Here is a 56399-nt window from a genome sequence, read left to right as displayed (position 1 = left end):
GGCTCCGGCTCGCCGTTCCTCGCGGTGGAGATCCGCCAGCTCGGCGGCGCGACGGCACGGGACACGGCGGACGGCACGGCCGTCGGCGGTCGCGACAGCGGCTACACGCTCAGCCTGCTCTCCGGCGACCCGTCGACCTTCGCAGAGGCCGCTCCGGCCCGGGCGAAGGCCATCGCGGAGGCGCTGAGCGACCGGATCTCGGCGGTCACCAACGTGAACTTCGCCGGAGACCTGGCCGATCGCGCCGCCTTCGAACGGGTCTGGCCGCCGGCCGTCTTCGAGCGCCTCGCGGCCGCCCGGGAGCAGTGGGACCCGGATCGCGTGTTCGCCTTCGGGCCCGCCTGAGCGAGGGCGACGGCTACTCGCTCCAGACGCTCGGCGCCTCGGCGCGGGTGGACGGGAGCGCGGCGTCGGCGCCCCACTCGAGCAGCCACTCGGGAACGGCGACATCCGTCGGCGACGGGCCCACCGCGTCCAGAAGCTCCTCGATCGTGACGATGCCGCCGCCGCGCTTCAGGAACCGCCCGCGGATGAACGCCTGCGTGTAGATCTCGCCGTCGACCGTGAAACGCTGCTCGACGTAGACCGCCTTCTCGTCGAAGCCGAGGATGCGGGACTCGACGATGAAGGGCTGCCAGAGCTCCAGCGACTTGCGGAAGGAGATCGTCTCCGAGGCGACCACCGGGTACCACCCGCGGCGCTTGAAGATCGCCCACACCCCGTTCCGCTGCAGCAGGTCGAAGCGGCCGATGTCGGCGATGGACAGATACACGCCGTTGTTCATGTGCTTCAGGATGTCGAGGTCGGTCGGCAGTACCCGGAACCGTGTGCGCGCCACATCCCAGCGGCCGAGCCGCGGGCCGAAACGGGAGATGATCGCGTGGAGCATCGTCCGGAAGATCATGTGCACGCCGTCATGTTAGTGATCCTCCGCACGATCGGAGCATTCGTTGTCCGATCCCTCCAAGCATGGCCGCAGGATCGCCGTGCTCGGTCGTGCGGAGCCCCCAACCGTGCGGGCTCAGTTCGGGCTGATCCGCAGACTGGCGATGCGGACGTCCCGCAGCGCGAAGGTCATCGGGCCGGTGCCGTTGTAGCCGTCGCCCGACACCGTCAGCGTGACCACGTAGGTGTCCGGTTCGTCGCCGGGACGGACGTCGACCGGCTCGAAGTGGGAGTTCTTGCCGATGTTGTCCGTGCGGTCCCACGATCGCACGCCGTCGTGGCCGTGGAACTCGCGGCCCCAGTCGTTGAGGTAGGCGTCGTCGGTGAACGTCTCGACGAAGGCCGCGGAGTCTCCCCGGTTGGTGGTGTCCACGAATCGCTGGATCGGCCCGGGAAGGGTCGTGTCCGCCATGTGCTTCCTCCCTGGTTGGACGGTGGGTGGGATGCGGTGCGTCCCGCTCAACGGTCGAGCGGGACCTCCAGGATGCTGACACCCGCAGGCGGCGCGGAGAGCGCCTGGTCGAGTTCCCCCTTGGTGCGCGCGACGGAGTAGTGCCAGCCGTACGCGGCGGCGAGCGCCGCGAAGTCGACGGAGTGCGGGGTGTAGAGGACGCGGTCGAACGCCTCGGATGCCGCCGTGGCTGCGACCTCCAGGCCGTCGAAGATGGTGCCGCCGCGGTCGTTGCCGACGACGACCTGAAGATGGGGCCGCCGCTCCCCCGCACCGAGCAGCAGCGAGCCGGCGTCGTGCAGCAGGGCGAGGTCGCCGAGGAGCACGCGCGTCACGCCGCTGGGGGTGCCTGCCGCCTCGGCGGACGCCTGGCTGGCGAGCGCGATCCCGGTCGCCGTCGCGATGGTGCCGTCGATGCCGGCGAGGCCGCGGTTGGCGTGGACGCTGATCTTCTTGCCCGGCACGATCCGGTCGACATCGCGGATCAGCCTGGACGCGCCGAGCACCAGCCGGTCGTGCGGCCAGGTGTACCGCCACACGGCCTCCGCGAGCAGGGCGCGCGTGATGGGCGCCCGGATGGCGGCGAGCTCGGCGGCGGCGAAGGCCAGGGCGTCGGCCGGCTCGTAGGAGCGGGCCTTGTCGACGTCCGGGGCGACGGCGGCTGGGTTGGCGTCGCGCTCGGCCTGCTCGGCGATGCGCCGACTGGCGAACACCCAGCGTCCGACCCAGCCGCGGACCTCCGGGGACCGGAGGTCGGTCGCCGGGTCGGCCTCCACCGCTCCGACGATGCGTGCGCGATGCGCCGGGTTGTACGCCTGTCGCCCGGTGGGCGCGACGACGATCACCTCGACGTCGGAGCGGGTGAGCAGCGCGGGGACCTCGCGGCTGAGCGTCGGGTGCCCGAACACGACCGCGCGTCGCACGATCCCGCCGAAGCCTTCGTCGCGCAGCAGTTCGCGGTACGAGACGACGAGGTTCGGCCCGAAGTGCGCGCCGCTGGAGACTTCGGCGAGCAGCGGGAGCCCGGCGTCACGAGCGAAATGCTCGGCGGCCGGCCCCGCGTCCGCACCGGCGACGACGACCGTCGGCGGGCCGGCCTCGACGACCTCGGTCGCACGGTCGAGCGCGGCGGGCGGCGCCGTCTCGGGCAGCTCGCCGCGCATCGTCTCCGGCAGCGGCGGGACCGCGACGGACAGGGGCTCGCGGAACGCGACATTGAGGTGGACGGGACCGGGATCGGCGGTCTCCGCTCCGACGGCGGCACGGACGGCGGTCGCGGCGAGCGCGGCCGCCTGCTCGTCCTCGGCCGGGGCGCCATCGGGCGCATCGACGTCGTCGGACCACCGGACGGCGTCGGCGTACAGACCGTCCTGTTGGGTGGTCTGGTTGGACCGGATGCCCCGCAATTCTTCTGGCCGGTCTCCGGTGACGACGATGAGCGGGATGCCCGCCTCGTGCGCCTCCAGGACGGCCGGGTGCAGATTGGCGGTAGCGGTGCCGCTTGTCGTGATGACCACGGCGGGCGCTCCGGTCTCGCGCGCGAGGCCGAGGGCGAGGAACCCGCCTGAGCGCTCGTCGATCCGCACATGCAGGCGCGCGGAACCGGACCGCTCGAGCTCGGCCGCGACGAGCGCGAGCGCCTGCGAGCGGGAGCCCGGGCTGACGACGATGTCCCGTACGCCGTTGCGGACGAATCCGGTGAGCAGTGCGAGGGAGAAGTCGGTGGCCGGGTTTCCGGTGCGCTGGCGTTCGGGCGCGTCCGTTTCGGGCGCGTCCGTTTCGCGCGCGGCGGTGCCCGTTCCGGTGGTGGTACCCGGCTCGGTGGCGTCGCCCGCGTGCGGGCGGTCAGCCATCCCGGCGGCCGGTCTGGTCGTTGTCCGGGCCGTTCTCGTCGAGCTCGGCGAGTTCTTTCTCGAGCTGCCGGATGCGCTCCTCCTGGTCGCGGTCCATGCGGAGCTTGCCGAGGAACTCGGGGTCGTCATCGGGTGCCGTGACTCGCCGGACGTTGTCGGCGCGGCGGCGTCCCCGTCCGATCAGGAACCAGAGGATCCCGCCGATGATCGGGAACAGGATGATGATGAGCAGCCACACGGGCTTCGGAAGGCCGCGCACTCGGGACCGGTCGAACAGGGCGCAGTCTGCCACCGAATAGATGTAGAACACCACGGCTGCGACGCCGAGGGCTATCCAGAGGCGAACCATGGGTCAATCGTAACTCTCAGAGACGGTCTCTAAGCTGGGAGGGTGAAGCGGATTCCCTCTTGGATCACCTACACCGTGCTGCGCCTCCTGGTGTTCGCGGTGCCCCTGGCGATCCTGCTTCTCGTGGGCGTCGTCTGGTGGCTCGCGGTCATCGCCGCGGCGCTCATCGGCCTGTGCCTGTCGTACATCTTCCTGAGCCGCCCGCGGAACGCCGTGTCCTCCGACCTGTACGCGGTGCGCCACCGCGACAAGCCGGTCCGCTCGGAGGATGACGACGTGGAGGACGCCGCCGTCGACGAAGCGGCTACGGACGGCACCGACGCCGGCAGTACCGACGCCCACAACACCGACGCCCACCGTTCGAACTCAAGCGGTCCGGCCGCCTGACCTCCGCTCAGAAGGCGTAGGCCGCCCCGAGCGCGATCCCGACGAGCAACCCGGTGATGCTGGTCAGCTGGAGAGCGGTGACGAGCTCCCGCGGCGTCTTGGCGAACAGCGTGATCACGCATGCCGGCAGCGCCGCCAGCAGCGCGAACATCCCGAACCACGCGAACGGGTAGAGCAGCGCGATCACGGCGAGGATGCCGAACGGCACAAGGAGCAGAACGCAGAACGCGATGCGGGACGCGATGTTGCCGAGCAGGACCGCGAGCGTCCGCTTGCGCGCCTGGCGGTCCGGCTCGATGTCGCGGATGTTGTTCACCATCAGGACCGCACAGGCGATGAGGCCCGCGATGACGGCGCCGTACCACGCCTCCTGGTTGACCAGGCCCGCGAGCATGTAGGTCGTGCCCGCCGTGGCGACGAGGCCGAAGAAGACGAAAACGAACACCTCGCCGAGGCCGTAGTACCCGTAGGGTCGCTTGCCCCCGGTGTAGAACCAGGCCGCCGCGATCGCCGCGGCGCCGACCAGGAGCACCCACCAGTACTGCGTGAGCAGCACCAGGATCAGGCCGGCGACGGCCGCCAGCCCGAAGAAGACGAGCGCGACGGTCAGCACCGTGCGCGGCGCGGCCTTGCCGGACCCCGTCAGGCGTCCGGGCCCGACCCGGAAGCGGTCGGTGCCGCGGATGCCGTCCGAGTAGTCGTTCGCGTAGTTCACGCCGATCTGCAGCAGCACGGCCACGGCAAGGCAGAGCAGTGAGCGCACGGGATGCCACACGCCGGGTCCCTCCGCGACCTTGGCCGCGCCGACACCGATGAGAACGGGCGCGACGGCCAGCGGAAGGGTCCGAAGCCGCGCGCCGGCGATCCAGTCGGCGGTCGTCGCGGGCTTGGCCGGGGCTGCAGCGGCTCCGGGCCGTCCACTCTTCCCACCTCGCGGCCCGCGCGACGTCGGCGGCGCCATCCGCTCCATGCGTGGCTTGTTCTGACTCATCACAGTGCGAATCGTAACAACATCGGCTATGCCGCCCCGCTCGCAGCGGCCGCCGCAGTGTCCGCAAGCGCGATCCGATCGGGCTTACCGCTGGCCAAGCGCGGTACCTTCTCAAGCCCGACGATGCGCGCGGGTGCTCCCGCGCGGCCGACGCGCCCGGCGACATGCTCGCGGACCGCGGCCAGGCTCTCGGGCGCGGCCCCCTCCAGGACGACGATGGGAACCTGTCCCCACTCGGCGTCGTCGACCGCCACGACGACCGCGTGCTCGAACCCGGTCAGCTCCTGCACCGCCCGCTCCACCGCGTCGAGCAGCACCTTCTCGCCGCCCGAGATGATCACGTTGTCCGACCGCCCGAGCACGGTCACCCGACCGCGCTCATCCACGCGTCCGACATCCCCCGTGCGGTACCACCGCGCTCCGTCGTGCTCCACGAAGGCGGCGGCCGTCCGTTCCGCGTCTCCGATGTATCCCTCCGCCAGCGACGGCCCGCTGATCTCCAGTTGCCCGCCGTTCTCGCGAACGACCGTCGTCCCGATCGGGACCCCGTCGTAGACGCATCCCCCCGCCGTCTCGCTGGAACCGTAGGTGGTCACGATTCGCGCACCGAGCTGGAGCGCGCGCTCCCGCAGCGCCGGCGCGAGGGCCTGCCCTCCGACCAGGATGCCGTCGAACCGTCGCAGCGCCGACCCGACGCGGCGCGACCCTGCCTCGACCGCCTCCACCAGGCGTGACAACTGCACGGGAACCAGCGACGTGTACCGGAGGTCATGCCGCATCGTCTCGGCCACCTCCGCGTACCCCTCGGCGTCGAAGTGCCCGGCACCGTAGAAGATGGGCTCCGTCTCCGCGGCCAGGGACCGCACGAGCACCTGGGCCCCGGCGACGTAGTGTGCCGGCAGCGCCAGCACCCACTGTCCCTGTCCGCCCAGCGCGCCCGCCGAGGCCGCCGCACTGGCGAGGAGCGCGTCCGCCGACAACGCCACGCGCTTGGGCACCCCCGTCGATCCGGAGGTCTCGATCACGAGTGCCACGTTCTGCGCCACCCGGTCCTCCGCCTCCGGCCAGTCGGCGGCGACGCCCTTGCCCGCTCGCGGCACTACGGCCGGTCCGCCTCCGCCGAGCGCATCCGCGATCGCGGCGAAGACCTCCTCCGGCCGCGATGAGTCGACTACTCGCACCGCGCGCGTCACCGGCTCGCCCCTCAGTACTGCCACGGGAACGGCGACCAGTCCGGCTCCCGCTTCTGGAGGAAGGCGTCGCGCCCCTCGACCGCCTCGTCCGTACCGTACGCGAGCCGTGTCGCCTCTCCGGCGAACAGCTGCTGCCCGACCAGTCCGTCGTCGACGGCGTTGAAGGCGTACTTCAGCATCCTGATCGCCGTCGGCGACTTCGTCAGGATCTCGTTCGCCCACTCCAGAGCGACCGTCTCGAGCTCGGCATGCGGCACGACCGCGTTCACCGCACCCATCTCATACGCACGCTGAGCCGAGTACTCCCGCGCGAGGAAGAACACCTCCCGGCCGAACTTCTGCCCCACCTGGCGAGCGAAGTACGCAGACCCGTACCCGGCGTCGAACGAACCGACGTCGGCATCCGTCTGCTTGAACCGGCCGTGCTCCTCGCTCGCGATCGTCAGGTCGCAGACGACATGCAGCGAGTGGCCGCCGCCCGCCGCCCACCCCGGAACGACGGCGATCACGACCTTGGGCATGAAGCGGATGAGACGCTGGACCTCGAGGATGTGCAGCCGGCCGCCCCGTGCCGCATCGATGCTCGACGCCGTCTCACCCTCCGCATACTTGTAGCCGTCGCGCCCGCGGATGCGCTGGTCGCCGCCCGAGCAGAAGGCCCACCCACCGTCTTTCGGGCTCGGCCCGTTGCCCGTGAGGAGGACGACACCGATCGCCGGGTTGGTGCGCGCGTGCTCGAGCGTTGCGTACAGCTCGTCGACCGTGTGGGGCCGGAAGGCGTTGCGCACCTCGGGCCGGTTGAACGCCACCCGCGCGATACGCCCGCTGAGGTCGTGGTGGTAGGTGATGTCGGTCAGCCCGCCGAAGCCGGGCACCTCCCGCCAGGCGCCGGGGTCGAAGAGTTCTGAGACGTCCGCTTGCATGGATCCAGACTACGGTTCGGGGTTCCGCCCGGACCCCTGCGTGCAAAACTTGTGGAATGTTGCCCGAGCTCGCCGACCTGTTATCAACTTCGCGGGTCGTGTCGCTGCCCATGACCACGCGCTTCCGCGGGATCACGGTGCGCGAAGCCGTGCTCTTCGAGGGCCCGGAGGGCTGGACCGAGTTCTCGCCGTTCGTCGAGTACGACGACACGGAAGCCGCGGCCTGGCTGCACGCTGCTATCGACTTCGGCTGGCGGGCGACGCTGCCGCCCCTCCGCGACCGCATCCCGGTGAACGCCACGATCCCGGCTGTCGAGGCGGAGCAGGTCGCCTCGATCCTCGCCCGGTATCCCGGCGCGCGCACCGCGAAGGTCAAGGTCGCCGAGCCGGGACAGACCCTGGCCGACGACGTGGCACGCGTTCACGCGGTCCGCGACGCACTCGGACCTGAAGGGCGCATCCGCGTCGACGCCAACGCCCTGTGGAACCTCGACGAGGCCGAGCACGCCGTCCACGCGCTCGCTCCCTTCGACCTCGAGTACGTCGAGCAGCCGTGCGCGACGGTCGACGAGCTGGCCGAGCTGCGCCGCCGCATCCGCTACATGGGGATCCCGGTCGCCGCCGACGAGAGCGTCCGCAAGGCGGCCGACCCGCTCGCCGTCGCCCGGGCCGGCGCGGCCGACGTCCTCGTGGTGAAGGCGCAGCCGCTCGGTGGGGTCCACTCCGCGAGCCGCATCGTCGCCGCGGCCGGCCTGCCGGCCGTCGTATCGAGCGCGATCGACACCTCCGTAGGCATCGCGATGGGGGCTCACCTCGCCGCCGCCCTCCCCGAGCTCGAGTTCGACTGCGGCCTGGGCACCGTCGCGATGTTCGTGCAGGACGTGGCCGATGAGCCTCTCCTCCCGCACGACGGCGCCATTCCGGTGGCGCGCCCGACCGTGTCGTCGGCCCGATTGGACGCGCTCGGCGCCGACGAGGACCGCACGGCCTGGTGGCTCGATCGGGTGCGTCGGTGCTACCGCCTCGTCGAGCGGTCGAGGGCGCTCTGAGGGAAGTGCGCCGGAGGCGTCAGCTGTAGAGGCGCTCGGGAACCTCGAGCGCGTAGATCGGTCGTCCGGAGCCCCAGATCGCGGCGCATGCCGCGCGCAGCAGGTCGACCTCGTTCGAGCCCTCCGAGAGGATGCGCACGTCGTTGCCTTCGATTGCGACGGTCGCGTCCCGAATGGTGACGGCGCCGTTCCGCGCGGTCCGCACCTCGGGGTACGGCTCGTTGAGCCCGCGCAGGTCCTCCAGGACGTAGGTGGGCCGCGAGTCGGCGTCCGCGGCGAGCAGCTGCTTGGCCCGGTCGATGCCGGTCAGCACCAGCACCGAGTCGATGCCCGCGCGGTTCGCGCCCAACACGTCGGTGTCGAGTCGGTCGCCGATGAACAGCGGCTTGTGCGCACCGAAGCGCGCAACCGCCTCGTCGAAGATGGCCCGCTCGGGCTTGCCTGCGACGATCGGCAGGCGCCCGACCGCGGTGTGCACGGCCGAGACGAGCGTCCCGTTGCCCGGCGCTATGCCTCGCTTGACGGGGATGGTCCAGTCGGTGTTGGTCGCGATCCACGGCCGTTCGGTGTCGGTGCGCCCCTGGAGCGCGAACGCGGCTTCGGCCAGCTGCTCCCAGCCGACCTCCGGCGCGAAGCCCTGGATCACCGCTGCGGGATCGTCCTCTGCGGAGCGGGTCACCGTGAAGCCGCCCTTCTGCACCTCGTCCACGAGCCCGTCGCCGCCGACGACCAGGACGGCCGAGCCGGCGGGGACGTGCTGGCCCAGCAGCCTCACGGCCGCCTGCGGCGAGGTGACGACATCGGACGGCTGGACGCGCAGCCCGAGGTCGCTGAGATGACCGGCGACGGCCGCATCCGTGCGCGACGCGTTGTTCGTGATGTAACCGACTCGCACGGTTGCAGCGACGCCGTTGAGGCTGTCGATGGCGTGAGGGATGGCGTCGGGACCTTTGTAGACGACGCCGTCGAGGTCCGCGAGGACCAGGTCGACGCCGTCGAGCGGAGTGCGCATCTCAGTGCTCCGTCGGAACAGTGCCATCGTTCGGCTCATCCTCCTCGTCGGGTGTGGAGGCATCCGCACCCTCCTCCACGGTTTCGTCGACCGTCCCGTCGAGGTCGAGCTCCTCTTCGACGATGTCGACGGTCTCGTGCTCGTCCATCAGTCCGGCCTCGACCAGGGCCTCCTCCGCCCTGGTCGCCCGTTCGCGCCAGCGTTCGGCATCAGTGTCTCGGCCCAGCTCCTCGAGCACCTCGGCGTACGCGTGGAAGAGGTCCGCACTGTAGCTGAACGCACGGTCGGGGTCGAGCTGCGGGATCTCGAGCTCCGCGAGCGCGGCCTCGGGCTGCCCAAGGTCGAGACGGGCACCCGACATGGCGATCGCGAGCGACACCTGGACGTCGGCGGGGAGGGTCGCCCGGTCGACCGAGCGACCCAGCTCGAGCGCCCGGTCAGGTCGGCCCACACCGCGCTCGCTGTCGACCATCAGCGGCAGCTGGTCGTTGGAACCGGAGATGCGGCGATACGTGCGCAGCTCGCGGAGGGCGAGCGCGAAGTCGCCGGTCGCGTACGCGGTGATCGCCAGCGTCTCGCGCACCACGGCCACCCTTCCCGCACGCCGGGCAGCGGACAGCGCATGACTGTGCGCCGCGGCCGGGTCCGACTCGATCAGCCGGCCGGCCATCACGAGGTGCTTGGCCACCCAGTCCGAGTTGTCCTTGCTCAGCGTCTTGAGCTCGACGCGCGCTTCGTTCGGAAGATCTCGCGCCTGCACGTCGTCCGGGATGACAGGGTCGTCGTGGCGGGGACGAACCGACTGCAGTTCCCGCGACAGGCGGTATTCCTCGTCGCTCCGGTTGTTCTGGTCGCGAGCGTCGCGGTCGCCGCGCGCGGGACGTCCCTCGCGGGTCCAGAGCTTGTCGTCGCGTCGCGGACCACCGGCCCGCGATCCGGCCGACCACGGCTTGCGGTCGACCTGAGGCGGCCGGCCGTCGCGCGCGCCGCCAGCGCGCTGAGGTCTTCCCTCTCCGTCGCGGCGGGGCGCCGCACCCTGGCCGTCGCGCCCACGGTAGCCGCCACGCTGCTCGTCGCGACCGCGGTATCCACCGCTCTGACCGTCGCGGCCGCGGTAGCCGCCCGCCTCCTGACCGTCACGGCTGCGATATCCGACACCGTCACGTCCTCGAGAGGCACCGCCGCCCTGACCGGGACGCCCACGGTAGCCGCCGTCGCGCTGGCCGTCGCGGCTCCGGTAGCCGCCGTCGCGCTGGTCGTCGTTGCCTCGATAGCCGCCGCCCTGACCTTCGCGGCGGTCGTAACCGCCGGACTTGCCGTCACGGCCGCGGTATCCGCCGTCGCGCTGGCCGTCGCGGCCACGGCTCGCGCCTTGCTGGTCGCGGCCACGGTATCCGCGATCCGAGCTCGACCCTCCGCCTCGGCGGTTTTCGCCGTCGCCGGATCCGGACGGGCGCCCACCGCGCCACGACGCGCCGCCGGCGCCGGATGAGCGATCCCTGGAAGCGCCGGCCGCCCGCGACCGCCCGGCGGAGGAGCCGCTGGACGGACGGCGACCATCGCCGCGCTCGGGACGGTTCGACTGCGAACCGCGACCGCTGCGGTCGTTACGGGTGTTGTCGTCTGCCGGTGTCTCGCTCACGGCTTCTCCTGTCGAAATCGGCGGGGTCGATCGCCGCCATTGTCTCGGAACTGTACGACCCCGTTAACGCGAAATGGCCACCCATCACTGGGTGGCCATCTCACAAAGAAGTCCGGCGGTGTCCTACTCTCCCACAGGGTCCCCCCTGCAGTACCATCGGCGCAGAGAGTCTTAGCTTCCGGGTTCGGAATGTAACCGGGCGTTTCCCTCTCGCTATGGCCGCCGAAACACTATTGATGTATCAAAGTGAACGTCGAGCGTTAGCTCGAATCAGTTCTCGACCGTACATCGAGAACCACATAGTGGACGCGAACAATCTTGGGCCCCTCATAGCTGCCTTACAACGTTTATGAGAGTGGTGATTATCAAGTTATCGGCTTATTAGTACCGGTCAGCTCCATGGGTCTTTAGTCCCCACTTCCACATCCGGCCTATCAACCCAGTAGTCTAGCTGGGAGCCTCTCGCCCGAAGGCATGGAAATCTCATCTTGAGGCCGGCTTCCCGCTTAGATGCTTTCAGCGGTTATCCATCCCGAACGTAGCTAACCAGCGGTGCTCTTGGCAGAACAACTGGCACACCAGAGGTTCGTCCAACCCGGTCCTCTCGTACTAGGGTCAGATCCTCTCAAATTTCCTACGCGCGCAGCGGATAGGGACCGAACTGTCTCACGACGTTCTAAACCCAGCTCGCGTACCGCTTTAATGGGCGAACAGCCCAACCCTTGGGACCTACTCCAGCCCCAGGATGCGACGAGCCGACATCGAGGTGCCAAACCATGCCGTCGATATGGACTCTTGGGCAAGATCAGCCTGTTATCCCCGAGGTACCTTTTATCCGTTGAGCGACAGCGCTTCCACAAGCCACTGCCGGATCACTAGTCCCGACTTTCGTCCCTGCTCGACTTGTCAGTCTCACAGTCAAGCTCCCTTGTGCACTTACACTCGACACCTGATTGCCAACCAGGTTGAGGGAACCTTTGGGCGCCTCCGTTACTTTTTGGGAGGCAACCGCCCCAGTTAAACTACCCACCAGGCACTGTCCCTGAACCGGATTACGGTTCTAAGTTAGATATCCAGAGTGACCAGAGTGGTATTTCAACAATGACTCCACCGACACTGGCGTGCCGGCTTCAAAGTCTCCCACCTATCCTACACAAGCCACACCGAACACCAATACCAAGCTGTAGTAAAGGTCACGGGGTCTTTCCGTCCTGCTGCGCGTAACGAGCATCTTTACTCGTAGTGCAATTTCGCCGAGTTCGCGGTTGAGACAGCTGGGAAGTCGTTACGCCATTCGTGCAGGTCGGAACTTACCCGACAAGGAATTTCGCTACCTTAGGATGGTTATAGTTACCACCGCCGTTTACTGGGGCTTAAATTCTGAGCTTCGCCGAAGCTAACCCTTCCTCTTAACCTTCCAGCACCGGGCAGGCGTCAGTCCGTATACATCGTCTTGCGACTTCGCACGGACCTGTGTTTTTAGTAAACAGTCGCTTCCCACTGGTCTCTGCGGCCTTCAAACGCTCCCGGAGCAAGTCCGTTCACGCCTCAGGCCCCCCTTCTCCCGAAGTTACGGGGGCATTTTGCCGAGTTCCTTAACCACGATTCTCTCGATCTCCTTGGTATTCTCTACCTGACCACCTGAGTCGGTTTGGGGTACGGGCGGCTGGAACCTCGCGTCGATGCTTTTCTCGGCAGCATAGGATCACCCATTTCGTCAATGAAGACTACGCATCGTGCCTGGGCCTATATGAGAGACGGATTTGCCTATCTCTCGGCTTACACACTTACACCGGGACAACCATCGCCCGGCTGGGCTACCTTCCTGCGTCACACCTGTTAATACGCTAGCCGCACCAGCATGGGGTCGAGCGTTAGGCCCGGACCTTCACCCCGAAGGGATCCGTGTCCAGGATTAGGACTCTTAGCACCACTGGATTAGCTTGGGCGGTTCTTCGCCGGTACGGGAATATCAACCCGTTGTCCATCGACTACGCCTGTCGGCCTCGCCTTAGGTCCCGACTTACCCAGGGCGGATTAGCCTGGCCCTGGAACCCTTGGTCTTTCGGAGGACGGGTTTCTCACCCGTCTTTCGCTACTCATGCCTGCATTCTCACTCGTGTGGCGTCCACGGCTGGTTTACACCGCCGCTTCACTCGCCACACGACGCTCTCCTACCCATCAACACGGCTGGACCACGAAGGCCTACCAATAGTGTCAATGCCACAACTTCGGTGGCGTGCTTGAGCCCCGTTACATTGTCGGCGCGGAATCACTTGACCAGTGAGCTATTACGCACTCTTTCAAGGGTGGCTGCTTCTAAGCCAACCTCCTGGTTGTCTGTGCAACTCCACATCCTTTCCCACTTAGCACGCGCTTAGGGACCTTAGTTGGTGGTCTGGGTTGTTTCCCTCTCGACGATGAAGCTTATCCCCCACCGTCTCACTGCTGCGCTCTCACTTACCGGCATTCGGAGTTTGGCTGACGTCAGTAACCTTTTGGGGCCCATCGGCCATCCAGTAGCTCTACCTCCGGCAAGAAACACGCAACGCTGCACCTAAATGCATTTCGGAGAGAACCAGCTATCACGAAGTTTGATTGGCCTTTCACCCCTATCCACAGCTCATCCCCTCAGTTTTCAACCTAAGTGGGTTCGGTCCTCCACGACGTCTTACCGTCGCTTCAACCTGGCCATGGATAGATCACTTCGCTTCGGGTCTAGGACATGCGACTGAATCGCCCTATTCAGACTCGCTTTCGCTACGGCTACCCCTCACGGGTTAACCTCGCCACATATCGCTAACTCGCAGGCTCATTCTTCAAAAGGCACGCTGTCACCCCTACAAGGAGGCTCCAACGGTTTGTAAGCAAACGGTTTCAGGTACTATTTCACTCCCCTCCCGGGGTACTTTTCACCTTTCCCTCACGGTACTTGTCCGCTATCGGTCATCTGGGAGTATTTAGGCTTATCAGGTGGTCCTGACAGATTCACACGGGATTTCTCGGGCCCCGTGCTACTTGGGATACTTCTCGCGCCATTGGACAATTTCGGTTACGGGGCTGGCACCCGCTGTGGCTGGCCTTTCAATGCCATTCACCTATCATCCTTTGTAACGCTTGCAGTTCGGCAGAAGCTGCTGAAAAGTCCCGCAACCCCGACCATGCAACGCCTGCCGGCTATCACACATGATCGGTTTAGCCTCTTCCGGTTTCGCTCGCCACTACTAACGGAATCGCTTTTGCTTTCTCTTCCTGTGGGTACTGAGATGTTTCACTTCCCCACGTTCCCTCTACCCGCCCTATATATTCAGGCGGGAGTCACTGGGTCACCATAAAGGGCCCAGCGGGGTTTCCCCATTCGGAGATCCTCGGATCAAAGCTCGTTTATCAGCTCCCCGAGGCTTATCGCAGATTACTACGTCCTTCTTCGGCTCCAGATGCCAAGGCATCCACCGTTTGCTCTTAGAAACTTGAAATCACATGAGTTTTAGAATCGATCGCCTCATCCGAAGATGAGGAGATTGACCAATGATCTATAAGTCAGTACATGAAGTACTGCTTTGATCTGTGATCCGAACCCGAAGGTTCGAATCTAAGATGCTCGCGTCCACTGTGTAGTTCTCAAAGTACGGGCGGTACCTTCTCCGCCGGCCCAGTTATGGCCGACCAGAAAAGGTCCAGAGGATTCGGTTCTCATCCGTTCGGATGAGGTCCGGTCCCTCAGGACCCAACAGCGTGCATGTGCAGGGCTTCCGGGTCCGAACCGTTCCTACCTGCAAGAGGCGTACTGGGTTCGAGCCGTTCGGCTCCGCACCAATGTCAATGTTCCACCCATGAGCTAACCGGCTGAGACGTTCGCTCAGATCCGGCGCCTGGACACCCGAGGGTGCCAGATGCTCCTTAGAAAGGAGGTGATCCAGCCGCACCTTCCGGTACGGCTACCTTGTTACGACTTAGTCCTAATCACCGATCCCACCTTCGACGGCTCCCTCCACAAGGGTTGGGCCACCGGCTTCGGGTGTTACCGACTTTCATGACTTGACGGGCGGTGTGTACAAGGCCCGGGAACGTATTCACCGCAGCGTTGCTGATCTGCGATTACTAGCGACTCCGACTTCATGAGGTCGAGTTGCAGACCTCAATCCGAACTGAGACCGGCTTTTTGGGATTCGCTCCACCTTACGGTATTGCAGCCCTTTGTACCGGCCATTGTAGCATGCGTGAAGCCCAAGACATAAGGGGCATGATGATTTGACGTCATCCCCACCTTCCTCCGAGTTGACCCCGGCAGTCTCCTATGAGTTCCCGCCATTACGCGCTGGCAACATAGAACGAGGGTTGCGCTCGTTGCGGGACTTAACCCAACATCTCACGACACGAGCTGACGACAACCATGCACCACCTGTTCACGAGTGTCCAAAGAGTTCCCTATTTCTAGGGCGTTCTCGTGTATGTCAAGCCTTGGTAAGGTTCTTCGCGTTGCATCGAATTAATCCGCATGCTCCGCCGCTTGTGCGGGCCCCCGTCAATTCCTTTGAGTTTTAGCCTTGCGGCCGTACTCCCCAGGCGGGGCGCTTAATGCGTTAGCTGCGACACGGAAACCGTGGAATGGTCCCCACATCTAGCGCCCAACGTTTACGGCGTGGACTACCAGGGTATCTAATCCTGTTCGCTCCCCACGCTTTCGCTCCTCAGCGTCAGTTACGGCCCAGAGAACTGCCTTCGCCATCGGTGTTCCTCCTGATATCTGCGCATTCCACCGCTACACCAGGAATTCCATTCTCCCCTACCGCACTCTAGTCTGCCCGTACCCACTGCAGGCCCGAGGTTGAGCCTCGGGTTTTCACAGCAGACGCGACAGACCGCCTACGAGCTCTTTACGCCCAATAATTCCGGACAACGCTCGCACCCTACGTATTACCGCGGCTGCTGGCACGTAGTTAGCCGGTGCTTTTTCTGCAGGTACCGTCACTTTCGCTTCTTCCCTACTAAAAGAGGTTTACAACCCGAAGGCCGTCATCCCTCACGCGGCGTTGCTGCATCAGGCTTGCGCCCATTGTGCAATATTCCCCACTGCTGCCTCCCGTAGGAGTCTGGGCCGTGTCTCAGTCCCAGTGTGGCCGGTCACCCTCTCAGGCCGGCTACCCGTCGTAGGCTTGGTGGGCCGTTACCTCACCAACTACCTGATAGGCCGCGAGTCCATCCTTGACCGAAGTTCTTTCCACGCACAGGAGATGCCTCCGTGCGTCATATCCGGTATTAGCTTCCGTTTCCGGAGGTTATCCCAGAGTCAAGGGCAGGTTACTCACGTGTTACTCACCCGTTCGCCACTAATTCCCTAGAGCAAGCTCCAGGTTCATCGTTCGACTTGCATGTGTTAAGCACGCCGCCAGCGTTCGTCCTGAGCCAGGATCAAACTCTCCGTAAAATGTTTAGCTCCAAGTCGCAAGCGACTGGAAACATAGTGCAGACTCGGGCAGGAAATATGCCCTCGTACTGCGAGTTTGTCTTGACTAGTTTCGAATATCTACTGACATTCTGTTTCTAATCCAAAGGAATCTCGCATCAACCACTAGACTGTGTCTAGAAGGTCAATGCCGAGGTTGTTTGGCATTTGACATTGTGCACGCTGTTGAGTTCTCAAGGATCGGACGCTCTCGCCTTTCAACCTTCCGGCTGTCTCTGCGAGGCAACTTCTCTACCTTACCACTCTCAGTCAGTTTGTCAAGTCGGCGTTTCGTGTTCCTCGTTGGCCCGATATGTGGTGGGCACAACCGATTCACACGATCCAGACCGGTTAGACCTGCTCAGTGAGTGGGTGTTAATCCTAAGCGCAGCAAGCGAACTAATTCAAGTTCAGGTTTGCCGCTAGGCTTTGGATTTGGTCCCGCTTGAGGCCGGGGAGCTCTTCCGCTCTCCCGCACCTTTGGGGTGACAAGTAAGTACTTTACGCAGGCCTCCGGGACGTCGCAAATTCGGCCCGCATCCCGGGCGTGTCGCGCTTGACTTCCGCGAGATTCCGCGGATCTTCACCGCCACCCCGTCCTGAAACGACAGAACCCCCTCCAGAAGCCGGCGGCTTCCGGAGGGGGTTCGATCGTGATCGGGACCGGTCGATCACAGACCCGAGTAGGCGTGAAGTCCGTGGAAGAACACGTTGACGATGCCGAAGTTGAACAGCACCGCGGCGAATCCGATGATCGCGAGCCACGCGGAACGGGATCCGCGCCAGCCGCGCGTGGCACGCGCATGGATGTACCCGGCGTAGATCACCCAGATGATGAAGGTCCACACCTCCTTGGTGTCCCAGCCCCAGTACCGGCCCCACGCCTTCTCGGCCCAGATCGCGCCGGCGATCAGCGTGAAGGTCCAGGCGATGAAGCCGACGATGTTGATCCGGTACGCCAGGTTCTCCAGCACCACCGAGTTCGGAAGGGTCGCGAGGAACCGGAACTGCTGAGGCCGCGACTCCGCGACCTGCCGCTCGCGTCGGTACTGCAGCAGCTGCAGGCCCGACAGGGCGAACCCGAGAGCGAAGAACGCCGTGCCCAGCACGGCCACGATGATGTGGATGACGAGCCAGTACGACTGGAGCGCCGGCTGCAATGGCACCACCGGCACGTAGTACCGCAACAGCGCGATGCCCTGGAGCACGAGGACCAGCCCGAGCACGAAGGTGCCGATGTACTTGATCTGCCACTTGAGGTTGGCGACAAGGAACACCCCGATGATCACCAGGGTCCCCGTCATCGAGAACTCCCACATGTTCGCCCACGGGACTCGCGCCGCGGCGATGCCGCGCAGCACGACGGCGACGAGGTGGAAGGCGAAGCCGACGATGGTCAGCGCGAAGGCCCACCTCATCGACGCCGAGTTCGCGGACCCGTTCACGAGGTCGTCCTCGACCTTGGAGCTGATCCGGGATGACAGTCGGCCGAGCGCCGACGACGGCGGGGACGAATCCCCAGGGCCCACGCCGATGATCGCGGTCGTGGGCGCCCCCACCGGTGTGGACGCCTCGGCCCGCCGGGCGACCGCGCTCGGCACCACTGCCGCCTCGACCGCCGTCGCCCTCGCCCCCCGCCGGGCGAGGTCGAGCGCGAAGGCGATGAACGCCGCTGCGTAGAGTCCCATCGCCGCGTACAAGAACACGGTCGAGAGTTGAGCGAGGGTTTCGGTCACGATGCCAGCCTAAATCGTCGGGCGCCCGGTCAGGGCATGAGAATGCTGATCCGCCACCGCGGTCACCGCGGCCAGGAGGTTCGGGTCGTCGCCGCGGGCGAGCCCGGCGTATTCGAGGGCGAGGGAACCGTCCTCGTTCTCGATGGCCTTGATCCACAGCCGGCGCCGTGGCACGAACAGCGACGTCAGCAGGCCCGCGAGGATCAGCACGGCGAAGACGAGCACCCACACCTGCGCGGGGTCATGGTGCACTTCGAGGGTGGCGAATCGCTTCACCCCGTCGAGCGTGATGGTCCCGAGCTTGTTCGGGAGCTCGACCGTCTGGCCCGGCTTCAGCTCGAGGGCCTTGGTCTTGGTCGGTGGTCCGGCCAGCTGTTCCAGCGTGTCGGTGTTGAGGCTGTAGACGGATTGCGGGACGCCGTCGTCGACGCCGAGGTCGCCCGCGTACACGTTGAGACTCAGCACCGGATCCTCGAGCCCGGGGAACTTGGAGGCGAGCGCCCCCTTCGCCGTCTCGCTCTCGGTGACCGTCGGGTAGAAGAAGCCGATCATGCCGACCTGCTCCTTCAGCCCGTCCGGGATCTTGACGAACCCGAGCGAGGTGAGGTTCGGGTCGGCCTGCGGGATGAATGGGACCGAGTCGTTGAAGACGACCTTGCCCGCCGTGTTCTTGACCGTGATGGTCGGCGCGTACCCGTTTCCGAGGAGGTAGACGTTGGTGCCGCCGATCGCGAGCGGGTCGTTCACCTTGATCGTCGTGTCGGAGGTCGTGTCCCCAGGGCCCGTGGTCTTCACGTGGGCGGTGTAGTCCAGAGGCGTTCCGATCGCATCCCGATTCTTGGTCTCGTACCGCACATCGAGTTTGTCGACCGCGATCGAGAACGGCGCAAGGGACGCGTCGCTGAAGAACCGCCCGGGATTGAACGAGTTGTAAGAGGGAAGGCTGTTCACGAAGCTCTGGCCCTCGACCACGATCTTCTGGCCGGTGTACCCGAAGCCGCCACCGACGCCGATGGCGAGCAGCACCCCCAGCAGCGCGATGTGGAACACCAGGTTGCCGGTCTCGCGCAGGTACCCGCGCTCCGCCGAGACCGACGTGGACCGCGCGTCCTGATAAAGCGCCACCCGGTAGTGGTTCGCCTTCAGCACCTCCCGCGCGGACAGGATCGGGTCCGGTGCGTCGGCTCGGAGAGCCGCCGGCAGGGTGCGCGCCTGGTAGCCGGCCATGCGCGTCAGTCGCACCGGCGTCTTCGGCGGCTTCGCGCGCATCGCGTCGAAGTGGTGCTTGGTGCGCGGGATGATGCACCCGATGAGCGAGGCGAACAGCAGCAGGTAGATCGCCGAGAACCACACCGACGTGTAGACGTCGAAGGCCTGGAGCTTGTCCAGCACCGGCGCCAGCTGCGGGTTGTCGGTGAAGTACTTCGTCACGCCGTTCGGGTCGGAACTGCGCTGCGGGACGAGGGAACCGGGCACGGCCGCGATCGCCAGCAACAGCAGGAGGAACAGCGCCGTGCGCATGCTCGTCAGCTGCCGCCAGAACCAGCGCAGCCAGCCGACGGGACCCAGTCTCGGCTGCACGACGTCAGGGTCCTCCCGCGGAGGGACGACGTCGATGTGATCAGAGGGCCGGCTCAAAACCTTGGATCACCGCCAGGAACTGCGACATCAGCTCGCTCCACAGACCGGTGACCATCAGCACGCCGATGACCACCAGCAGCACGCCGCCGATGATGTTGATGGCACGGATGTGCCGCTTGAGGAAGGCGACGGACCCCGCCACCCAGTCGAAGCCGAGGGCCACGAGCAGGAACGGGATGCCGAGACCGATGCAGTAGAACAGGCCGAGGAGCGCTCCGCGCCAGGGCGAACCGCTTCCTACGCTGAGCGCGCTGATCGCGGCGAGGGTCGGGCCGATGCACGGCGTCCATCCCAGCCCGAAGACGATGCCCAGCAGTGGCGCGCCGATGAGCCCGGTGGCCGGACGCCACGACGGCTTGATGGTGCGCTGCAGGAACGAGAACTGCCCGATGAAGACGAGCCCCATCACGATCACGAGCGCGCCGAGCACCCGGATGACGACCTCCTGCCACCGCACCAGCCAGAACCCGAGAGCTCCGAAGGCGGCGCCGTACGCGATGAAGACCACAGCGAAGCCGAGGATGAACAGCGCGACGCCGGTGAGCACTCGTGACCGGTCGCGCTTCGCCCCCGGGTCGCTGATCCCTCCGACGTACGCGAGGTATCCGGGAACGAGCGGAAGCACGCACGGCGACGCGAACGACACGAGGCCGGCGAGCAGCGCGACCGGCAGAGCCAGCAGGAGCTGACCGCTGAAGACGATCTGACCGACGCCGCCCACGTCAGTGCTCGGCCACGGCGTCGGAGATGAGGGTGTCGAGGATGCTCTTGCCCGGGATGGCGCCGAGGATGCGCGCGGCGACCCGGCCCTTCTTGTCCACCACGAGGGTGGTCGGCGTCGCCTTGGGCGGGACCGTCTTGCTGAAGGCCAGCAGCACCGACCCGGTGTCTCGATCGAGGACAGAGGGGTAGGTCACGCCCTTGTCCTTCTCGAAGCTCTCGGCGGTCTGCGCCGAGTCGTAGAGGTTGACGCCGAGGAAGTCGACGCCTTGCGCGGCGTACTTCTGGCTCAGCGACTCGAGGTCGGGCGCCTCGACCCGGCAGGGTGGGCAGCCCGCGTACCAGAAGTTGACGACCAGGACCTTGCCCGCGTAGTCGGACGAGGAGACCTTCGTTCCGTCTTGCAGCGTGCCGGTGAAGGACACCGGCTCGCCACGGTTGGCGTCGGCGTACTCGCTGACCGTGCCGTCGCCCGCGATGTAGTTCTGTCCGTTTCCGGAACGGTACTGCTTGGCGAGGCTGTCGTCGGCTGTGCAGCCGGCCAGCACCAGAGTCGTGGCGGCCGCGACTGCGGCGATGGGCAGCAGCAGGCGGGCGCGGAGGCGGGATGCGGCGGTCACACGGCACCCACGTCCGTGGCGGCGACCTGGAGGCTCGCGGCCGGCTCGACGTAGCCGACCTCGACCAGTCGCTGCCGCTTCTCGGTGGCGTCCGCACCCTCTTCTTCGGCGCTCACGCGCTCGAAGGTGGTGATGCTCGAGAGGGCGCAGCGCCGCTTGCGCGGGTCGTGCGGGAAACGCTCGCCCGCGACCGAGAGGTGCGTGACCCAGATCGGGAGCTGGTGGCTCACCAGCACGACGTCACCCGACTCGACCGAGTCGAAGGCCTGCTCCACCGCGGCGAGCATCCGGCGCTCGATGCTCGTGTACGCCTCGCCCCAGCTCGGGCGGAGCGGGTTCACGAGGTACGGCCAGTAGGCGGGCTTGCGCACGGCGAGCTTCATCTTGGTGCCTTCGAACCGGTTGGTCGGCTCGATGATGCCGTCGTCGATCACCGGTTCGAGGCCGAAGGCCGCAGCGATCGGCGCCGCGGACTCGCGGGTGCGCTGGAGTGGCGAGACGCGGAGCGCGCCGACCGGCCGGGACCGCTGCTGCAGTTCGTCGGCGGCGGCCTGCGCCATCCTGTGCCCGAGTTTGGAGAGGCCGAAGCCCGGCAGCCTGCCGTACAGGATGCCGTCGGGATTGAACACCTCGCCATGACGGACGAGGTGGACTTGGCTCGCTACCACTGCTCCAGTCTACGGAGGAGCTTCCCTTGAATTCACTGAGCGCCCGCGCGGCTGTGGACAACGGAACCGTCCACAGGGTCGGCGCTGTGAGCAGTTGTCCACAGATTGCCGCCCGGCCGACTCGACGCCTTCGAGAGTTCATAGCGTCGATGCATGGCCGACCAGGAAGAGCAGGGAGAAGCGCTTGCAGACATCCCCACCCACGACCGCCCACGTGAGCGGATGCGGCGCCTCGGCATCGGTTCGCTCACCGACGACGAAGTGCTCGCACTGGTGCTCGGCTCGGGCCAGACCGGCCGCAGCGTGCTCGCACTGGCCCGCTCCGTCCTTCGCCGCACCGGAGGGTTCCCCGGCCTCGCGACGATGGACTTCGCCCGCCTCGAGCGACTGCCCGGCGTCGGTCCGGCGACGGCCGGGCGGCTCGTCGCGATCACCGAGATCTGGCGACGGGCAGGAGCGTCCTCGGCGTGGACGCGGCTGGTCGACCACAAGACCATCGCAGAGGTCGTCCGACCCGAGCTGCTGCACCGCGACTCCGAGCGCTTCCTCATCGTCGTCGCGGACCGCGCGGCTCGCCCGATCGAGCTCGTGCTCATGCGCGACGGCGGTGTCGACGAGACCAGTGTTCAGCCCGCCGACGTCCTGCAGGCGGTACTCACCCGCGGAGGACGATCGTTCGCCGTGGCGCACAACCATCCGTCCGGTGTGCTGGACGCATCCGTGGCCGACATCATGCTCACCCGACGGCTCGATCAGGCCGCAGCCACCCTCGGGCTCCGGTTCCTCGGTCACATCCTCGTCGCCGGGGAGAGCTGGACGGCGTTGCCCGTCGCCAGCTCGGGCGTTACGGGGTCAGGCGGGTCGGGCCGCGGAAGAGGTAGGTCGTCTCGCGGAGGTTCGAGAGGTGCAGCATGAGCATCAGCACGCGGGCGAGGCCCATCCCGAAGCCGCCGTGCGGCGGGATGCCGTACCGGAAGAACGCGAGTACATCCTCGAGCTCCTCCACCGACAGACCCTTCTCTGCGGCCTGCTTCTCGAGGATGTCGACACGGTGCTCGCGCTGAGCGCCGGTCGAGATCTCGACCCCGTTGAAGATGAGGTCGTAGCTGCGAGTGATCGACGGGTCCTCGGGATGACGCATGTGGTAGTACGGCCGGATGCTCGCCGCGTAGTCGGTCAGGAACACGAACTCGTGTCCGTACTGCTCCTTCACGTAGGCGGAGATCTGGCGCTCGCCCTCCGGGTCCATGTCGTCGTCCTCGCGCGGGACCTCGTAGCCGCGCTCGGCGACGATGCGCTTGGCTTCGGCGAGAGGGATGCGCGGGAAGGGCGTCGACGGCACGGTGACCTCGACGCGGAAGAGGCGTTCGATCTCCTCCCCGTGCTTCTCCTTGACCGCTGTGAACCCCGCCACCAGGAGCTCCTCGTGCACCTTCATCACGTCTTCGTGGCTGTCGATCCAGCTGATCTCGGTGTCGACGCTGGTGAACTCCGTGGCGTGACGGCTCGTGAAGCTCGGGTCGGCGCGGAACGCCGGGCCGATCTCGAACACGCGGCCGAAGCCGGCGGCCTGCGCCATCTGCTTGAAGATCTGCGGGCTCTGGGCCAGGTAGGCGGTGGTCTCGAAGTACGGCAGCTCGAACAGCTCGGCGCGCGACTCGGACGCCGAGGCCATCAGCTTGGGGGTGTGGATCTCGACGAAGCCGTTGTCGACCCAGTACTGCCGCAGCGCATGCTCGAAGGTCGTCTGCACGCGGAAGATCAGGTTGTGTCGCGGTTCGCGCAGGTCGAGGAAGCGCCAGTCCATGCGCTTGTCGATGCCGCTGTCGGCGGCGATCGGGGTCTCCGGGATGGCGGCGGTCTCGACCTCGAGCGAGGTGAGACGGATCTCGATGCCGCCGAGTTTCACTCGCTCGTCATGCTTGAGCTCGCCGGAGGCGCGCACGAACGTGCCCTGCGAGAGACCGGAGATCGTGACGGCGGGCTCGTCGGCGACCACGACGCCGTCCTCGCCGACGGTGCGCGGGTTCACCAGCTGAACGGCTCCCGACTCGTCGCGCAGCACGACGAACTGCACCTTCTTCTGGTCGCGGACGGTCTCGACCCATCCGGCGACGCTCACGGGGCCGTCGGGAAGAGCAGCCAGGTCCTTGATCAAAACGCGTGCGGTCACGAGCCCCAAGCCTACCCGGGTGACGGGTGTGAGAATGGAGGGACCAGGCACGAAGGAGTAGCCCATGAGTACCGACGACGTCGTCATCCTGTCCGCCGCGCGCACCCCGTTGGGGAAGATCAAAGGGGCGCTGGCGTCCTTCAGCGCGGTGCAACTCGGGACGGTCGCCGTCAGGAAGGCGCTCGAGAAGTCGGGGATCGGTGCCGAAGCGGTCGACACGGTCATCTTCGGCCAGGTGCTCCAGGCGGGCGCCGGTCAGAATCCCGCGCGACAGACGGCGATCGGAGCAGGCATCGGCTGGAACGTGCCCGCCACGACGATCAACAAGGTCTGCCTGTCAGGGCTGGCGGCGGTGATCGACGCCGCACGGCTCATCCGGACGGGCGAGGCGACGGTCGTGGTCGCCGGCGGGCAGGAGTCGATGACGAACGCGCCCCATGTGCTGCCGGGATCGAGGATGGGCTGGACCTACGGGTCCATCCAGGCGCTCGACTCGGCCGCCCACGACGGGCTGACCGACGCGTTCGACGGGATCTCGATGGGCGCCTCCACCGAGCGGTACACGGAGAAGCTCGGGCTGACGCGGCAGGCTCAAGACGAGTTCGCGGCCCGATCGCATCAGCGTGCCGGCGCCGCAGCGGCCAGTGGAGTCTTCGAGGACGAGATCGCCCCGGTGACCATCCCGCAGCGCAAGGGCGACCCGATCGTCGTGTCGACGGACGAGGGAGTGCGGCCGGACTCGACGCCGGAGGCGCTCGCCGGACTACGTCCGAGCTTCGCAGATGGCGGCACGTTGACGGCGGGAAACTCGTCGCCGCTCAGCGACGGCGCGGCAGCCCTCGTGCTGACGAGCCTCTCGAACGCCGAACGCCTCGGGCTGCCGTGGCTCGCCATGGTCGGCGCAAGCGGCCAGGTCGCAGGCCCGGACAACTCGCTGCACTCGCAGCCGTCGCGCGCGATCGACGCCGCTCTTCGCCGCGCGGGATGGGGCGTCTCCGAGCTCGACCTGATCGAGATCAACGAGGCCTTCGCTGCGGTCGCCCTCCAGTCGATGGCAGACCTGGGGCTGGATGGGGAGAACGTCAACATCCACGGCGGTGCGATCGCCCTCGGACACCCGATCGGCGCGTCCGGCGCCCGGTTGGCCGGCCACGCGGCCCACGAACTGGCCCGCCGCGGCTCCGGTCGGGCGGCGGTCGCCCTGTGCGGTGGCGGCGGACAGGGCGATGCGCTGCTGCTCCACCGCTGAGCCGCACCCCGTGGACAGCGTCACCGCTCCAGGTGGCGCTCCTCGGGTCCGGTGTACTGGGAGAGCGGCCTGATGAGGGAGTTCGCCGCGTACTGCTCGAACACGTGAGCGGTCCACCCTGTGACGCGAGCGGCTGCGAACAGCGGCGTGAAGGTCTCGGTGTCGAAGCCCATCAGGTTGTAGGCGGGCCCCGACGGATAGTCGAGATTCGGCTTGATGTTCTTGCGCTCGCCCATGGCGCTCTCGAGTGCGTCGTAGAGGTCGAGCATGTCCTGCCGGTCGTAGTGGTCGATCAACGTCACGAGCGCCGCGCGCATGGTCGGCACCCGGGAGTCGCCGTTCTTGTAGACGCGATGGCCGAAGCCCATGATCTTCCGCTTCTCGGCGAGCGCTTCGTCCAGCCAATCGGCCGCCCGATCCGCCGTCCGGATCTCGTCGAAGGCGTGCATGACCGCCTCATTCGCCCCACCGTGCAGTGGCCCCTTCAACGCGCCGATCGCTCCGGTGATCGCCGAGTAGACGTCGGAGAGCGTGGAGGCGATCACTCGCGCGGTGAACGTGGAGGCATTGAACGAGTGCTCCGCGTAGAGGATCAGGGAGACCCGGAAGGCGTCGACGACCACGTCGTCCGGAACCTCGCCGAACGTGACCCACAGGAAGTTCCGCGAGTAGTCGAGGTCGTCACGCGGCTCGACGGGCTCGAGGCCCCGGCGGCGACGCTGGATGTACGCGACGATCGTCGGCAGCTGCGCGAGGAGGTAGAGCGCACGACCTTCGTTGAGGTCACGGTCGAGCACCCCGTCCGCCTGCTCGAGCGTCGCATCCAGCGCGCCGAGCTGGCTGACCGCGGTGCGCAGTGCGTCCATCGGGTGCGCCGATGCGGGGATGTCGTCGAGCACCCGGCGGGTGCGGTCGTCCAGCCGGCGAAGGGAGCGCTCGAGCGATTCGAACGCGACGAGCTCGTCGTCCGTCGGCAGCTCCCCGTGCCACAGCAGGTACGCGACCTCCTCGAACGAGCAGTGCGCGGCCAGCTCCTGGACCGGGTAGCCGCGGTACAGCAGCGAGTTGGTCTGCGGGTTCACCGACGAGATGGTCGTCGTGTCGACGACGACGCCCGCCAGTCCCTTGTGGATCTCCGGGTCGGTCATGCGAGCTCCTTCGCTGCGAACGGTGCACCGCCGATCGGCGGCGTCACGTGAGACGGGTACTAGCGGCGCACCTCGAAGTTGTACACCGAGGTGTCGAAGGCGTTGTAGCCCTCGTAGTCAATCAGGTCGTACAGGTCAGCGCGATGCTGCATGGCGCCCAGCATCGGCTCCAACGTTCCCTCCGAGAGAAGTTGATCGAGGCCGCGTTCGGCGGCACCCATCGCAAGTCGGAGGAGCGACACGGGCCAGATGACGATGTTGACGCCGACGTCGCGCAGCTGCTCGACCGTGAAGAGGTCGCTCTTCCCGAACTCGGTCATGTTGGCGAGCACCGGGACGTCGATGGCAGAGCGAACGGCCTCGAACTCGGCGAGGTCGGCCATCGCCTCCGGGAAGATGGCGTCCGCTCCGGCATCCACCAGGGCCTTCGCACGGTCGATGGCGGCCGCGAGACCATCGACCGCACGGATGTCGGTGCGCGCCATGATGAGCAGGTTGTCGTCGCGCCTGGCGTCGACGGCGGCCCGGATGCGCTTGAGCGCGGTGTCCTGGTCCACCACCTGCTTACCGTCGAGGTGGCCGCAGCGCTTCGGGTTGACCTGGTCCTCGATGTGCAGCCCGGCGACTCCCGCGTCCTCCAAGGCCTGCACCGTGCGCGCGACGTTCATCGGCTCGCCGAACCCGGTGTCGGCGTCGACGAGCGCCGGGAGGTCGGTCATCCGGGCGATCTGGGCGGAACGCGACGCCACCTCCGTCTGGGTGGTGAGGCCGATGTCGGGAAGGCCGAGCTCAGCCGAGAGCACCGCGCCGGAGATGTAGACGCCCTCGAAACCCTTGCGCTCGATCAGGCGGGCGCTGAGCGGGTTGAAGGCGCCGGGCATCCGGATGAGCTCGCCCGAGGCGAGACGCGAACGGAACGCTGCGCGCTTATCGTGTGCGGGAACAGACGAATAGAGCATCTAGAACAGTCCCTTCGGTGCGGGCACGGACGCCAGGATGCCCGCTCGCGCGGTGATGGTGAGGCCGCCGAGCTCCGCGGCAGTCAGCTCCGGGAGCCGCTCGGCCAGCCCGAGGAAGCGCTCGATCTCGTCGTCGTCGAGCACGTCGGCGGCGAGGGTGCGGAACTTGGAGACGTAATCCGCTCGTGCGAAGGGCCGCACACCCAACGGATGCGCGTCGGCCACCGCGATCTCGTCCTCGAACACGCGTCCGTCCGCCATCGTGATCACGACGCGACCGCCGAACGCCTTCTCCGCAGGGTTGGTGGAGTGGTACCGACGCGTCCACTCGGGGTCCTCGGTCGTGGTCACCTTGCCCCAGAGTGCCACCGTGTCCGGGCGCGCGGCGCGAGACGGGAGGTACGACTCCACGTGGTGCCAGCCGCCGTCCTGCAGCGCAACGGTGAAGATGTAGGGGATGCTGTGGTCGAGCGTCTCGCGCGACGCCGTCGGGTCGTACTTCTGCGGGTCGTTCGCGCCCGAGCCGATCACGTAGTGGGTGTGGTGGGAGGTGTGGATGACGATGCTCTCCACGCGCGACGCGTCGGCCACCTCCGGGTGCTCGCGGTGGAGCTTCCGTGCCAGGTCGATCCATGCTTGCGCCTGGTACTCGGCAGAGTGCTCCTTGGTGTACGAGTCGAGGATGGCGCGCTTCGCCTCTCCGCGCCCGGGCAGCGGCACATCGTACGAGGCGTCGGGGCCATCCAGCAGCCAGGCGATGACGCCGTCCTCACCCTCGTAGATGGGCGTCGGGCTGGTCTCGCCGCGGAGGGCCCGGTCGATCGCCTCGACCGCCATCTTGCCGGCGAACGCCGGCGCGTGCGCCTTCCAGCTCGAGATCTCGCCCTTGCGCGACTGACGGGTCGCCGTCGTGGTGTGCAGGGCTTGACCGATCGCCTGGTAGATCGTCTCCGGCGGAAGGCCGAGCAGCGTCCCGATGCCGGCGGCGGCGGAAGGTCCGAGGTGGGCGACGTGGTCGATCTTGTGACGGTGCAGGCTGATCGCCTTGGCGAGGTCGATCTGGATCTCGTAGCCCGTGGCGATGCCGCGCACGAGGTCTCGGCCCGTCAGGCCGTAGGCGCGGGCCGCGTGCTGCGCCACCGCGATCACCGGCGGGATGTTGTCACCCGGGTGCGAATACTCGGCGGCGAGGAAGGTGTCGTGGTAGTCGAGTTCGCGCACCGCCACCCCGTTGGCCCACGCCGCCCACTCCGGCGAGACCCGGACCGAGGCCGGTTCGCCGAACACGGTGGAGCCGTCCTGCGGGTGCCCGACGGACTCGGTGAGCTCCTCCAGCTGGCGGACCGGGATCGGGTGGGCGAGCGCCTGCGACCTGGCCGAGACGACCGGACGCCGGGTCAGAGATGCTGCGGCGACCGCCGCATTGTCGATGACCCGGTTGATCACCATCTCGGTGACCTCCTGGTCCACCTCCACCGGGTCGGCCGCGACCTCCGCGATCTTCCACGCGAGCTGGTCCTCCCGGGCGAGGTTCTCTTCGCTGCTGTGCACACGAACGTTGTGGAGCTTCACGTAACGAACCTACCTCCCCTACGCTCGGCACATGGTTCCCGGCCCGTCGCTGCTCGCCTTCGCACTCGCGTCGATCGCTCTCATCGTGATCCCGGGGCCGAGCGTCCTGTTCGTCATCGGGCGCTCGCTGGCGCTCGGCCGGCTCGGCGGGCTGCTCAGCGTGCTCGGCAACGCGCTCGGGATGCTCCCCCTCGTGATCGCCGTCGCCTTGGGCATCGGGGCGATCGTGGCCCAGTCGCTCGTGCTCTTCACGATCATCAAGTTCGCCGGGGCCGCCTACCTGGTCTACCTGGGGATCCAGGCAATCCGGCACCGACGGCACACCGCGGTGACGCACGAGGCGACACCGCCCCGCCGGTCACGCTGGCGCATCCTGGGCGAAGGCTTCGTCGTCGGCCTCACGAACCCGAAGTCGCTCGTCTTCTTCGTCGCCGTGCTTCCACAGTTCGTCGACTATCGAGGAGGGGCGATCCCGTTGCAGCTGTTCGAGCTGGGCGTCGTCTTCCTGATCCTCGCGTTGATGTTCGACAGTGTGTGGGCGCTCGCCGCGGGCACCGCGCGCCAGTGGTTCGCCCGGTCACCGAAGCGGGTCGAACGGCTGGGCGCGACCGGCGGGGTCATGATGATCGGCTTGGGAGGAGTACTCGCCTTCACCGGCGTGAAGCACTGAGCCCCGGCGCCGTCCGGTCAGATGTCGCCGGCCGTCGCCACCGGGGTGATCACCGCTCGTGCGAGCACGTGGAAGTGCGCGTTGAAACCGAGCACCGCGGGGGTCGACTCCGGATCGAGGTCGAGGTGCTCGACGTCGAGAGCATGCACGACGATGTTGTAGTGGTGGGTTCCCGTACCAGGCGGGGGGCCCGCGCCCGTGAAGCTCTTCGAGCGCATCTCGTTGGAGAGCATCGCCGCGCCCGCCGGCAGGCCGGCGCCGCCCTCGGCCCCGGCGTTCGACGGAAGCTCGGTGACCGAAGCCGGGATGTTGTAGACGGCCCAGTGCCAGAAGCCCGAGCCCGTCGGTGCGTCGGGGTCGTGGATCGTGACCGCGAAGCTCTTCGTCTCGGCGGGGAAGCCGCTCCACGAGAGCTGCGGCGAGGCATCGCCGCCTCCCCCGCCTGCACCCCACTGCTCGCGGGAGAGAGGACGGCCGTCGGCGACGTCGTCGCTCGTCACGGTGAAGCTCGGAACAGTCTTGAAACGCTCAAGGGGATCGTTGGCCATGCCGCAACGCTACGCCCGACGCGCCGTCTCCGCAGTCGTCGGTGCCGGCCGCCGGCGGAATCGGTGCGGCAGCCCGGTCAGGCCCCAGACAGTGACCCGCAGCATCGCCTCCACGACGATTCCGCCGCCCATCTTCGACGCGCCGCGCTCGCGTTCCACGAACGTGATGGGCACCTCGACGATGCGCAACCCCGCGTCGTACGCGCGACGCGTCATGTCGATCTGGAAGCAGTAGCCCTGGCTCTCGGTCCGCTCGAAGCGGAGCCGGCGGAGCGCGTCAGCGGTGAACGCACGGTAGCCACCGGTCACGTCCTTCACCGGGAGGCCGAGGGCAAGGCGGGAGTAGGCGCTCCCTCCACGCGAGATCAACCTGCGACCGGCGGGCCAGTTCACGACGCCGCCGCCCTCGACCCACCGGGAGCCGAGCACGACGTCCGCACCTTCCTGGTCATCGTCCTGCCGAAGGGCTTCGAGCAGTCTCGGCAGCTCCTCCGGTCGGTGCGAGCCGTCCGCATCCATCTCGACGATGGCGCCGAAGCCGGCATCCAGCGCCCACTGCATTCCGGCGCGGTACGCCGCTCCCAGGCCCTCCTTGCCGGAGCGGTGGAGCACGTGCACATTCGCGTCGGTGGCGGCGAGCGCATCGGCCAGCTCGCCCGTGCCGTCGGGGGAACCGTCGTCGACGACCAGGATCTCTGCGTCGGGGACAGACGCCCGCACCCGCCCGACGATCGCGCCGACGTTCTCGCGCTCGTTATACGTCGGGATGATGACGAGGGTTCGCAACGAGCCGCCTTTCTTGCGGGGACGCACCCCGGGATTCCACTCACCCTGTCGCACCAGTCTGAACGGCAGGCGAACGAGCCTTCGCAGGCTCACAGCCTCCACGATCCTACGTTCGACGCCCCAGGCCTAGGCTGCATAGCATGGGGCGGTGCCCGTCCCGAAAGTCCTGCTGTACTACGCGTTCGTCCCGCTGCCCGACCCGGACGCGGTTCGGCTGTGGCAGCGGGAGCTGTGCGAGAGGCTGAATCTCAGGGGACGCATCCTCCTCTCGACGCAAGGAATCAACGGAACGCTCGGGGGCGAGCTCGATGCGCTGAAGCGCTACCTCCGCGTCACGAAGGAGTACGGGCCGTTCCGCGGGCTCGACGTCAAATGGAGCAGCGGTTCCGGACTCGATGCGGACAACGCCAGTCTCGACTTCCCGCGGCTCTCCGTGAAGGTTCGCGACGAGATCGTCTCGTTCGGCGCGCCCGGGGAGCTACGGGTGGACCAGAACGGGGTGGTCGGCGGAGGCGTGCGACTGAATCCGGAGCAGGTGAACGAACTCGCGTCGGAGCGCGAGGACCTGGTGTTCTTCGACGGGCGGAACCGTTTCGAGGCGGAGATCGGGCGGTTCCGGGATGCCGTCGTCCCCGATGTCTCGAACACCCGCGAATTCGTGACCGCGCTCGACAGCGGCGCCTACGACCATCTCAAGGAGCGTCCGGTCGTGACGTACTGCACCGGCGGGATCCGGTGCGAAGTCCTGTCCTCTCTGATGGTGGCGCGCGGATTCCGCGAGGTCTACCAGCTCGACGGCGGTATCGCCCGCTATGGCGAGCAGTACGGCGACGACGGCCTGTGGGACGGCGCGCTCTACGTCTTCGACGGGCGCGGCTCGCTCACCTTCAGCGATGGCGCGGCAGTGCTCGGCCGGTGCACGGTGTGCGGCACTCCGACGAACCGGATGCGCAACTGCGTCGACCTCGCGTGCCGGGAGCAGTTGGTGGTCTGCGAAGGCTGCGACGCGACCGCCTGCGAGCTGCACGCCGCCTGAGAAGCGGCGCCCCTGTCGCGGCGGCTCCTGGCCACCGAGAAGTGCCCACAGCCCGCGGGCGGGACCGTCTCTCCACAGAGTCCGGGAAATCTTGGCGGCCGTTCCGCGTTCTCGCCATCATGGACAGCATGGATCCGGTCACCACCATCGTCTGGATCGTGTCGTTCGTTCTCGTCACGGTCACCGTCACCGGGCTGTCGCGCCGGGTGGGGTGGTCGGCTCCCGTCGTGCTCGTCGTGGTCGGTGCTGCCGCGTCCTTCGTGCCGGGGGTGCCCGTCGTCGCGCTCGAGCCGGAGGTCGTCCTCTTCGGCCTGCTGCCGCCGCTCCTCTTCGCCGCAGCGATCCAGACATCGATCGTCGATGTGCGCGCCAGGCGCGACGGCATCCTGCTGCTGTCGGTCGGGCTTGTGGCGTTCACCGTCTTCGTGGTGGGCTTCGCGACCTTCCTGGTCGTGCCGGCGATCACGCTGGCGGCGGCCTTCGCCTTCGGAGCGGTGGTGGCCCCGACCGACACGGTCGCCGTTCAAGCGGTGGCAGGGCGGGTCAAGCTACCACGACGACTCGTGACGGTGCTCGAAGGCGAGAGCCTGCTCAACGATGCGACAGCACTGGTCGCCTTGAACGCCAGCATCGCCGCCATCGTCAGCATCGTGAACCCGTGGGCGATCGGCGGCGACTTCGTCCTCGCGGTGGTCGTTGGAGTGGGCATCGGTCTCATCGTCGGGCTCGTCCTCGCGGTCATCCGCAAGCAGTTGCGGTCGCCCGTCCTCGACACGTCGCTCGCGCTCATCACGCCGTACCTGGCGTTCATCCCGTCGCAGTTGCTTCACGGTTCCGGAGTGCTCGCAGTGGTGGTGGCCGGCCTCTACCTGGGTTACCGCTCACCGACGATCCAGACTGCGGAAGCACGGATCGCGGAGACGATCAACTGGCGGACCATCAGCTTCCTGCTCGAGAACGCGGTCTTCCTGTTCATCGGGCTGGAGCTGCGGTCGATCCTCACCGCGGCGTTCACGTCCGGCATCACCGTCCCTCAGACCATCGGCATCAGCGTCGTCGTCCTTCTCGCCATCTTCCTCGCGCGGTTCGTCTGGATGGTGGGCACGACGGCCCTCTACCGTTACGGTCCCCGGCGGCTGAGAGAGCGCGGCTGGTCGTGGCCGACCGGGATCGCGGTGTCCTTCGCCGGGATCCGCGGCGTGGTGACCCTCGCTGCCGTATTCCTGCTGCCGACGCAGACGCCGCATCGGGAGTTCCTGCAATTCCTCGCCTTCGTCGTCGTCGTCGCCACGCTGCTCGAGGGGCTTGCGTTGCCATGGATCATCCGCAGGCTCAAGCTGCCGCCACCCGACTTCGCGCAGGAAGCCAGCGAGATGCAGCGGCTCCTCGCCGAGGCGCAGTCAGCCGGCCTTGAACATCTCGAGTCGCAGGTCACCGGCGACGAGGACGAGCGGGTCATCGAGCGGTTGCGGATCAACGCTCTGTTCCTGTCCGACGCGCTGGAGAACCCGTCCGCGGATGAGAGCGCCGACCTGCCGCTGGAGTACCGCAGACTGCGCAGGACGATGATCGTCGCGGAGCGGCAAGCGGTGCTCGAGGCGCGGGCCGAAGGGCGGTACCAGGAGCCGGCGGTGCGGTCGGTGCTCGCCTTCCTCGACGCCGAGGAGTCCGCGCTGAAGGCGGGCGGCGCAGACGGAAAGAAGCCGCTCATGTGAGGCCGCCTCCACCAGGACGAGACCAGGGCCGCGCCCTCCACCGCCTACGGGGCGGTCGGGCGCGCAGGCGGTGCGGCCGATGCTGCGCGGGACCCGGCACCTGCCTCGCCGACCGGCTCGGCGCTTGGGGGGAGGGCGGGCGCACTCCCCCGCGGGCGGCGGGCCCACAGGCGGGAGCGCTTCGACGAGAGGGCGAGCACCACAAGGATGTCGAGGGCGACGCCCAGCAGGTTGTTCCGGAGCGAGACTTCGGGGCCGCCGTTGAAGGAGTCGATGGCGGCGGTCACGATGATCACCGAGCTGAACGACATGGCCGCGATGCGGGCCCGGTTGCTGCCGAAGAGCACAAGGAGGGCGAGCAGGAAGTAGAGCACGAGGCCGGCACCGAAGACGCCCATCGCGATGCCCAGCACCAGGTTCGCCGAGTCCTCCTGGCCCGGTTTCAAGGCACCGGTGTTCAGCTCCGAGGCGACGAAAGCCTTCCAGTCCAGGAGGTTGAGGGCGATGAACAGGGCACCGGCGCCCACACGGAGCATCATCAGCAGGGCTCCGAGCACGGTCGGCACAGGCCGCCGCTCGGCGCGGGCCAGCCGGCGCGCGTCGGCGTCCGCCGCCACCCTCGCCGCCTCCGGGTCGACCAGGACCGCGCTCAGGTCGAGGACAGGGAGGTCGCCATCGGTGACGATGCTGTCTCCGCCGCCGTTGCGGGCGTGGTAGCCGGTCGAGAAGTCGCGGATGACCGACACCTCCACGCCGACGTCCGCGCCGAGCAGGGTGGACACGATGTGATCGCGCTCGATGTCGGTGTCCGCGTCGATCTTGTGGGTGATCTGGAGGGTGAACAGCGAGAACCCCACGGAGCGGTCGAAGGTTCCGGCGGCCAGCCACTCCACACGGTGGCCGCCGGGGAGCAGCCAGCCGTCCGGGCAGCGCCAGAAGCGCACGTGGTGGCGCTTCGCGGGGTTGCCCTTGACCTCCTGCTGGTACGCCACATCCTGCTGCCGGCCGAACAGGAACAACGGACTGACCGGCGCCTCGTCGTAGCTGCGACGCAACACGGTCGAGGCGATGATCCGCCAGCTGGATCGCAGCGTCACGTCGTCGGCGCGCGTCCACCCCGCCGCTCGCATCGCGTCGTCGAGCTGCGCCTCCGACCCCACCAAGGCCAGGTTGATGGGGTCGCCGAGCAGACCGTCGCTGGTGCGGGCCCGCCCGATGAAGTAGTCGGGGACGTAGATCTCGGTCAGGATCCTGTGCAGCCGCGGCAGCACGAGATACGCCAGCACGGCCCAGAACAGCACGAAGAAGAGGACGAGGAACCAGCCCCAGTCGAAGCTCGCCGTCAGCACCAGCCACGCCAGCCAGACAGCGGCCACGCCCCCGAACACGAAGAACGCGTAGTCGATGACGCTGCTCGCCGACACACGCCGACCGAGAGCCGAACGACTCTTCGGCACCTCCAGCGGCTCCCCCGTGCGGGACATGCCGCCATACTAGAGGGCCGCGGCCCGGTCGTAAGGTGGGCGCATGACCAGCATCCAGGACCGCGGCACCGAGCTGCGCCGGCTCCACGACGCCCCAGAGCTCCTCCAGGTGATCAACGTGTGGGACGCGATCAGCGCGCGCACGGTCGCGGACCTCCCCGACACCCGCGCGCTGGCAACCGCCAGCCACTCGATCGCCGCGACGCTCGGTTACGAGGACGGCGAGAACATCCCGCTCGACCTCATGCTCGACATGATCGGCCGCATCGTCGCCACCACCGACCTCCCGGTGAGCGCCGACCTCGAAAGCGGCTACGGCGACGCGGGCGAGACGATCCGCCGCGCGATCGGCGTCGGCGCCGTCGGAGCCAACCTCGAAGACCGGATGCGGCCCTTCGAAGAGGCGGTCGGCGCGGTCCGCGCGGCGGTGCGCGCCGCCGAGAGCGAGGGCGTTCCGTTCGCGCTCAACGCCCGCACCGACGTCTACCTGCGGGATTCGCTCCCCACGGACGAGGAGAAGGCCGAGGAGGCGATCCGCCGCGGCCGCGCATTCCTCGACGAAGGGGCGACCTGCGTGTTCGTCCCCGGGAAGCTCGACGAGCACACGGTGGAGCGCCTGGTCGGCGGCCTCGGCGCGCGCCGCCTCAGCGTCATCGCGGTCCCGGGATCCCTCACCCCCGCGCGCCTCCAGGAACTCGGCGTCGCCCGCGTGTCCTACGGGCCGTGGACGCAGCGGGTGGCGCTCACGGCGCTCCGCGAGACGGCCCTCGAGCTGTACGCCGGCGGGGCGCTCCCGCTCGGCACCCAACCGCTCAACTGAGCCACCGGAGGCGGCCCCCGACCGACGGAACCCCGCGGCGTAGGGTGAACGCATGAGCGACTTCCGGGCGATCGTGATCGAACAGCAGCTCGACGGGGGCCGGATCACCGCCCACAGCGCCGAAGTCCGGCGCGTCGGCGACGACATCCTGATGCCCGGCGACGTGACGGTCGCGGTGGAGTTCTCCGACCTCAACTTCAAGGACGGGCTCGCCATCGCCGGGCGCCCCGGCGTCGCGCGGACCTCGCCGCTCATCCCCGGCATCGACCTGGTCGGCACCGTGCAGCACTCCGACGACCCGCGCTGGCGGCCGGGAGACCGGGTGGTGCTGAACGGCTCCGGGATCGGCGAGAGCCACCACGGCGGCCTCGCCGAGCGGGCGCGCGTCGACGGCGACGCGCTGGTCCGCGTGCCCGACCAGCTCACCTCCGAGCAGGCGGCGGCGATCGGCACCGCCGGCTTCACCGCGATGCTCGCCGTCCTCGCGCTCGAACGCAACGGCGTCGACCCGCAGGAGGTCGCCGACTCGGGCAGCAGCGTCCTGGTCACGGGCGCCGCAGGCGGTGTCGGGTCCGTCGCCGTCGCCCTGCTGGCGAAACTGGGTTACCCGGTCACGGCGTCCACCGGGCGCGTGCAGGAGCAGGGCGACTACCTGCGCGACCTCGGCGCGACCTCGATCATCGACAGGTCCGCGCTCGAGGCGCCGGGGAAGCCGCTCCAGTCGCAGCGCTGGGCGGGCGCGGTCGACTCGGTCGGCAGCCAGACGCTGGCGAACGTGCTCGCGCAGACCCGTTACGGCGGCACTGTCGCCGCGTGCGGGCTCGCCCAGGGCCCGGACCTGCCAGCCACCGTCATGCCGTTCATCCTGCGCGCGGTCACCCTCGTCGGCATCAACTCGGTGGAGGCTCCGGCGGCGCTGCGCGAGACCGCGTGGCGCCGGCTCGCCGCCGACCTCGACGAGGAGGCGCTCGCGGCGATGACCCGGTTCATCCCGTTGGCGGACGCGATCCCCGCCGCAGACGACATCCTCGCCGGGCGGCTACGCGGCCGCACGGTGGTCGACGTCCGCGCCTGAAGGTCCGCGCCTGACGGCCCGCGCCTGACGTCCGCGCCTGACCGCCCCGGGGCAGACGCCTCGGTATGCTGGCGCAATGATCGTCCTCGCCACCGTCGTGGTCACCCTCGCCGCCGCGCTCCATATCGCGATCTTCTTCATGGAGAGCGTTGCCTGGACGCGCCCGACGGTCTGGAAGCGCTTCGGCGTCGCCAGCCAGGAGGCGGCGGACACGACCCGTCCGATGGCGTACAACCAGGGGTTCTACAACCTCTTCCTCGCCATCGGCGCCATCATCGGTCTGATCCTGTACGGGGTCGGCCAGCACATCGCCGGACTCGCGCTCATCATCTTCACCACCGCCTGCATGATCGGAGCGGCGGTCGTGCTGACGACGACCGGGCGCGGCTACCTGCGGCCGGCATTCATCCAGGGCATCCTGCCGCTGATCGGCCTCGTGCTGCTGCTGATCGGCATCGCCAACGGCGAGAGCTAGCGCAGCTCCACGGCGACCGACTCCGGCCGGAGCCCGCGCCCGATCAGACGCGAACTGACCGCCTGCATCGCCGGCGTCACCCCGTCGAGCGCCAGCCGCAGCGGCGCCGGGAGCGGATCGGGAAGCAGCCGCACGCCCTCCGGACGCGAGATGAACCGGTGCGCCGCGAGCTGGATGCGCTGCATCGCGGCCACCGGAGGCACGCGCCTGCGCTGGATCGCATCCAGCAGCCGAAGGTCGATCGTGCCCGCGAGCGCGTCGTCGTCCTGAAGCGGACCCGCGAGCGCGTTGGCGGCCGCGACGGCATCCTGGATCGCGTAGTTGACGCCGACGCCGAACGCGGGCGACATAGCATGCGCGGCATCACCGATCGCCAGGTAGCCGCGCCGGTACCAGCGCGGCAGCCGGTCGATCTGAACGCTGAGCAGCTTGACCTGGTCCCAGTCGGTCACCGTCTCGAGCACCGCCCTCAGATGAGGGGCCGCCTGCTCCACCGCGTCCCGGAAGGCGCCGAGCCCGCCCTCCTGCAACCGGCCGAAGCCGCCCTTCGCGATGACGAGCCCCACCTGGAGGTAGTCGTCGCGCTCGATCGTGACCACCATCCCGCCGCCCCCGATGTACGCGAGGGTGTGGGCGGGCTGGTTCTTAGGGCTGGGGAGGCGGAACCAGAGCACGTCGATCGGCACCCCGAAGGCGCGGGGACGGAGGCCGGCCTGCCCGCGGCGCTCGGAGCCGCGCCCGTCGGCCGAGACGACGAGGCGTGCCCGTACCTCGAGAGGGCCGTCCGGCCCGTTCGCGCGCAGGCCGCGCACCACATCGCCGTCCCAGATCAGCCCGGTCGCATCGGTGCTCATCAGCAGCCGGAAGTTCGGATAGGCCGCCGCCTCCGCTGCGAGGAAATTCAGGAAGTCCCACTGCGGCGCGAGCACGAGGAAGTCGTCCGGCGGCCGCAGCCTCCCGAAGTCGATCGCGTGCACGCGGTTGCCGTTCACCACGACATCCAGGCGCGGCACGCTCGTGTGCGGCAGGCCGAGGAACCGCTCCCGCAGACCCAGCTCGCCCAGCACGCCGATGGTGGACGGATGGATGGTGTCCCCGCGGAAGTCCCGGAAGGAGTCGGCGTGCTTCTCGAGCACCACCACGTCCACTCCGTTGCGGGCCAGGATCAGCCCGAGCATCATGCCCGCAGGGCCGCCCCCGGCGATGACGCACGTCGTCTGCAGCGTCTCCATGCACGGCAGCGTATCCTCCCGGCATGGCCATCATCGGCAGCGTCCTGCTCGCGGCGGCGGCGATCGTGCATCTGGTGTTCTTCGCGATGGAGAGCGTGCTCTGGCCGGCGCCGGGCGTGTGGCGGCGGTTCGGACTCCGGAGCCAGAAAGACGCGGACACCGTGCAGCCCATGGCGTACAACCAGGGGTTCTACAACCTGTTCCTCGCGGGCGGCGCTGTGGTCGGCCTCGCCCTCTACTGGACGACGCTGCGCCAGGTCGGCTTCGGCCTCATCTTCTTCTGCGGCACGTGCATGGTGCTCGCGTCGCTCGTGCTCATCACGACCGGCCGCCGGTACTGGCGCGCGGCTCTGCTGCAGGGCACACTGCCGCTGGCGGCGCTCATCCTGCTCGTGATCGCCGAGAACACGTGAGGCGGGCGGGCGTCAGTCGATGACGCCGCCGTCGGCCGCGAGCTCGCTGCCGTCGACCCGCAGCGCCTCCACCAGCCGGGCGGCGTGCGGGGTCGACACGATGATGCGGGAGTACTCCTCGCCGTCCAGGTCGATCACGACGGCGGCCCGCTGCTTGCCCTTGATGAGCAGGAAGTCCTTACCGCCGTGGAACTTCCAGGTGCCGAGCGAGAGTGTGAGCGGCACGGCTGCGCCGGGGGCCCGGATGCCGCGGATCCAGATCCACGGATCCTCCGTGATGGCGACGGACCGGATGCTGTCGCGCGGCACCACCAGATCCTCCCGCTTCATGGCCAGCACCTTCTCGGCCCGCGTGAGGTGGATCTCAAGACGGTCAGGGTGAACGTGCAGGTCGGCCATAGGTCTATCCTGCCAAGCCGGTGGCGCGGGAGGGCCGTGCGAAGCTCACAAACGGATTACTTTCACACGAAGCGCGGCACCGATGCCCGGCATGTATCCTTCTCGTCGTGGCAACGCAGCGACGTACTCCGGGCTCGCAGACTTCACTTCGTGAAGCCAACCGAGCCCGAATCGTCGACGCCATCAAGAAGCACGGCGGCCTGACCCAGGTCGAACTGGCGGGCGCGACGGGGCTCTCCCCGGCGACCGTTTCCAACATCGTCAAGGAGCTGTCGACCTCCGGCGTGCTGCACACCACGCAGAGCATCCGCTCGGGCCGGCGCGCCCAGCACGTCACGCTCGCGCACGCCCTCGGTCTCGTCGTCGGCGTCCACTTCTCGACCAGGCACCTGCGGGTGGCGCTCGCCGACGTCGCCCACACCGTGGTGGCCGAGAACCACATGCCGCTGGCGCGCGACCACCGGGCCGACAACGAACTCGACAAGGTCTCGCTGCTGCTGAACGACATGCTCGAGTCGGTGGATGCGTCCCGCGACGACCTCCTCGCGGTCGGCATCGCCGTGCCCGCGCCGATCGACAGGGCGACGGGGACGATCGCCCGCAGCGGCATCATGCGCGGCTGGGACGGCGTGGTCATCGCGGAGTCGATGGAACGGCGGATCAAACGCCCGGTGTTCGTCGACAACTCCGCCAACCTCGGCGCCCTCGGCGAGTCCCGCTTCGGGGCCGGACGCGGCAAGCGCAACACGATCACGCTCGACATCGGCGACGGGATCGGCGCGGGGCTGCTGCTCAACGGCCAATTGTTCCGCGGCAACCACGGCGTCGCCGGCGAGTTCGGCCACACCACGATCCGCGAGAACGGCCCGCTCTGCCGCTGCGGGAACCGCGGCTGCCTGGAGGCGCTTGCCGGCGGCCCCGCCATCCTGGACGAGCTGCGCGACCACCTCGGCAGCCTGAAGCTCGGCGACGTCGTGCTGCAGGCGATGGCGGGCGACGCCCGGTGCATCCGCGCGATCGGCGACGCCGGCCGGCACATCGGCGTCGCGACCGCCAACCTCTGCAACCTGATCGACCCGGAGCGGGTCGTGGTCGGCGGCGAGCTGGCCCGCGCGGGCGAGATCCTGCTCGGTCCGATGCGGCACGCCGTCGAGCGCTCGATCATCGTCAACCCCGACCTGATGCCGGACATCGTCCAGGGTCAGCTGGGCATCCGCGCGGCCGCTCTTGGCGCCGTCGCGTACGCCGTGGACTGCGTTTCGATCACGTCGTCCGGCGTCTCGTATTGAAACCGCTCTCACCGTGTCCCCCGAAAGCGTCTCGAACCGTTATCGAAAGTGTTGAATTCAAGTCTTGACGCCAAATCCCTCGGCTGGCACACTCAACGCAGCCGCCAACGAAGGCGGACCCGAATCGGAGGTTTTTCAATGAAGATCGCCACCAAGAGAGCGGTCATCGCGTCGGCCGCAATCCTGCTCACAGCCGTCACCCTCACAGCGTGTTCGAACGGTTCCGGAAACGGCTCGGGTGGGGGAAGCACCGACGACGCCGCCAACGCCCAGATCGGTCTCCTCCTGCCCGACTCGGTCACAGCACGATACGAGTCGGCGGACAAGCCGTTCTTCGAGGCGAAGATCAAGGAGCTCTGCTCCGGCTGCAAGGTCCTCTACGCGAACGCCGACGGCGACGCCAGCAAGCAGCAGCAGCAGGCGGAGTCGATGCTCACCCAGGGCGTCAAGGTCCTCGTCCTCGACCCGTTCGACGGCGAGGCGGCGGCATCCATCGTCGGCGAGGCCAAGGCGAAGAATGTGCCGGTCATCTCCTACGACCGCCTGATCAACAGCAAGGACCTGAACTACTACATCTCGTTCGACAACGAGAAGGTCGGTCAGCTGCAGGCCACGGCGCTCGTCGACAAGCTGAAGAAGGACGGCGTGCCCGCAGGTGCAGGCATCCTGATGGTCAACGGCTCGCCGACGGACAACAACGCCACGCTGTTCAAGAAGGGCGCGCACAGCGTCATCGACTCCAGCGGCTACAAGGTGCTGGCCGAGTTCGACACCCCCGGATGGGACCCCGCAAAGGCTCAGGACTGGGTGTCCGGCCAGGTCTCGCAGTTCAAGGACCAGATCAAGGGCGTCTACGCGGCGAACGACGGCACCGGCGGTGGCGCGATCGCGGCCATGAAGGCGGCCAACGTGAACCCGCTCCCGCCCGTCACCGGACAGGACGCCGAGCTCGCGGGCATCCAGCGCATCCTGATCGGCGACCAGTACATGACCGTGTACAAGGCGCTGAAGCCGGAGGCCGAGCAGGCGGCGACCCTCGCCATCGCGCTCACCAAGGGCCAGAAGCCGTCCGAGCAGACCACGGAGGTGGAGACCGCGGGCGGTGCCAAGATCGCCTCGATCCTGCTGAAGCCGGTCTCGGTGACCACCGACAACATCGAGTCGACGGTCGTCAAGGACAACTTCTACGGCCCCGACTCCGCCTCGAAGATCTGCACCGCGGACTACAAGGCGGCGTGCGACAAGTACGGCATCAAGTAAGAACCCGATAGGAACCCCGGCCCGGGATGCGCGTCCGCAACGGAAAAGCGCACCCCGGGCCGGGTGGTTCCGCTCTAGCCTGAGAACAGGAAGCATGCTGAGCACAGCTCGAAGGAGAACGCCGTGACCATGGAATCCGCCATCGTGGACGAGGAGCGGTCCAGCCGCAGGCCCGTCCTCTCCCTTCGGGGGATCTCGAAGGGATTCGGCGCCGTCCAAGCGCTCACCGACATCCACCTCGACGTCTACCCCGGTGAGGTGGTCGCCCTCGTCGGCGACAACGGCGCCGGCAAGTCGACGCTCGTCAAGATCCTCGCCGGCGTCCACCCGCAGGACGTCGGGACGATCGAGTTCGACGGTCAGGAGGTCAGCATCCCGACGCCCGCCGCCTCGCGCGAGCTCGGCATCGCCACCGTCTTCCAGGACCTCGCCCTGTGCGACAACCTCGACGTCGTCTCCAACCTCTTCCTCGGCCGGGAGATCACGCACGGGACACTGGACGAGGAGGAGATGGAGCAGCGCTCCTGGACCCTGCTGCGCCAGCTCTCGGCGCGCATCCCCTCGGTCCGGATCGCGGTCGCCTCGCTCTCCGGAGGCCAGCGGCAGACGGTCGCGATCGCCCGCTCGCTGATCGGCGACCCGCGCGTGGTGATCCTCGACGAGCCGACCGCGGCCCTCGGCGTCGCACAGACCGCCGAGGTGCTCAACCTCATCGAGCGGCTGCGCGAGCGCGGCCTCGGCGTCATCCTGATCAGCCACAACATGGCCGACGTGCAGGCCGTCGCAGACAGGGTCGCGGTGCTGCGCCTCGGCCGCAACAACGGCGACTTCCGCGTGCCGGAGGTCAGCTACGAGGAGATCATCTCCGCCATCACCGGCGCGACGGACAACGTGGTCGTGCGCCGTGCCGAACGGCTCATGGAAGCCGAAGAGACCCCGGAACGGAGCCCGGAAGCATGACCAAGGCAGACCAGCCAACGGGTGCGGAGCTGATCGACGGCGAGACGCCCACCCAGATCGCCGCCGACCTTCAGGACGAGCGGCTGATCCGCGACGAGGGCCTCCTCGGCGCCGTGCGCACCTTCGGTCGCCGCGTGCGCGTCGGCGACCTCGGATCGCTGCCCGTCGTGATCGGGCTCGCGGTCATCTGGGTCGTGTTCCAGATCCTCAACCCGAACTTCCTCAGCGCCAACAACCTGGTCAACCTGACGCTGCAGTGCGCGGCGATCGGGACGATCTCGATCGGCATCGTGCTGGTGCTGCTGCTCGGACAGATCGACCTGTCGGTCGGCTCGGTCAGCGGTGTCGCGGCCGCCATCCTCGGCGTCGGCTTCACGCAGCTGCACTGGCCCCTGTGGCTCACGGTGATCGTCGCCATCCTCGCGGGGTCGGCGATCGGCCTGCTGTACGGCTTCCTGTTCACCCGGTTCGGCGTGCCGAGCTTCGTGATCACACTGGCCGGTCTGCTCGGCTTCCTCGGCCTGCAGCTGTGGATCCTCGGGGCGAACAGCTCGATCAACATCCCGTACGACTCGTGGATCGTGCAGTTCGCGCAGCAGTGGTTCCTGCCGCCGTGGGCCGCGTACGCGCTCGCGGTGATCGCGGCCGCAGCGATGTTCTGGTCCGACTTCCGCCGGAACGTGCGGCGCCGCAAGGCGGGCCTGTCGGAGGGGTCGATGACGGTCGTCCTGGTGAAGGCGATCCTGCTGCTGGTCGGGCTCTGCATCAGCGTCTGGTACCTCTCGACCGACCGCGGGACCGGGGCGATGTTCCTGTTCTTCGTGGTGCTCGTGATCGTGATGAACTTCCTCCTCACCCGCACCCGCTGGGGCCGGTCGGTCTTCGCGGTCGGCGGATCGGTGGAGGCGGCACGCCGCGCCGGTATCCGCGTCAACCGGGTGTTCATCAGCGTGTTCATCCTCTGCTCGACGTTCGCGGCTGTCGGCGGCCTGCTGGCCGCGGCGCGGCTCGCTTCGGTCGGCGCGGGGTCGGGCGGCACCGACACCAACCTGAACGCCATCGCCGCGGCGGTCATCGGCGGCACCAGCCTCTTCGGTGGACGCGGCTCGGCGTGGTCGGCGCTGCTCGGCATCCTGGTCATCCAGTCGATCTCGAACGGCCTGACGCTGCTCAACCTGGACTCGTCGTACCGGTTCATGATCACCGGTGCGGTGCTGCTGCTCGCGGTCATCATCGACTCGCTGTCGCGGCGGTCGCGCGAGTCGCACGGCCAAGCCTAGGGACGCAGGTCCCTGCCCCGGGGCGGGCGTGGGAGAGTGGTGGGATGACCCGGACCACCACCTTCCGCGCCCGCCTTCTGCGTTCCGGCACGGAACCGCAGACGGTGACCGTGCGCGCCGCGTCGGACGCGCCGCCGCGCACCCTGCGCCGTGCAGCCGGCGGCGGCGGGATGCTGGAGTTCGACGTCTACGCGCTACTCGACGCCGACGGCTGGCCCGCATCCGCGACGTACACCTACGTCGAGTCCCTCTCCCGGGAGCCCGCCGCCCCCGACGCGTGACGCGCGCCCTCGAGTTGCACGTTGTGGCGGCTATTCGGGCGGAATAGCCGCCACAACGTGCAACTCGGCGCGGATGGGTCAGGGGGTGGCGGAGGCGGCGGCGCGGGCCGCGGCCGGGAGAGCGGCGAGGATGCGGTCGACGGCGGGCCCGTCGTGGGCGGCGGTGACGAACCAGGCCTCGAAGACGCTGGGCGGCAGCGAGACGCCGGCGTCGAGCATGGCGTGGAAGAACGCCCGGTAGCGGTACGCCTCCTGACGCTGCACCTCGGCGTACGTGCGCGGCGCCGCCGGGTAGTCGCCGAAGACGAAGCTGAACAGGTTGCCCGCGCGCTGCACGCGATGGGCGACGCCCTCCGCGGCCAGGGCGTCGGCGACCGCGGTCGACACCGTCTCCGCCACCGCGTCCAGCCGGTCGTAGACGGCCTCGTCGGCGAGCGCGAGGGTCGCCAGTCCCGCGGCGACGGCGACCGGGTTCCCGGACAGGGTGCCCGCCTGGTAGACGGGGCCGGCCGGGGCCAGGAAGTCCATCAGGTCGGCGCGGCCGCCGAGGGCCGCCAGCGGCATCCCTCCGCCGATGACCTTGCCGAAGGTGACCAGGTCGGGCGTGTAGCCGCGGTCGAGTCCCCAGTAGCCCGCCTCGCTCACGCGGAAGCCGGTGAGCACCTCGTCCAGGATGAGCAGCGCGCCGAACTCGTGCGCCAGGTCGGCGAGCGCGGCATTGAAGCCCTCGTCCGGCGGGACGACGCCCATGTTCGCGGCCGCGGCCTCGGTGATGACGGCGGCGATGTCCGGGCCCTGCGCCTCGAAGACCGCGCGCACGGCGTCCAGATCGTTGTACGGCAGCACGATGGTCTGCGCGGCCGTCGCCTCGGTGACGCCGGCCGAGCCGGGAAGCGCCAGGGTCGCGAGGCCGGAGCCGGCCTCGGCGAGCAGGCTGTCGGAGTGGCCGTGGTAGTGGCCGGCGAACTTGATCAGCAGCGGCCGGCCGGTGAACCCGCGCGCCAGGCGGATCGCGCTCATGGTCGCCTCGGTGCCGGTCGACACCAGGCGCAGCTTCTCGACGAAGGGTACCCGGCCGATCACGGCCTCGGCGAGCTCGGTCTCCGCGGGGGTCGAGGCGCCGAAGGACAGGCCGCGCGCGGCCGCCTGCTGCACGGCGTCCACCACGGCGGGATGGGCGTGGCCGAGGATGGCCGGCCCCCACGACGCGACGAGGTCGACGTACTCGCGTCCCTCCGCATCGGTCACATACGGGCCGCGGGCCGAGACGAGGAAGCGCGGCGTGCCGCCGACCGAGCGGAAGGCGCGGACGGGCGAGTTCACGCCGCCCGGGATGACGCGCTGCGCGCGCTCGAACTGCTCCACATTCGCGTCGGTCATCGCAGCCACCCCGCCACCTCGGTCGCCCAGTAGGTCATGATCGCGTCGGCCCCTGCGCGCTTGGCGCCGACCAGGGTCTCCTCGATGATCCTGTTGCGGTCGATCCAGCCGTTGGCCGCCGCCGCCTCCACCATCGCGTACTCGCCGGAGACCTGGTACGCCCACACCGGGACGTCGCTGATCGCGGCGACGTCGCTGAGCACGTCGAGGTAGCTGAGGGCCGGCTTCACCATGAGGATGTCGGCGCCCTCCTCAAGGTCGAGGCGCGCCTCGCGCAGGCCCTCGCGGCGGTTCGCCGGGTCCTGCTGGTAGGCGCGGCGGTCGCCGGAGAGCTGCGAGTCGACGGCCTCGCGGAACGGGCCGTAGAAGCCGGAGGCGTACTTGGCGGCGTAGGCGAGGATGACGACGTCGGTGTGCCCGGCGTCGTCGAGCGCCTCGCGGACCGCGGCGACCTGGCCGTCCATCATCCCGCTCAGTCCGAGCAGCTGCGAGCCCGCGTCGGCCTGCGCGACCGCCATGTCGCGGTAGCGGAGGAGGGTGGCGTCGTTGTCGACGTGGCCCCGGTCGTCCAGGACGCCGCAGTGGCCGTGGTCGGTGAACTCGTCGAGGCACAGGTCGGTCTGCACGACGAGCGCGTCGCCGACCTCGTCGGCCAGCACCCGGGTGGCGACGTTGAGGATGCCGTCGGGGTCGGTCGCGGCCGACCCGACCGCATCCCGCGTCTCGGGGACGCCGAAAAGCATGAGCCCGCCGACGCCGGCCTCCGCGGCATCGTTCACGACGCGCTTCAGGGAGTCGAGGCTGTGCTGCGAGACGCCCGGCATCGACCCGATCGGGACGGGCTCGGTCGCGCCCTCGCGCACGAACAGCGGGAGGATCAGCTCTGCGGGGTGGAGGCGGGTCTCGGCGGTCAGCCGGCGCATCGCCGGCGATTGCCGCAGCCGTCGGGGGCGGATGACGGGATGCAGTTCACTCACTCACCCGAGCCTACGCCGACCTCGCTGAACGCCCTCCCAGCCAGCGGCTCCGGAGTTGTTCGCGTTTTCGGAGCGCGAAAAGGTCGAAGAACTCAGGAGTTGTCGGCCTGGGCGGCGGCGCGGGAGAGGGCGACCTGCGCGACCGAGTCGATGAGGGAGGCGGCGGTGCGCTCGGCGGCGATCACGTCGACCCGCAGGCCGAAGGCGCGGGCGTCGCGGGCCGTCTGCGGTCCGATCGCGGCGATGAGCGTCGACTCGGGGACCGGGCCCAGCTGCTGCTGCACCTGCTCGGCGACCGAGCCGCTGGTGACGAGGATCGCCTGCACCAGCCCGTTGCGGACGTCCTGCACGACGGTCTCGGGCACCGGCACGCCGACCGTGCGGTACGCGACGACCGACTCGACGTCGTGCCCGATGCGCCGCAGCCCCTCGGTCAGGAGCGGCTTCGCGATCTCGGAGCGGAGGGTGAGGATGCGCAGCGGGAATGCGCCCTGCGTCGCGGCCTCCCACTCGGCCAGGAGGCCGCGGGCGGAGTTGTCCTCCGACGGGACGAGGTCGACGTGGTAGCCCGCGGCGGCGAGTGCGGCCGCGGTGGTCTCGCCGACCGCGGCGACCCGGGTCGTGGGCGGAACGACGGCGCGCTGAGCGCTGAGCACATCCACCGTGGTCGCGCTGGTGACGGTCATCCAGTCGAAGTCGCCGTTCGCGAGCCGGCTGAGCGCGGCCTCAAGCGCGGGGGCGTCGGCGGTCGGGGCGAAGTTGATCATCGCGGCGACGATCGGCGACGCGCCCTTCGACCGCAGGTCGGCCGCGACAGAGTCGCCCCAGGGGCCGCCGCGCGGCACGAGAACGCGCCAGCCGGCGAGGGGCTTCGGAGTCGGGGCCGTGTTCGTCATCGGGACTCCCCCAGTGGCGCCAGGTCGGCGGCGCCGGCCGCGAGAAGCTCGGCCACCACGCGGGCGCCGACGTCGTGCGCGGCCTCCTCCAGGTGGGCCGAGCCGAGCGAGTCCGGGGTGGCGGCGTGGGATGCCGTGAGCCGCTCCGTACCGTCGGGACGGTACACGGTCGCGGTGAGGAAGAGCAGGCCGTCGTCGACCAGCGCGGTCGCGCCGATCGGGGCGGCGCAGCCCGCCTCGAGACCGGCGAGCACGTCGCGCTCGGCGATCACGGAGGCGTGGGTGGTGACGTGGTCGACGGCGGAGAGCGCCCGGGCGATCGGCCCGCGCCCCTTCTCGTCGCCCGCGCGCACCTCGAGCGCCAGAGCGCCCTGGCCCGGCGCGGTCGGGATGAGGGAGAGCGGGAAGAAGTCGGTGACCGCGTCGATCCGGCCGAGGCGGCCGAGACCCGCGGCGGCCAGTACCACGGCATCCAGTTCGCCGTCGGCGACCTTGCCGAGCCGGGTGTCGACGTTGCCGCGCAGGTCGACGACCTCGAGGTCGGGCCGCTGCGCCTTCAGCTGCGCCACGCGGCGCGGCGAGCCGGTGCCGACCTTCGCACCCTCGGGCAGCGTCTCGAGCGTCAGGCCGTCGCGCGCGACGAGGGTGTCGCGGGCGTCCGCGCGCTTCGGGACGGCGCCGATCACGAGACCGTCGGCCGGCGCGGTCGGGAGGTCCTTGAGGGAGTGCACGACGAGGTCGACCTCGCCCGCGAGCAGCGCGTCGCGCAGGGCGGTCGCGAAGACCCCGGTGCCGCCCAGCTGGGCGAGGGACTCCCGCGAGACGTCGCCGTGGGTGGTCACCGTGACGAGTTCGACGTCGACCCCGGTGGCGCGCGCGATCGACTCGGCGACCGCCGTCGTCTGGGCGACGGCGAGCGCGCTGCCGCGCGTCCCGATCCGGAGCACGCCGTCGCGGCGCTCCGCGGCGCCGTCGACCCTCGTCACGGTCCCGGTCACGGTGCGAGCCCTGCCGCGGCCGGCTTGAAGCCGAGGCGGACGTTCTCGCAGCATCCCGGGCGGCAGACGTCGTACCAGGGGCCGATCGAGGTGACCGCCGGGCGCTGGTCGACGGGGACGCCGTCGCGGCGCTCCAGCACCAGGTCGACGAGCCCCTTCACGAAGGTCGCGTGGGTGCCGGGGGTCGGGACGCGGACGGCGACCAGGCCGTTCTCGTCGCTGGTCTCCATCGCCTCGTTGTCGAGGTCCCAGAGCACCTCCATGTGGTCGCTCATGAAGCCGAGCGGCACGATGACGACGGCCTTCACGCCGAGCGCGGGCAGCTCCGCGATGCGGTCGTTGATGTCGGGCTCGAGCCACGGCATCGACGGCGGGCCCGAACGGGACTGGTAGACCAGATCCCACTCGACCGTTCCCCCGGTCGCGGCGTGCGAGACGACCTCGGCGACGGCCAGGTGCTGCGCGGCGTACGCCCCGCCCTCGCCGAACCCGCGCTCGGCCGGACCGGACTTCGCGGCGTCGCTCGACGGGATGGAGTGCGTCGAGAAGAGGATGCGCACCTCGGTCGCCGGGTCGAGGCCGGGGAGCTTCTGCGTCAGCTCGTCGATGGCGTTCTTCACGCCCTCGATGAACGGCTCGACGAAGCCGGGGTGGTCGAAGAACTGGCGCACCTTGTCGATCTCGATGCGGCCGAGGAGGCCGGTCGACTCGAGCGCCGCCGCATAGTCCTCGCGGTACTGGCGGCAGCTGGAGTACGAGGAGTAGGCGCTCGTCGCGATGGCGATCAGCTTGGTGAAGCCGCGCTCGTCGGCCTCGCGCAGCGCGTCGGCGAGGTACGGGTCCCAGTTGCGGTTGCCCCACAGCACAGGGAGGTCGATGCCGCGCGAGGCGAGCTCCGCCTCGAGCGCCGCCTTGAGCTCGCGGTTCTGATCGTTGATGGGGCTGACGCCGCCGAAGTGGCGGTAGTGGTGCGCCACCTCCTCCAGCCGCTCCTCGGGGATGCCGCGGCCGCGGGTGACGTTGCGCAGGAACGGGATGACGTCGTCCTGCCCCTCGGGCCCGCCGAAGCCTGCGAGCAGGATCGCGTCGTACGCGACCGGCTCGGTGACGTGCTCGGGCCCGTCGGCGGCGGCGGGCGTCGCCCCCAGGACGCGCGGGGTGGTCGTGGCGTCGGTCACTGGAGGACCTCCACGACCTCGGCGGGCTGGATGCGCCGGCCCGTGAAGAACGGCACCTCCTCGCGCACGTGGCGGCGCGCCTCGGTGTAGCGCAGCTCGCGCATCATGTCGACCAGGTCGGTGAGCTCGTCGGCCTCCATCGGGAGCAGCCACTCGTAGTCGCCGAGCGCGAACGACGCGACCGTGTTGGCGATGACGGAGCGGAACGCGGCGCCCTTCCTGCCGTGATCGGCGAGCATCTTCGAGCGCTCGTCGTCGGGCAGCAGGTACCACTCGTAGCTGCGGACGAAGGGGTAGACGGTGAGCCAGCCCTTCGGCTCGACGCCGCGCAGGAAGCCGGGGACGTGCGCCTTGTTGAACTCGGCGTCGCGGTGGACGCCCATCGCGTTCCAGGTGGGGAGGAGCGCCTTCAGCAGCCGGGTGCGGCGCAGCTGGCGCAGGCCCCACTGCAGCGTCTCGGCTTCGGGACCGTGCAGCCAGATCATCACGTCGGCGTCGGCGCGGAGGCCGGACACGTCGTACAGGCCGCGGGTGGTCACACCCTGCAGCTCGATGTCGGCGATGACTCCCTCCAACTCGGAGACGGCCTTCGGCACGTCGGTGCCGTCGAGGTCGTCGGGGCGGGCGGGGTCACGGCGGAGCACGGCCCAGAGCGTGAAGCCGGTCGGGTTCTCGTCGGGGGTCTCGGGGGCGGACGACTCTGCCGGAACGGCAGCCGGGGTACTCATACCCACAGTCTCCCTCTGAAAGCTGAGAAGGCCAAAAAAGGGCGGCTGCTCACCGGCGGACGAGCCGGACGACGCCCCACACGATCCCCCCGACCGCCACCGCCACGCCGACCGAGAGGCCGACGAGGGCGGCAGGGTTCTCCTTCCGGAGCCGCTGGAGGCGCTCAGCGGTGCGCTTCGGGACGTTGAGCTTGTACTCGATGGCGTCGATCGTCGCCGCCAGCTCGGCGCGGGCGCGATCGACGTCGCTGCGGTCAGTTGTCATACTTCCCCAGTCCCTTCAGCGCGTCGGCGTCCTGCTTGATGCTCGCGATGGTCTGCGACGGCGCCACGCCGTCCATCTTCTTGAACGACCGGGCGCCGATCAGCGCCAGCACGACCGCGATCACGACGAGCGCGCCGAAGACGATCAGCGCGGCCGCCCACGCGGGCAGCGCCACCGCGATCCCGAGGATCGCCGCCGCGACGAGGGTGCCGAAGGCGAAGAAGAGGAGGAACGCGGCGAAGGCGAAAAGTCCTATGCCGACCCCGGCATACTTCGCCTTCTCGGCGAACTCGGCCTTCAGGTGGTTGAGCTCGGCCTTGAGGAGCTCGACGACGAGACGTGGGAGGTCGGAGACCAGTGCTCCGAGCGAACGGGCGCGTGCTCCGGCGGCGGCCGGCTGTTCACGGTCGGTCATCGGCGTCTCCCCTCATCGTTTCCGTAGAGTACCCCCGTCAGGACGACGTGTCGCCGGGGCGTTCGGCCTGACGGATCGCGGCCTCGGCGGCCGGGGACGGCGGATAGGGGGCGCGGGCCTCCCGGCGGCGCTGGTTCGCACGGACGATCGCGCGCTTCACGGTGATGTAGACGGTGTCGGGGAACTCGCCCGCCTTCTCCGCCACGAAGTCCTCGACCGCGTGTACCTGCTTCTGCACGGCCGGGGACTGCCACGCGCGGGTGGCGGCCTCCTTGAGCTGGTCGTAGCGTTCGCGTCCGGCGCGCGCGCCGAGCACGAAGCCCACCGCCGCTCCGGCGACGAAGAGGAGTTTGCCCCGCATACCGTGTCCCTCTCTCGAGTCTGTTCAGTCGTCTGCTGTGCCGGTCTCCGCACGGAGGGCATCTGTCAGACCCTTCCAGCGCAGACCTCGCACACGTTCGGCCGTGCGGCGCGCATCCGGGATCACGGAGGCGAGGCCCGTGCCGGTGAGCCAGGACCCGGTGACCTCGAGACCCTCGACGCCGTCGACCTCGGAGCGGACCCGCTGGATGCGTTCCCGCTGCCCCACTGTCGCATAAGGCAGGGCGTTCGTCCAGGGGGTCCGCGCGAATGCGGTCACGGAGGATTCCGGGAACGGAATATTGAGCAGCCGCGCCACGTCGGCGACGGCCTGCGCCTTGAGTTCGTCGTCGCCCAGCCCGAGGGTGTCCGCCGGACGGCCGGCCCGGCCGTAGGAGAGCCGGACCACGTGTGTGCCGTCGCCCGCCGCCTCCGCCACCCACGCCCACTTGGCGCTGGAGTGCGTCATCGCCTTGGCCTTCACGTCGGATCCGGGCAGGTCGGCCACCAGCACGCCCGTGCCCACGGGAGTCGTGTCCAGTCGCTCGTCGGCCACCACGAGGGTGACGAGCTCGACGCTGGAGGCGGCCGGCCAGTCGAGCCCGGCGAGCGCCGCGAGCGCGGGGTCGGCGGAGGCCAGCAGCTCGAGGGACGCATCGGCCGGCGACGCGAGCACGACCGCGTCGGCGGCGAGCTCCTCGCCGTCGGCGAGACGGACCACCCAGCGGGCCTCCTGCTCCTGCTCCTCCGCGTCGAGCTCCTCCGCGTCGGGCTCCTCCGCGAGGATCGAGTCGACGACGACCTGCGCCGCCTCCTCGGCCGTCGGCGGCGACCACGGCTCGACCGCAGCGACCGGCGCGCCGGTGCGCAGCACGCCGCCTCGCGCCTCGATATCCGCGGCGAGCGCCTGCGGGAGCCGCCACATCCCTCCGCGGATGCCCCCGACCGCGCTGCCGGCCTTCGACGCCGACCGCAGTTCGCCGACCGCGCCGGAGAGCGAGCCGAGCCGGGTCAGGGCTGCGTTGAGGCCGGGCGCGACGACGTCCACATCCAGTTCGTCCGGTGAGGCCGAGTACACGCCGGTCGCGACCGGCGCCACGAGCAGGTCGAGCACCTTCCGGCCCATGCGCTTGCGCACGAGGGTGCCGAGGCGGCGCTCCGTGCCGATCTTCAGCACGGGCGTCAGGCGGTCGAGGTACGCGCGCAGCGCACCCGACCAGCCGATCGCGTCCACGACGTCGCGGGCGAGCGGAGAGCTCGGGATGCCGAGCAGCCCGGCCTTGGGCAGCGGGACCGACCGCGAGCCGTGCCGCACCCACGCGCCGGACGGGTTCGGCTGCACGACGTCGCCGCCGAGGCCCAGGTCGTCGAGCAGCTCTGCGACGTGACCGCCCCGGGTGGCGAAGCTCTCGGCGCCGGCGTCGAGCGTCATCCCGCCGATCTCCAGCGGTGCGACGCTGCCGCCGACGCGGTCCGACCCCTCCAGCAGGGTGACGGCGAAACCGGGACGCGCGCACTCGCGGGCGACGACCAGGCCGGCCATCCCGCCGCCGATCACGACGATCCGGGTCGGCGGCGCCTCGACGGCGTGGCGGATCTCGTCGCCGAGGTCGTCGGCGTGTCCGCCCTGCGCGTCGTCCGGCAGGTCGCTCATTCCGGTCGCCACCCGTGGACGAGCTCGACCACGCGGGTGAGCACGGTCGGGTCGGTCTCCGGCGGCACGCCGTGCCCCAGGTTGAGCACATGGGCGGGCGCCTCACGGCCGCGGTCGAGCACGTCGCGGACGTGCGCCTCCAGCACCGCCCACGGAGCGTCGAGCATCGCGGGGTCGACGTTGCCCTGCACCGGCACGACGTGGCCGAGGCGACGGCTCGCCTCGTCGAGCGGGATGCGGTAGTCGACGCCGACCGTGTCCGCGCCCACCTCGTGCATCGCCTTCAGCAGCTCGCCGGTCCCGACGCCGAAGTGGACGAGCGGCACGTTGCGCACCAGCTCGTCGATCGGCGGCTCCGCGCCCGCCGACGCAGGCTGCGGGACCTCGTACGCCAGGTCGCGCACGTGCGACAACGCACGGGCGGAGGCCGGCGCGACGTGGGTCGTGTAGTCGTGCAGCGAGAGGGAGCCGGCCCACGAGTCGAACAGCTGCGCCGCACTGGCGCCGGAGAGCACCTGGGCGCGAAGGAAGGCGCCGGAGATGTCGGCCGTCCAGGCCATGAGGCGCGCCCACGCCTCCGGGTCGGCGTGCATCAGGGTGCGCGCACGGATGTGGTCCTTCGACGGGCCGCCCTCCACCAGGTACGCGGCCAGGGTGAACGGTGCGCCGGCGAAGCCGATGAGCGGGGTCTCCCCCAGCTCGGCGATCGTCAGGCGCACGGCCTCCTGGATGGGCGCGAACACCTCGTCGCCGAGCGACGCCGGGTCGATGGCGGTCAGCCGGTCGACGTCGGCCGCCGTGCGCACGGGCTGCTCGAACACCGGGCCTTTGCCGGGGACGATCTCCACCGCCACGCCGGCGAGCTTCAGGGGCACGACGATGTCGCTGAAGAAGATGCCCGCATCCACCTTGTGGCGGCGGACGGGCTGCAGTGTGATCTCGCTCGCCATCGCGGGGTCGAGGCACGCGTCGAGCATGCGCGTGCCGACGCGCAGCTCGCGGTACTCGGGCAGGGAGCGGCCGGCCTGGCGCATGAACCAGACCGGGGTCACCTCCTGGCGCTCGCCCTGGTAGGCCCGCACGAGGCGGCTGGACGCGGTGCGGCCGGAGGAGAGGGGATGTTCGGGTCCGAGGGAGGTCACCACACGATTCTGCCAGTGCCGTGTCTGGTGGGAACCTGGGGGCTGAACGGAAGCTGTGGGCCGATTCGAAGTCGATCGAACGCAAGCGTAGGCTTTCGGTCGTGCTTCTGTGCTTCTCGTCGAGTCACCGTACGGCGGACTTCGACCTCCTGGAACGGCTCGAGCGTCACGCTCCGGCCATCACCGCCGCACTCGCAGAGCACAGCGACATCGTCTCCGGCTCGGTGGTCCTTGCCACCTGCAACCGCTTCGAGGCCTACCTCGACATCGACGAGCCCCTGCCCGCGGCTCGCGCGGTGTCGGCGGAGGCCGTCATCGACGCCGTGAGCTCGGCCTCCGGGATCGACCCCGCCGTGCTCCGCGAGGCCAGCGCCGTCTACTGCGACCACGCCGTCGCCGAGCACCTCTTCGCCGTCAGCAGCGGGCTCGAGTCCGTCGTCGTCGGCGAGGGCGAGATCGCGGGCCAGGTGCGCCGCTCCCTGGAGTCCGCCCGGGCCACGGGCTCGGTCACGAGCGAGCTGGAGCGCCTCTTCCAGGTCGCCTCCCGCACCTCGCGCGGCGTCAAGAACCGCACGGGGATCATGACCGCCGGCCGCTCCATGGTGCGCCTCGCGCTCGACCTGGCCGAGAGCCGGGTCAGCGACTGGGCCCGGACGCGGGTGCTGCTGGTCGGCACCGGCAAGTACGCGGGCGCGAGCCTCGCGGCCCTCCGCGACCGCGGCGTGACCGACGTGCGCGTCTACTCCCCCTCCGGCCGGGCCGCGAAGTTCGCGCGGTCGCACGACATCGCCCCGGTCGAGCACGCCGGCCTGCTGGCCGCGCTCGCCGAGAGCGACCTCGTCGTCACCTGCTCCGCCGTCACCGACTACGTGCTGACCGAGCCGCTGCTGGCCGAGGCCGTCGCCCTCCCCGGCGCCGCCGAGCGCCGCCTGGTCATCGACCTTGGCCTCCCCCGCAACGTCGACCCCGCCGTCGCGGAGCTGCTCGGCGTCGAGCTGCTGGACCTCGAGACCATCAGCATCCACGCGCCCCTGAAAGAGCTGCAGGCCGCCGACGACGCGCGCAGCATCGTCGACGCCGCGGCGGCGGAGTACCGGGCCCAGACCGCGGAGCAGGCCGTCACGCCTGCCCTCGTCGCGCTGCGCAAGCACGTGTTCGACGTGCTCGACGCCGAGATCGAGCGCGCCCGCGGCCGCGGCGACGCGAGCGAGGAGACCGAGGCCGCCCTGCGCCACCTCGCGGGCGTTCTGCTGCACACGCCGTCGGTCCGGGCGCGGGAGCTCGCCCGACAGGGCGACGCACGGGCCTTCATCGAGGGCGCCGCGGCGCTGTTCGGCGTGGACGTCGACGCCGAGGCCGCCGGCCGTCCGCGCCTGACCGCCGTGGACGACGAGTCCGCGGCATCCTGAACCCGACCCCGTAAGGAGCGACCGTGAGCGACGAAGCCACCACGACCACCGCCATCCCGCCGCACGGAGCCGCCGGCCTGCCGTACGCCGCCGAGCAGCTGCACACCGAGCGGCTGCTGCTGCGCCCGCTCAACACCGGCGACCTGGAGGACGTGCACGCCTACCAGAAGCTGAAGGACGTCGTCCGGTACCTCTACTGGGAGGTGCACGACCACGACGAGTCGGCCGAGCACCTGCGCAAGCGCATCGCCATGAACCGGCTCGCCGAGAACGGCGACGGCATCGTCTTCGCCGTCGAGCTCGCCGACCCGTCCGGCGGCCCCGGCCGCGTGATCGGCGACATCAGCCTGTTCCTGAAGAACGCCACCTGGGGCAAGTTCGAGATGGGCTGGGTGTTCCACCCCGCCGTGCACGGCAGAGGCTACGCGACCGAGGCGGCCCAGCGCGTGCTGCAGCTGTGCTTCGAGACCCTCGGCGCCCACCGCGTGTTCGCCCAGCTCGACGCCCGCAACGACGCCTCAGCCCGGCTGTGCGAGCGGCTCGGGAT

The 56399-nt window shown here is 68.9% G+C and carries 53 protein-coding genes and 3 rRNA genes (2 of these 56 only partly in view); 19 read left to right on the top strand and 37 right to left on the bottom strand.

Annotation, left to right across the window (positions count from 1 at the left end; translation table 11 throughout):
- A protein-coding gene (locus P5G59_RS13655) for an FAD-binding oxidoreductase (RefSeq protein ID WP_301219533.1) crosses the window boundary here: on the top strand, window positions 1-345 show its 3' end. It extends 1026 nt beyond the left edge of the window; the window shows 345 of its 1371 coding nt (coding positions 1027-1371); its start codon lies beyond the left edge, outside the window; its stop codon occupies window positions 343-345.
- A gap of 13 nt (window positions 346-358) precedes the next feature.
- Here the strand turns inward: P5G59_RS13655 and P5G59_RS13650 are convergent, their stop codons facing one another.
- From P5G59_RS13650 to P5G59_RS13635, 4 genes are all read right to left on the bottom strand, one after another.
- Window positions 359-910, bottom strand: coding sequence for a thioesterase family protein (locus P5G59_RS13650; RefSeq protein WP_301219532.1), 552 nt, complete (start codon window positions 908-910; stop codon window positions 359-361).
- 111 nt (window positions 911-1021) lie between these two features.
- On the bottom strand, window positions 1022-1357 hold the full coding sequence (locus P5G59_RS13645) for a nuclear transport factor 2 family protein (protein WP_301219531.1): 336 nt from the start codon (window positions 1355-1357) through the stop codon (window positions 1022-1024).
- A gap of 47 nt (window positions 1358-1404) precedes the next feature.
- The gene (gene menD / locus P5G59_RS13640; RefSeq protein ID WP_301219530.1) at window positions 1405-3249 is read right to left on the bottom strand and encodes a 2-succinyl-5-enolpyruvyl-6-hydroxy-3-cyclohexene-1-carboxylic-acid synthase; all 1845 of its coding nucleotides are present in this window, start codon (window positions 3247-3249) and stop codon (window positions 1405-1407) included.
- On the bottom strand, window positions 3242-3598 hold the full coding sequence (locus P5G59_RS13635) for a PLDc N-terminal domain-containing protein (RefSeq protein WP_301219529.1): 357 nt from the start codon (window positions 3596-3598) through the stop codon (window positions 3242-3244). The genes menD and P5G59_RS13635 overlap by 8 nt, the downstream gene beginning before the upstream one ends.
- Window positions 3599-3640: 42 nt before the next feature.
- On the opposite strand from P5G59_RS13635, the gene P5G59_RS13630 reads away from it, so the two are divergent.
- On the top strand, window positions 3641-3985 hold the full coding sequence (locus P5G59_RS13630) for a DUF4229 domain-containing protein (RefSeq protein WP_301219528.1): 345 nt from the start codon (window positions 3641-3643) through the stop codon (window positions 3983-3985).
- 7 nt (window positions 3986-3992) lie between these two features.
- On the opposite strand, the gene P5G59_RS13625 is transcribed toward P5G59_RS13630, so the two are convergent.
- From P5G59_RS13625 to P5G59_RS13615, 3 genes are read right to left on the bottom strand one after another with little or no spacing between them, the layout of a single operon-like run.
- Complete coding sequence (locus P5G59_RS13625; protein ID WP_301219623.1) at window positions 3993-4976, bottom strand: 1,4-dihydroxy-2-naphthoate polyprenyltransferase; 984 nt, start codon at window positions 4974-4976, stop codon at window positions 3993-3995.
- 26 nt (window positions 4977-5002) lie between these two features.
- On the bottom strand, window positions 5003-6169 hold the full coding sequence (locus P5G59_RS13620) for an AMP-binding protein (protein WP_301219527.1): 1167 nt from the start codon (window positions 6167-6169) through the stop codon (window positions 5003-5005).
- 11 nt (window positions 6170-6180) lie between these two features.
- Window positions 6181-7092 (bottom strand): 1,4-dihydroxy-2-naphthoyl-CoA synthase, encoded by a 912-nt coding sequence (locus P5G59_RS13615; protein WP_301219526.1) that lies wholly within the window; start codon window positions 7090-7092, stop codon window positions 6181-6183.
- Window positions 7093-7148: 56 nt separating this feature from the next.
- Between P5G59_RS13615 and P5G59_RS13610 the strand changes: the two genes are divergently transcribed.
- Window positions 7149-8141 carry an o-succinylbenzoate synthase gene (locus tag P5G59_RS13610; protein ID WP_301219525.1) on the top strand — a complete coding sequence of 331 codons (993 nt, stop codon included), beginning with the start codon at window positions 7149-7151 and terminating at the stop codon, window positions 8139-8141.
- Window positions 8142-8160: 19 nt separating this feature from the next.
- On the opposite strand, the gene P5G59_RS13605 is transcribed toward P5G59_RS13610, so the two are convergent.
- From P5G59_RS13605 to P5G59_RS13560, 10 genes are all read right to left on the bottom strand, one after another.
- A complete protein-coding gene (locus P5G59_RS13605; protein ID WP_301219524.1) occupies window positions 8161-9180 on the bottom strand; it encodes an HAD-IIA family hydrolase in 1020 nt (339 codons plus the stop codon).
- Window positions 9155-10795: a hypothetical protein gene (locus tag P5G59_RS13600; RefSeq protein WP_301219523.1), complete on the bottom strand. Its 1641-nt coding sequence runs from the start codon at window positions 10793-10795 to the stop codon at window positions 9155-9157. Before P5G59_RS13600 ends, P5G59_RS13605 begins: the two co-directional genes overlap by 26 nt.
- Window positions 10796-10905: 110 nt before the next feature.
- Window positions 10906-11022, bottom strand: a 5S ribosomal RNA gene (gene rrf / locus P5G59_RS13595).
- Window positions 11023-11156: 134 nt separating this feature from the next.
- Window positions 11157-14271, bottom strand: a 23S ribosomal RNA gene (locus P5G59_RS13590).
- Window positions 14272-14699: 428 nt separating this feature from the next.
- Window positions 14700-16223 (bottom strand): 16S ribosomal RNA (locus tag P5G59_RS13585).
- The 16S, 23S and 5S rRNA genes sit together here, the layout of an rRNA operon.
- A gap of 689 nt (window positions 16224-16912) precedes the next feature.
- The gene (gene ccsB / locus P5G59_RS13580) at window positions 16913-17977 is read right to left on the bottom strand and encodes a c-type cytochrome biogenesis protein CcsB (RefSeq protein ID WP_301219522.1); all 1065 of its coding nucleotides are present in this window, start codon (window positions 17975-17977) and stop codon (window positions 16913-16915) included.
- Window positions 17978-17986: 9 nt separating this feature from the next.
- The gene (resB, locus tag P5G59_RS13575; protein WP_435871259.1) at window positions 17987-19615 is read right to left on the bottom strand and encodes a cytochrome c biogenesis protein ResB; all 1629 of its coding nucleotides are present in this window, start codon (window positions 19613-19615) and stop codon (window positions 17987-17989) included.
- Window positions 19599-20339: a cytochrome c biogenesis CcdA family protein gene (locus P5G59_RS13570; protein ID WP_301219520.1), complete on the bottom strand. Its 741-nt coding sequence runs from the start codon at window positions 20337-20339 to the stop codon at window positions 19599-19601. The genes resB and P5G59_RS13570 overlap by 17 nt, the downstream gene beginning before the upstream one ends.
- Window position 20340: 1 nt before the next feature.
- Window positions 20341-20958, bottom strand: coding sequence for a TlpA disulfide reductase family protein (locus P5G59_RS13565; RefSeq protein ID WP_301219519.1), 618 nt, complete (start codon window positions 20956-20958; stop codon window positions 20341-20343).
- Window positions 20955-21626 (bottom strand): histidine phosphatase family protein, encoded by a 672-nt coding sequence (locus tag P5G59_RS13560; RefSeq protein WP_301219518.1) that lies wholly within the window; start codon window positions 21624-21626, stop codon window positions 20955-20957. Before P5G59_RS13560 ends, P5G59_RS13565 begins: the two co-directional genes overlap by 4 nt.
- A gap of 153 nt (window positions 21627-21779) precedes the next feature.
- On the opposite strand from P5G59_RS13560, the gene P5G59_RS13555 reads away from it, so the two are divergent.
- On the top strand, window positions 21780-22541 hold the full coding sequence (locus tag P5G59_RS13555; RefSeq protein WP_301219517.1) for a JAB domain-containing protein: 762 nt from the start codon (window positions 21780-21782) through the stop codon (window positions 22539-22541).
- Here P5G59_RS13555 and aspS read toward each other — a convergent pair.
- A complete protein-coding gene (gene aspS, locus P5G59_RS13550; RefSeq protein ID WP_301219516.1) occupies window positions 22471-23799 on the bottom strand; it encodes an aspartate--tRNA(Asn) ligase in 1329 nt (442 codons plus the stop codon). The two genes, P5G59_RS13555 and aspS, sit on opposite strands and share 71 nt — an antisense overlap.
- A 64-nt stretch (window positions 23800-23863) precedes the next feature.
- On the opposite strand from aspS, the gene P5G59_RS13545 reads away from it, so the two are divergent.
- Window positions 23864-25048: an acetyl-CoA C-acetyltransferase gene (locus tag P5G59_RS13545; RefSeq protein ID WP_301219515.1), complete on the top strand. Its 1185-nt coding sequence runs from the start codon at window positions 23864-23866 to the stop codon at window positions 25046-25048.
- Between the two features lie 20 nt (window positions 25049-25068).
- Here the strand turns inward: P5G59_RS13545 and P5G59_RS13540 are convergent, their stop codons facing one another.
- From P5G59_RS13540 to P5G59_RS13530, 3 genes are read right to left on the bottom strand one after another with little or no spacing between them, the layout of a single operon-like run.
- Complete coding sequence (locus P5G59_RS13540; protein ID WP_301219514.1) at window positions 25069-26196, bottom strand: bifunctional 2-methylcitrate synthase/citrate synthase; 1128 nt, start codon at window positions 26194-26196, stop codon at window positions 25069-25071.
- Window positions 26197-26255: 59 nt separating this feature from the next.
- Window positions 26256-27155 carry a methylisocitrate lyase gene (gene prpB, locus P5G59_RS13535; RefSeq protein WP_301219513.1) on the bottom strand — a complete coding sequence of 300 codons (900 nt, stop codon included), beginning with the start codon at window positions 27153-27155 and terminating at the stop codon, window positions 26256-26258.
- A complete protein-coding gene (locus tag P5G59_RS13530; protein WP_301219512.1) occupies window positions 27156-28727 on the bottom strand; it encodes an MmgE/PrpD family protein in 1572 nt (523 codons plus the stop codon).
- A gap of 31 nt (window positions 28728-28758) precedes the next feature.
- Between P5G59_RS13530 and P5G59_RS13525 the strand changes: the two genes are divergently transcribed.
- Complete coding sequence (locus P5G59_RS13525; protein ID WP_115695666.1) at window positions 28759-29397, top strand: LysE family translocator; 639 nt, start codon at window positions 28759-28761, stop codon at window positions 29395-29397.
- Window positions 29398-29414: 17 nt separating this feature from the next.
- Here the strand turns inward: P5G59_RS13525 and P5G59_RS13520 are convergent, their stop codons facing one another.
- Window positions 29415-29945: a YbhB/YbcL family Raf kinase inhibitor-like protein gene (locus P5G59_RS13520; protein ID WP_301219511.1), complete on the bottom strand. Its 531-nt coding sequence runs from the start codon at window positions 29943-29945 to the stop codon at window positions 29415-29417.
- Window positions 29946-29954: 9 nt separating this feature from the next.
- A complete protein-coding gene (locus tag P5G59_RS13515; RefSeq protein ID WP_301219510.1) occupies window positions 29955-30731 on the bottom strand; it encodes a polyprenol monophosphomannose synthase in 777 nt (258 codons plus the stop codon).
- 148 nt (window positions 30732-30879) lie between these two features.
- On the opposite strand from P5G59_RS13515, the gene trhO reads away from it, so the two are divergent.
- Together trhO and P5G59_RS13505 are read left to right on the top strand one after the other, a co-directional pair.
- Window positions 30880-31767 (top strand): oxygen-dependent tRNA uridine(34) hydroxylase TrhO, encoded by an 888-nt coding sequence (gene trhO / locus P5G59_RS13510; protein ID WP_301219509.1) that lies wholly within the window; start codon window positions 30880-30882, stop codon window positions 31765-31767.
- Window positions 31768-31895: 128 nt separating this feature from the next.
- Entirely contained in the window at window positions 31896-33482 is a 1587-nt protein-coding gene (locus P5G59_RS13505) for a cation:proton antiporter (RefSeq protein WP_301219508.1), read from the top strand.
- A 44-nt stretch (window positions 33483-33526) separates the two neighbouring features.
- On the opposite strand, the gene P5G59_RS13500 is transcribed toward P5G59_RS13505, so the two are convergent.
- Complete coding sequence (locus P5G59_RS13500) at window positions 33527-34966, bottom strand: LssY C-terminal domain-containing protein (RefSeq protein WP_301219507.1); 1440 nt, start codon at window positions 34964-34966, stop codon at window positions 33527-33529.
- A 43-nt stretch (window positions 34967-35009) separates the two neighbouring features.
- Here P5G59_RS13500 and P5G59_RS13495 point away from each other — a divergent pair, with 43 nt between their 5' ends.
- The 3 genes from P5G59_RS13495 to P5G59_RS13485 all read left to right on the top strand — a co-directional run bounded on the left by P5G59_RS13495 (window position 35010) and on the right by P5G59_RS13485 (window position 37336).
- Window positions 35010-35786 carry an isocitrate lyase/PEP mutase family protein gene (locus tag P5G59_RS13495; RefSeq protein ID WP_301219506.1) on the top strand — a complete coding sequence of 259 codons (777 nt, stop codon included), beginning with the start codon at window positions 35010-35012 and terminating at the stop codon, window positions 35784-35786.
- A 52-nt stretch (window positions 35787-35838) separates the two neighbouring features.
- A complete protein-coding gene (acuI, locus tag P5G59_RS13490) occupies window positions 35839-36861 on the top strand; it encodes an acrylyl-CoA reductase (NADPH) (protein WP_301219505.1) in 1023 nt (340 codons plus the stop codon).
- Window positions 36862-36937: 76 nt separating this feature from the next.
- Window positions 36938-37336 carry a DUF1304 domain-containing protein gene (locus P5G59_RS13485; RefSeq protein ID WP_301219504.1) on the top strand — a complete coding sequence of 133 codons (399 nt, stop codon included), beginning with the start codon at window positions 36938-36940 and terminating at the stop codon, window positions 37334-37336.
- Here P5G59_RS13485 and P5G59_RS13480 read toward each other — a convergent pair.
- A complete protein-coding gene (locus tag P5G59_RS13480; protein ID WP_301219503.1) occupies window positions 37333-38568 on the bottom strand; it encodes an FAD-dependent oxidoreductase in 1236 nt (411 codons plus the stop codon). The genes P5G59_RS13485 and P5G59_RS13480 overlap by 4 nt on opposite strands.
- 23 nt (window positions 38569-38591) lie before the next feature.
- Between P5G59_RS13480 and P5G59_RS13475 the strand changes: the two genes are divergently transcribed.
- Window positions 38592-38981: a DUF1304 domain-containing protein gene (locus P5G59_RS13475; protein ID WP_301219502.1), complete on the top strand. Its 390-nt coding sequence runs from the start codon at window positions 38592-38594 to the stop codon at window positions 38979-38981.
- A 12-nt stretch (window positions 38982-38993) separates the two neighbouring features.
- Here the strand turns inward: P5G59_RS13475 and P5G59_RS13470 are convergent, their stop codons facing one another.
- Window positions 38994-39380 (bottom strand): hypothetical protein, encoded by a 387-nt coding sequence (locus P5G59_RS13470; RefSeq protein ID WP_175337498.1) that lies wholly within the window; start codon window positions 39378-39380, stop codon window positions 38994-38996.
- A gap of 107 nt (window positions 39381-39487) precedes the next feature.
- Between P5G59_RS13470 and P5G59_RS13465 the strand changes: the two genes are divergently transcribed.
- The 5 genes from P5G59_RS13465 to P5G59_RS13445 all read left to right on the top strand — a co-directional run bounded on the left by P5G59_RS13465 (window position 39488) and on the right by P5G59_RS13445 (window position 44450).
- Complete coding sequence (locus P5G59_RS13465; protein WP_301219501.1) at window positions 39488-40669, top strand: ROK family transcriptional regulator; 1182 nt, start codon at window positions 39488-39490, stop codon at window positions 40667-40669.
- A 138-nt stretch (window positions 40670-40807) separates the two neighbouring features.
- Complete coding sequence (locus tag P5G59_RS13460) at window positions 40808-41929, top strand: ABC transporter substrate-binding protein (RefSeq protein ID WP_301219500.1); 1122 nt, start codon at window positions 40808-40810, stop codon at window positions 41927-41929.
- 129 nt (window positions 41930-42058) lie between these two features.
- Entirely contained in the window at window positions 42059-42889 is an 831-nt protein-coding gene (locus P5G59_RS13455; protein ID WP_301219622.1) for an ATP-binding cassette domain-containing protein, read from the top strand.
- Window positions 42886-44169 (top strand): sugar ABC transporter permease, encoded by a 1284-nt coding sequence (locus tag P5G59_RS13450; RefSeq protein WP_301219499.1) that lies wholly within the window; start codon window positions 42886-42888, stop codon window positions 44167-44169. The genes P5G59_RS13455 and P5G59_RS13450 overlap by 4 nt, the downstream gene beginning before the upstream one ends.
- A gap of 44 nt (window positions 44170-44213) precedes the next feature.
- Complete coding sequence (locus P5G59_RS13445; RefSeq protein WP_175337495.1) at window positions 44214-44450, top strand: hypothetical protein; 237 nt, start codon at window positions 44214-44216, stop codon at window positions 44448-44450.
- A gap of 78 nt (window positions 44451-44528) precedes the next feature.
- Here P5G59_RS13445 and hemL read toward each other — a convergent pair whose 3' ends face one another.
- From hemL to hemE, 11 genes are all read right to left on the bottom strand, one after another.
- The gene (hemL, locus tag P5G59_RS13440) at window positions 44529-45830 is read right to left on the bottom strand and encodes a glutamate-1-semialdehyde 2,1-aminomutase (RefSeq protein ID WP_301219498.1); all 1302 of its coding nucleotides are present in this window, start codon (window positions 45828-45830) and stop codon (window positions 44529-44531) included.
- Window positions 45827-46753 carry a porphobilinogen synthase gene (gene hemB, locus P5G59_RS13435; protein ID WP_301219621.1) on the bottom strand — a complete coding sequence of 309 codons (927 nt, stop codon included), beginning with the start codon at window positions 46751-46753 and terminating at the stop codon, window positions 45827-45829. Before hemB ends, hemL begins: the two co-directional genes overlap by 4 nt.
- 146 nt (window positions 46754-46899) lie before the next feature.
- Complete coding sequence (locus tag P5G59_RS13430; protein WP_301219497.1) at window positions 46900-47703, bottom strand: uroporphyrinogen-III synthase; 804 nt, start codon at window positions 47701-47703, stop codon at window positions 46900-46902.
- Window positions 47700-48701: a hydroxymethylbilane synthase gene (hemC, locus tag P5G59_RS13425; RefSeq protein WP_301219496.1), complete on the bottom strand. Its 1002-nt coding sequence runs from the start codon at window positions 48699-48701 to the stop codon at window positions 47700-47702. The genes P5G59_RS13430 and hemC overlap by 4 nt, the downstream gene beginning before the upstream one ends.
- Window positions 48698-49879 carry a ferrochelatase gene (locus tag P5G59_RS13420; protein ID WP_301219495.1) on the bottom strand — a complete coding sequence of 394 codons (1182 nt, stop codon included), beginning with the start codon at window positions 49877-49879 and terminating at the stop codon, window positions 48698-48700. Before P5G59_RS13420 ends, hemC begins: the two co-directional genes overlap by 4 nt.
- Entirely contained in the window at window positions 49876-50607 is a 732-nt protein-coding gene (gene hemQ, locus P5G59_RS13415) for a hydrogen peroxide-dependent heme synthase (protein WP_301219494.1), read from the bottom strand. The genes P5G59_RS13420 and hemQ overlap by 4 nt, the downstream gene beginning before the upstream one ends.
- Before the next feature lie 49 nt (window positions 50608-50656).
- On the bottom strand, window positions 50657-50872 hold the full coding sequence (locus P5G59_RS13410; RefSeq protein ID WP_301219493.1) for a DUF3618 domain-containing protein: 216 nt from the start codon (window positions 50870-50872) through the stop codon (window positions 50657-50659).
- On the bottom strand, window positions 50862-51287 hold the full coding sequence (locus P5G59_RS13405; protein ID WP_301219492.1) for a phage holin family protein: 426 nt from the start codon (window positions 51285-51287) through the stop codon (window positions 50862-50864). Before P5G59_RS13405 ends, P5G59_RS13410 begins: the two co-directional genes overlap by 11 nt.
- A gap of 37 nt (window positions 51288-51324) precedes the next feature.
- Window positions 51325-51648, bottom strand: a complete 324-nt coding sequence (locus P5G59_RS13400; protein ID WP_301219491.1) for a hypothetical protein — start codon at window positions 51646-51648, stop codon at window positions 51325-51327.
- 24 nt (window positions 51649-51672) lie between these two features.
- Window positions 51673-53301, bottom strand: coding sequence for a protoporphyrinogen/coproporphyrinogen oxidase (locus P5G59_RS13395; RefSeq protein WP_301219490.1), 1629 nt, complete (start codon window positions 53299-53301; stop codon window positions 51673-51675).
- Complete coding sequence (gene hemE / locus P5G59_RS13390; protein ID WP_301219489.1) at window positions 53298-54446, bottom strand: uroporphyrinogen decarboxylase; 1149 nt, start codon at window positions 54444-54446, stop codon at window positions 53298-53300. The genes P5G59_RS13395 and hemE overlap by 4 nt, the downstream gene beginning before the upstream one ends.
- Window positions 54447-54544: 98 nt before the next feature.
- On the opposite strand from hemE, the gene P5G59_RS13385 reads away from it, so the two are divergent.
- Both P5G59_RS13385 and P5G59_RS13380 read left to right on the top strand, forming a co-directional pair.
- A complete protein-coding gene (locus tag P5G59_RS13385; RefSeq protein ID WP_301219488.1) occupies window positions 54545-55852 on the top strand; it encodes a glutamyl-tRNA reductase in 1308 nt (435 codons plus the stop codon).
- 23 nt (window positions 55853-55875) lie between these two features.
- A protein-coding gene (locus tag P5G59_RS13380; protein ID WP_301219487.1) for a GNAT family N-acetyltransferase crosses the window boundary here: on the top strand, window positions 55876-56399 show its 5' portion. Its footprint extends 103 nt past the window's final position; 524 of the gene's 627 nt are visible here — the first part of the coding sequence; it begins with the start codon at window positions 55876-55878; its stop codon lies off the right edge, out of view.

The sequence above is a fragment of the Leifsonia virtsii genome (assembly GCF_030433675.1).
Classification (GTDB): Bacteria; Actinomycetota; Actinomycetes; order Actinomycetales; family Microbacteriaceae; genus Leifsonia; species Leifsonia virtsii.
The sequence above is the reverse complement of the archived record's forward strand: the minus strand, read 5'-3'. Positions and strand labels throughout refer to the sequence as shown.

Excerpts from the sequence above, each read along its gene's own strand:
- P5G59_RS13405 (WP_301219492.1), bottom strand. The coding sequence starts at position 51,287 with ATGACCGACCGTGAACAGCCGGCCGCCGCCGGAGCACGCGCCCGTTCG.
- P5G59_RS13430 (WP_301219497.1), bottom strand. The coding sequence starts at position 47,703 with ATGACGAACACGGCCCCGACTCCGAAGCCCCTCGCCGGCTGGCGCGTT.
- P5G59_RS13450 (WP_301219499.1), top strand. The coding sequence starts at position 42,886 with ATGACCAAGGCAGACCAGCCAACGGGTGCGGAGCTGATCGACGGCGAG.
- P5G59_RS13500 (WP_301219507.1), bottom strand. The coding sequence starts at position 34,966 with ATGTCCCGCACGGGGGAGCCGCTGGAGGTGCCGAAGAGTCGTTCGGCT.
- P5G59_RS13445 (WP_175337495.1), top strand. The coding sequence starts at position 44,214 with ATGACCCGGACCACCACCTTCCGCGCCCGCCTTCTGCGTTCCGGCACG.
- P5G59_RS13525 (WP_115695666.1), top strand. The coding sequence starts at position 28,759 with ATGGTTCCCGGCCCGTCGCTGCTCGCCTTCGCACTCGCGTCGATCGCT.
- P5G59_RS13460 (WP_301219500.1), top strand. The coding sequence starts at position 40,808 with ATGAAGATCGCCACCAAGAGAGCGGTCATCGCGTCGGCCGCAATCCTG.
- P5G59_RS13615 (WP_301219526.1), bottom strand. The coding sequence starts at position 7,092 with ATGCAAGCGGACGTCTCAGAACTCTTCGACCCCGGCGCCTGGCGGGAG.
- menD (WP_301219530.1), bottom strand. The coding sequence starts at position 3,249 with ATGGCTGACCGCCCGCACGCGGGCGACGCCACCGAGCCGGGTACCACC.
- acuI (WP_301219505.1), top strand. The coding sequence starts at position 35,839 with ATGAGCGACTTCCGGGCGATCGTGATCGAACAGCAGCTCGACGGGGGC.
- P5G59_RS13400 (WP_301219491.1), bottom strand. The coding sequence starts at position 51,648 with ATGCGGGGCAAACTCCTCTTCGTCGCCGGAGCGGCGGTGGGCTTCGTG.
- P5G59_RS13540 (WP_301219514.1), bottom strand. The coding sequence starts at position 26,196 with ATGACCGACCCGGAGATCCACAAGGGACTGGCGGGCGTCGTCGTCGAC.
- P5G59_RS13555 (WP_301219517.1), top strand. The coding sequence starts at position 21,780 with ATGGCCGACCAGGAAGAGCAGGGAGAAGCGCTTGCAGACATCCCCACC.
- P5G59_RS13480 (WP_301219503.1), bottom strand. The coding sequence starts at position 38,568 with ATGGAGACGCTGCAGACGACGTGCGTCATCGCCGGGGGCGGCCCTGCG.
- P5G59_RS13410 (WP_301219493.1), bottom strand. The coding sequence starts at position 50,872 with ATGACAACTGACCGCAGCGACGTCGATCGCGCCCGCGCCGAGCTGGCG.
- P5G59_RS13475 (WP_301219502.1), top strand. The coding sequence starts at position 38,592 with ATGGCCATCATCGGCAGCGTCCTGCTCGCGGCGGCGGCGATCGTGCAT.
- P5G59_RS13545 (WP_301219515.1), top strand. The coding sequence starts at position 23,864 with ATGAGTACCGACGACGTCGTCATCCTGTCCGCCGCGCGCACCCCGTTG.
- P5G59_RS13485 (WP_301219504.1), top strand. The coding sequence starts at position 36,938 with ATGATCGTCCTCGCCACCGTCGTGGTCACCCTCGCCGCCGCGCTCCAT.
- P5G59_RS13645 (WP_301219531.1), bottom strand. The coding sequence starts at position 1,357 with ATGGCGGACACGACCCTTCCCGGGCCGATCCAGCGATTCGTGGACACC.
- P5G59_RS13625 (WP_301219623.1), bottom strand. The coding sequence starts at position 4,976 with ATGAGTCAGAACAAGCCACGCATGGAGCGGATGGCGCCGCCGACGTCG.
- hemB (WP_301219621.1), bottom strand. The coding sequence starts at position 46,753 with ATGCGCCGGCTGACCGCCGAGACCCGCCTCCACCCCGCAGAGCTGATC.
- P5G59_RS13605 (WP_301219524.1), bottom strand. The coding sequence starts at position 9,180 with ATGGCACTGTTCCGACGGAGCACTGAGATGCGCACTCCGCTCGACGGC.
- P5G59_RS13470 (WP_175337498.1), bottom strand. The coding sequence starts at position 39,380 with ATGGCCGACCTGCACGTTCACCCTGACCGTCTTGAGATCCACCTCACG.
- P5G59_RS13495 (WP_301219506.1), top strand. The coding sequence starts at position 35,010 with ATGACCAGCATCCAGGACCGCGGCACCGAGCTGCGCCGGCTCCACGAC.
- hemL (WP_301219498.1), bottom strand. The coding sequence starts at position 45,830 with ATGACCGACGCGAATGTGGAGCAGTTCGAGCGCGCGCAGCGCGTCATC.
- P5G59_RS13505 (WP_301219508.1), top strand. The coding sequence starts at position 31,896 with ATGGATCCGGTCACCACCATCGTCTGGATCGTGTCGTTCGTTCTCGTC.
- prpB (WP_301219513.1), bottom strand. The coding sequence starts at position 27,155 with ATGCTCTATTCGTCTGTTCCCGCACACGATAAGCGCGCAGCGTTCCGT.
- P5G59_RS13610 (WP_301219525.1), top strand. The coding sequence starts at position 7,149 with ATGTTGCCCGAGCTCGCCGACCTGTTATCAACTTCGCGGGTCGTGTCG.
- P5G59_RS13520 (WP_301219511.1), bottom strand. The coding sequence starts at position 29,945 with ATGGCCAACGATCCCCTTGAGCGTTTCAAGACTGTTCCGAGCTTCACC.
- P5G59_RS13635 (WP_301219529.1), bottom strand. The coding sequence starts at position 3,598 with ATGGTTCGCCTCTGGATAGCCCTCGGCGTCGCAGCCGTGGTGTTCTAC.
- P5G59_RS13455 (WP_301219622.1), top strand. The coding sequence starts at position 42,059 with ATGGAATCCGCCATCGTGGACGAGGAGCGGTCCAGCCGCAGGCCCGTC.
- hemQ (WP_301219494.1), bottom strand. The coding sequence starts at position 50,607 with ATGAGTACCCCGGCTGCCGTTCCGGCAGAGTCGTCCGCCCCCGAGACC.
- P5G59_RS13395 (WP_301219490.1), bottom strand. The coding sequence starts at position 53,301 with ATGAGCGACCTGCCGGACGACGCGCAGGGCGGACACGCCGACGACCTC.